The sequence below is a fragment of the Streptomyces sp. NPDC059875 genome, from assembly GCF_042731085.1.
GTDB lineage: Bacteria > Actinomycetota > Actinomycetes > Streptomycetales > Streptomycetaceae > Streptomyces.
In genome coordinates this window covers 115,344-163,688 of record NZ_JBHWJZ010000020.1, presented here as the reverse complement: position 1 = coordinate 163,688, position 48,345 = coordinate 115,344, and the positions used below count along the sequence as shown (strand labels likewise).

At 70.7% G+C, this 48,345-nt stretch carries 43 protein-coding genes and 1 pseudogene (1 of these 44 cut by a window edge); 28 read left to right on the top strand and 16 right to left on the bottom strand.

Translation table 11 applies throughout. The features are described 5' to 3' along the window. Window positions 1-39 precede the first annotated feature (39 nt). On the bottom strand, window positions 40-1,707 hold the full coding sequence (locus tag ACFV9D_RS24240; protein ID WP_385149889.1) for an FAD-dependent oxidoreductase: 1,668 nt from the start codon (window positions 1,705-1,707) through the stop codon (window positions 40-42). 234 nt (window positions 1,708-1,941) lie between these two features. On the opposite strand from ACFV9D_RS24240, the gene ACFV9D_RS24235 reads away from it, so the two are divergent. The 7 genes from ACFV9D_RS24235 to ACFV9D_RS24205 all read left to right on the top strand — a co-directional run bounded on the left by ACFV9D_RS24235 (window position 1,942) and on the right by ACFV9D_RS24205 (window position 7,238). Further along, window positions 1,942-3,066: a SchA/CurD-like domain-containing protein gene (locus tag ACFV9D_RS24235; protein ID WP_385149886.1), complete on the top strand. Its 1,125-nt coding sequence runs from the start codon at window positions 1,942-1,944 to the stop codon at window positions 3,064-3,066. A 69-nt stretch (window positions 3,067-3,135) separates the two neighbouring features. After that, on the top strand, window positions 3,136-3,606 hold the full coding sequence (locus ACFV9D_RS24230; protein ID WP_385149883.1) for a cupin domain-containing protein: 471 nt from the start codon (window positions 3,136-3,138) through the stop codon (window positions 3,604-3,606). Then, window positions 3,603-4,871, top strand: a complete 1,269-nt coding sequence (locus ACFV9D_RS24225; RefSeq protein WP_385149880.1) for a beta-ketoacyl-[acyl-carrier-protein] synthase family protein — start codon at window positions 3,603-3,605, stop codon at window positions 4,869-4,871. Before ACFV9D_RS24230 ends, ACFV9D_RS24225 begins: the two co-directional genes overlap by 4 nt. Further along, window positions 4,868-6,115: a ketosynthase chain-length factor gene (locus ACFV9D_RS24220; RefSeq protein ID WP_385149877.1), complete on the top strand. Its 1,248-nt coding sequence runs from the start codon at window positions 4,868-4,870 to the stop codon at window positions 6,113-6,115. Before ACFV9D_RS24225 ends, ACFV9D_RS24220 begins: the two co-directional genes overlap by 4 nt. 24 nt (window positions 6,116-6,139) lie before the next feature. Then, on the top strand, window positions 6,140-6,400 hold the full coding sequence (locus tag ACFV9D_RS24215) for an acyl carrier protein (protein ID WP_385149874.1): 261 nt from the start codon (window positions 6,140-6,142) through the stop codon (window positions 6,398-6,400). Between the two features lies 1 nt (window position 6,401). Continuing rightward, on the top strand, window positions 6,402-6,881 hold the full coding sequence (locus tag ACFV9D_RS24210) for an SRPBCC family protein (RefSeq protein WP_385149871.1): 480 nt from the start codon (window positions 6,402-6,404) through the stop codon (window positions 6,879-6,881). A gap of 24 nt (window positions 6,882-6,905) precedes the next feature. Next, window positions 6,906-7,238 carry a TcmI family type II polyketide cyclase gene (locus ACFV9D_RS24205; RefSeq protein ID WP_385149868.1) on the top strand — a complete coding sequence of 111 codons (333 nt, stop codon included), beginning with the start codon at window positions 6,906-6,908 and terminating at the stop codon, window positions 7,236-7,238. 141 nt (window positions 7,239-7,379) lie between these two features. On the opposite strand, the gene ACFV9D_RS24200 is transcribed toward ACFV9D_RS24205, so the two are convergent. Both ACFV9D_RS24200 and ACFV9D_RS24195 read right to left on the bottom strand, forming a co-directional pair. After that, on the bottom strand, window positions 7,380-8,375 hold the full coding sequence (locus ACFV9D_RS24200) for a methyltransferase (protein WP_385149865.1): 996 nt from the start codon (window positions 8,373-8,375) through the stop codon (window positions 7,380-7,382). Between the two features lie 146 nt (window positions 8,376-8,521). Continuing rightward, on the bottom strand, window positions 8,522-9,589 hold the full coding sequence (locus tag ACFV9D_RS24195) for a nitrous oxide reductase family maturation protein NosD (protein WP_385149862.1): 1,068 nt from the start codon (window positions 9,587-9,589) through the stop codon (window positions 8,522-8,524). 379 nt (window positions 9,590-9,968) lie between these two features. On the opposite strand from ACFV9D_RS24195, the gene ACFV9D_RS24190 reads away from it, so the two are divergent. From ACFV9D_RS24190 to ACFV9D_RS24180, 3 genes are all read left to right on the top strand, one after another. Next, the gene (locus ACFV9D_RS24190) at window positions 9,969-10,463 is read left to right on the top strand and encodes a sortase (protein ID WP_385149859.1); all 495 of its coding nucleotides are present in this window, start codon (window positions 9,969-9,971) and stop codon (window positions 10,461-10,463) included. A gap of 91 nt (window positions 10,464-10,554) precedes the next feature. Continuing rightward, a complete protein-coding gene (locus tag ACFV9D_RS24185) occupies window positions 10,555-11,226 on the top strand; it encodes a class F sortase (RefSeq protein WP_385149856.1) in 672 nt (223 codons plus the stop codon). Window positions 11,227-11,279: 53 nt separating this feature from the next. After that, entirely contained in the window at window positions 11,280-11,870 is a 591-nt protein-coding gene (locus tag ACFV9D_RS24180) for a DUF6461 domain-containing protein (protein ID WP_385149853.1), read from the top strand. 15 nt (window positions 11,871-11,885) lie between these two features. Here the strand turns inward: ACFV9D_RS24180 and ACFV9D_RS24175 are convergent, their stop codons facing one another. Beyond that, entirely contained in the window at window positions 11,886-12,848 is a 963-nt protein-coding gene (locus ACFV9D_RS24175; protein WP_385149850.1) for a LysR family transcriptional regulator, read from the bottom strand. Between the two features lie 112 nt (window positions 12,849-12,960). On the opposite strand from ACFV9D_RS24175, the gene ACFV9D_RS24170 reads away from it, so the two are divergent. Beyond that, on the top strand, window positions 12,961-13,707 hold the full coding sequence (locus ACFV9D_RS24170; RefSeq protein WP_385149847.1) for an SDR family NAD(P)-dependent oxidoreductase: 747 nt from the start codon (window positions 12,961-12,963) through the stop codon (window positions 13,705-13,707). A gap of 55 nt (window positions 13,708-13,762) precedes the next feature. Continuing rightward, the gene (locus tag ACFV9D_RS24165) at window positions 13,763-13,975 is read left to right on the top strand and encodes a 4-oxalocrotonate tautomerase family protein (RefSeq protein WP_385149844.1); all 213 of its coding nucleotides are present in this window, start codon (window positions 13,763-13,765) and stop codon (window positions 13,973-13,975) included. A gap of 197 nt (window positions 13,976-14,172) precedes the next feature. Here the strand turns inward: ACFV9D_RS24165 and ACFV9D_RS24160 are convergent, their stop codons facing one another. Next, the gene (locus ACFV9D_RS24160) at window positions 14,173-14,688 is read right to left on the bottom strand and encodes a DJ-1/PfpI family protein (RefSeq protein WP_385149841.1); all 516 of its coding nucleotides are present in this window, start codon (window positions 14,686-14,688) and stop codon (window positions 14,173-14,175) included. A gap of 265 nt (window positions 14,689-14,953) precedes the next feature. Here ACFV9D_RS24160 and ACFV9D_RS24155 point away from each other — a divergent pair, with 265 nt between their 5' ends. Continuing rightward, the gene (locus ACFV9D_RS24155; protein WP_385149839.1) at window positions 14,954-15,910 is read left to right on the top strand and encodes an NmrA/HSCARG family protein; all 957 of its coding nucleotides are present in this window, start codon (window positions 14,954-14,956) and stop codon (window positions 15,908-15,910) included. Between the two features lie 29 nt (window positions 15,911-15,939). Here ACFV9D_RS24155 and ACFV9D_RS24150 read toward each other — a convergent pair whose 3' ends face one another. Then, complete coding sequence (locus tag ACFV9D_RS24150) at window positions 15,940-17,328, bottom strand: (2,3-dihydroxybenzoyl)adenylate synthase (RefSeq protein WP_385149837.1); 1,389 nt, start codon at window positions 17,326-17,328, stop codon at window positions 15,940-15,942. A 210-nt stretch (window positions 17,329-17,538) separates the two neighbouring features. Beyond that, window positions 17,539-18,522, bottom strand: a complete 984-nt coding sequence (locus ACFV9D_RS24145) for a LuxR family transcriptional regulator (RefSeq protein WP_385149834.1) — start codon at window positions 18,520-18,522, stop codon at window positions 17,539-17,541. Window positions 18,523-18,680: 158 nt separating this feature from the next. Between ACFV9D_RS24145 and ACFV9D_RS24140 the strand changes: the two genes are divergently transcribed. Next, window positions 18,681-20,093 carry an aminopeptidase P family protein gene (locus tag ACFV9D_RS24140; RefSeq protein ID WP_385149831.1) on the top strand — a complete coding sequence of 471 codons (1,413 nt, stop codon included), beginning with the start codon at window positions 18,681-18,683 and terminating at the stop codon, window positions 20,091-20,093. A gap of 130 nt (window positions 20,094-20,223) precedes the next feature. Next, window positions 20,224-22,185: a DNA helicase RecQ gene (gene recQ, locus ACFV9D_RS24135; RefSeq protein WP_385149828.1), complete on the top strand. Its 1,962-nt coding sequence runs from the start codon at window positions 20,224-20,226 to the stop codon at window positions 22,183-22,185. 3 nt (window positions 22,186-22,188) lie between these two features. On the opposite strand, the gene ACFV9D_RS24130 is transcribed toward recQ, so the two are convergent. Continuing rightward, window positions 22,189-22,842: a GntR family transcriptional regulator gene (locus tag ACFV9D_RS24130; RefSeq protein WP_385149825.1), complete on the bottom strand. Its 654-nt coding sequence runs from the start codon at window positions 22,840-22,842 to the stop codon at window positions 22,189-22,191. 102 nt (window positions 22,843-22,944) lie between these two features. Between ACFV9D_RS24130 and glyA the strand changes: the two genes are divergently transcribed. From glyA to ACFV9D_RS24105, 5 genes and pseudogenes are all read left to right on the top strand, one after another. Next, a complete protein-coding gene (gene glyA, locus ACFV9D_RS24125) occupies window positions 22,945-24,279 on the top strand; it encodes a serine hydroxymethyltransferase (protein WP_385149821.1) in 1,335 nt (444 codons plus the stop codon). 26 nt (window positions 24,280-24,305) lie between these two features. Then, window positions 24,306-25,526 (top strand): sarcosine oxidase subunit beta family protein, encoded by a 1,221-nt coding sequence (locus ACFV9D_RS24120; protein WP_385149909.1) that lies wholly within the window; start codon window positions 24,306-24,308, stop codon window positions 25,524-25,526. A 25-nt stretch (window positions 25,527-25,551) separates the two neighbouring features. Beyond that, a pseudogene (locus ACFV9D_RS24115) lies at window positions 25,552-28,682 on the top strand (sarcosine oxidase subunit alpha family protein). Further along, complete coding sequence (locus ACFV9D_RS24110) at window positions 28,672-29,265, top strand: sarcosine oxidase subunit gamma (protein WP_385149818.1); 594 nt, start codon at window positions 28,672-28,674, stop codon at window positions 29,263-29,265. Before ACFV9D_RS24115 ends, ACFV9D_RS24110 begins: the two are co-directional and overlap by 11 nt. Before the next feature lie 190 nt (window positions 29,266-29,455). Further along, entirely contained in the window at window positions 29,456-30,631 is a 1,176-nt protein-coding gene (locus ACFV9D_RS24105) for a glycosyltransferase (protein WP_385149816.1), read from the top strand. A gap of 77 nt (window positions 30,632-30,708) precedes the next feature. Here ACFV9D_RS24105 and ACFV9D_RS24100 read toward each other — a convergent pair whose 3' ends face one another. Together ACFV9D_RS24100 and ACFV9D_RS24095 are read right to left on the bottom strand one after the other, a co-directional pair. Next, window positions 30,709-31,779, bottom strand: coding sequence for a family 43 glycosylhydrolase (locus tag ACFV9D_RS24100; RefSeq protein ID WP_385149813.1), 1,071 nt, complete (start codon window positions 31,777-31,779; stop codon window positions 30,709-30,711). 40 nt (window positions 31,780-31,819) lie between these two features. Then, window positions 31,820-34,405, bottom strand: a complete 2,586-nt coding sequence (locus tag ACFV9D_RS24095) for an alpha-L-arabinofuranosidase C-terminal domain-containing protein (RefSeq protein ID WP_385149810.1) — start codon at window positions 34,403-34,405, stop codon at window positions 31,820-31,822. 220 nt (window positions 34,406-34,625) lie between these two features. Here ACFV9D_RS24095 and ACFV9D_RS24090 point away from each other — a divergent pair, with 220 nt between their 5' ends. After that, window positions 34,626-35,792 carry an aldose epimerase family protein gene (locus tag ACFV9D_RS24090; RefSeq protein ID WP_385149807.1) on the top strand — a complete coding sequence of 389 codons (1,167 nt, stop codon included), beginning with the start codon at window positions 34,626-34,628 and terminating at the stop codon, window positions 35,790-35,792. A 77-nt stretch (window positions 35,793-35,869) separates the two neighbouring features. Here the strand turns inward: ACFV9D_RS24090 and ACFV9D_RS24085 are convergent, their stop codons facing one another. The 3 genes from ACFV9D_RS24085 to ACFV9D_RS24075 form a co-directional block, all read right to left on the bottom strand. Beyond that, window positions 35,870-37,744, bottom strand: a complete 1,875-nt coding sequence (locus ACFV9D_RS24085) for a cellulase family glycosylhydrolase (protein ID WP_385149804.1) — start codon at window positions 37,742-37,744, stop codon at window positions 35,870-35,872. Window positions 37,745-37,808: 64 nt separating this feature from the next. Continuing rightward, complete coding sequence (locus tag ACFV9D_RS24080; protein ID WP_385149906.1) at window positions 37,809-38,306, bottom strand: AzlC family ABC transporter permease; 498 nt, start codon at window positions 38,304-38,306, stop codon at window positions 37,809-37,811. Between the two features lie 218 nt (window positions 38,307-38,524). Beyond that, window positions 38,525-39,718: a PP2C family protein-serine/threonine phosphatase gene (locus ACFV9D_RS24075; RefSeq protein ID WP_385149801.1), complete on the bottom strand. Its 1,194-nt coding sequence runs from the start codon at window positions 39,716-39,718 to the stop codon at window positions 38,525-38,527. Window positions 39,719-40,104: 386 nt separating this feature from the next. On the opposite strand from ACFV9D_RS24075, the gene ACFV9D_RS24070 reads away from it, so the two are divergent. From ACFV9D_RS24070 to ACFV9D_RS24060, 3 genes are all read left to right on the top strand, one after another. Beyond that, window positions 40,105-41,397 carry an AI-2E family transporter gene (locus tag ACFV9D_RS24070; protein ID WP_385149798.1) on the top strand — a complete coding sequence of 431 codons (1,293 nt, stop codon included), beginning with the start codon at window positions 40,105-40,107 and terminating at the stop codon, window positions 41,395-41,397. A gap of 245 nt (window positions 41,398-41,642) precedes the next feature. Beyond that, a complete protein-coding gene (locus tag ACFV9D_RS24065) occupies window positions 41,643-41,966 on the top strand; it encodes a plasmid stabilization protein (RefSeq protein WP_385149795.1) in 324 nt (107 codons plus the stop codon). Window positions 41,967-42,455: 489 nt separating this feature from the next. After that, window positions 42,456-43,124 carry an HAD family hydrolase gene (locus tag ACFV9D_RS24060; RefSeq protein ID WP_385149792.1) on the top strand — a complete coding sequence of 223 codons (669 nt, stop codon included), beginning with the start codon at window positions 42,456-42,458 and terminating at the stop codon, window positions 43,122-43,124. Between the two features lie 91 nt (window positions 43,125-43,215). On the opposite strand, the gene ACFV9D_RS24055 is transcribed toward ACFV9D_RS24060, so the two are convergent. Beyond that, window positions 43,216-43,413, bottom strand: coding sequence for a CsbD family protein (locus ACFV9D_RS24055; protein WP_385149789.1), 198 nt, complete (start codon window positions 43,411-43,413; stop codon window positions 43,216-43,218). A 121-nt stretch (window positions 43,414-43,534) separates the two neighbouring features. Between ACFV9D_RS24055 and ACFV9D_RS24050 the strand changes: the two genes are divergently transcribed. Then, window positions 43,535-44,107, top strand: coding sequence for a hypothetical protein (locus tag ACFV9D_RS24050; RefSeq protein ID WP_385149786.1), 573 nt, complete (start codon window positions 43,535-43,537; stop codon window positions 44,105-44,107). A 9-nt stretch (window positions 44,108-44,116) separates the two neighbouring features. On the opposite strand, the gene ACFV9D_RS24045 is transcribed toward ACFV9D_RS24050, so the two are convergent. Beyond that, entirely contained in the window at window positions 44,117-44,392 is a 276-nt protein-coding gene (locus tag ACFV9D_RS24045; protein ID WP_385149784.1) for an isoamylase early set domain-containing protein, read from the bottom strand. A 292-nt stretch (window positions 44,393-44,684) separates the two neighbouring features. On the opposite strand from ACFV9D_RS24045, the gene ACFV9D_RS24040 reads away from it, so the two are divergent. Both ACFV9D_RS24040 and ACFV9D_RS24035 read left to right on the top strand, forming a co-directional pair. Next, window positions 44,685-45,104: a CBS domain-containing protein gene (locus ACFV9D_RS24040; RefSeq protein ID WP_385149781.1), complete on the top strand. Its 420-nt coding sequence runs from the start codon at window positions 44,685-44,687 to the stop codon at window positions 45,102-45,104. A gap of 210 nt (window positions 45,105-45,314) precedes the next feature. Next, on the top strand, window positions 45,315-45,635 hold the full coding sequence (locus ACFV9D_RS24035; protein WP_385149903.1) for a hypothetical protein: 321 nt from the start codon (window positions 45,315-45,317) through the stop codon (window positions 45,633-45,635). Window positions 45,636-45,783: 148 nt separating this feature from the next. Here the strand turns inward: ACFV9D_RS24035 and ACFV9D_RS24030 are convergent, their stop codons facing one another. Further along, window positions 45,784-47,067, bottom strand: a complete 1,284-nt coding sequence (locus ACFV9D_RS24030; RefSeq protein WP_385149778.1) for a DUF2254 domain-containing protein — start codon at window positions 47,065-47,067, stop codon at window positions 45,784-45,786. Window positions 47,068-47,358: 291 nt separating this feature from the next. Here ACFV9D_RS24030 and ACFV9D_RS24025 point away from each other — a divergent pair, with 291 nt between their 5' ends. Beyond that, a protein-coding gene (locus ACFV9D_RS24025) for a glycoside hydrolase family 15 protein (RefSeq protein ID WP_385149775.1) crosses the window boundary here: on the top strand, window positions 47,359-48,345 show its 5' portion. 837 nt of this gene lie beyond the right edge of the window; the window shows 987 of its 1,824 coding nt (coding positions 1-987); its start codon is at window positions 47,359-47,361; the stop codon falls past the right edge of the window.

Genomic DNA, 48,345 nt, shown 5'->3' with positions numbered 1-48,345 from the left:
GCGCGGGGCGGGCGGTCCGGCGTCAGGGCGTCGGACGCGTCAGGCGGGCCGGTGCTTACGCAGGATCGCCGTGAGGACCCCCTCGAAGGCTGCCTCGGGATCGGCCGACCCCCCTGGGGACCGCCAGGCGACGAACCCGTCCGGACGGACCAGTACCGCACCCTCCGCGGTGACGCCGTGGACCTCCGCCCAGTCCGTGTCGGTCGCCGGTGACAGCTCCGCGTCGGGCCCGTCGCCGATCCGGTACGAGTCGAGCGGCACCGACAGCCGCTGCGCGACGCGCGTCGCCGCGGTGTGCCACCTGCCGGAGTCGCCTCCCGAACTCAGGAGCACCAGGGACTGCTCGTACAGGTCGAGGGTGGAGACCCGGGTACCGACGCGGTTCAGCCACATGTGGGGCGCCCGGCTCCCGGGCTCGCCCGTCAGCCGCAGTCCGTCGGGCACGATCGGCAGCGCCGTGTCGGCCCCCTGGACCGCGCCCTGCGGATAGCGGTAGCCCAGCGCCACGTTGAGGATTCCGCCCCTCTTCCCGCCGGGGCCACAGGCGCCGGGGCCGGGGGCGTACCCGGGGTGGCTGTGCTCGACCGAACGCGACGAGGCGCGGGCGCTCGTCGCCTCGGCGACCGGCCGACGCTCCGCGTCGTAGGACTCGAGCAGTCCGGGGCCGGCCCATCCGCCCAGGACGGCGGCCAGCTTCCAGGCGAGGTTGTGCGCGTCCTGGATACCGGTGTTGGAGCCGAACGCCCCGGTGGGCGACATCTCGTGGGCCGAGTCCCCGACAAGGAACACCCGGCCGTCCGCGTACCGTTCGGCGACCCGCTCGGCGGCGTGCCAGGGGGATCGGCCGGTGATCTCCACATCGAGATCCGGCACTCCCACGGCCCGCCGGATGTGCTCCCTGCACCGCTCGTCGGTGAACTCCTCGAGCGTCTCGCCGTGTTCGGGATGCCACGGCGCGTGGAACACCCACCGCTCCCGGTTGTCGACCGGCAGCAGGGCCCCGTCGGCCTCGGGGTTCGTCAGATAGCAGATGATGAACCGCCGGTCGCCGACGACGTCCGCGAGACGGCGGGACACGAACGTGACGCTCACGTTGTGGAACAGGTCGCCCGGGCCGCTCTGGCCGATGCCGAGCCGTTCGCGAACAGGGCTGCGCGGGCCGTCCGCCGCCACGAGGTAGTCCGCCCGGATGGACGTGTGCTCGCCCGTGTCGCGGCTCTTGACCTGCGCGGTCACCCCTTCGGAGTCCTGTTCGAACGACATCAGCTCCGTCGAGAACCGCAGATCCCCGCCGAGCTTCCGAGCGCTCTCCAACAGCACAGGCTCGAGATCGTTCTGGCTGCACAGGCACCATGACGCCGGGCTGAAGCGGGCGAGCCCGCCGCCGGGGTCGATCTCCTTGAAGAGCCACTCGCCGACATCGCCCACCAGGCTCGGCGTCTGCAGGATGCCGTTGTTCCCCGCCAGGACGGAAGCGGCCTCCTTGATGCCCTGCTGCACACCGGCCCCGCGGAACAGTTCCATCGTGCGCACGTTGTTGCCGCGCCCGCGGGGATGGATCGAGGTGCCCGAGTGGCGCTCGACGAGGGTGTGCGGCACGCCGAGCCGCCCAAGGAACAGCGATGTGGACAGGCCCACCAGAGAGCCGCCGACGATGAGGACGGGCGTGCGGAGACCGACCTCGCCGGCGTCTTCGAATCGGTTCATCAATTGCCTCCAGCGTCAGCTGCGACGCGAGTCAGGGGTGGGATGCAGATGCATGCCCGTCAGGGACCGGTGCGCGCGCTCGGAGCACCCGATTGACGCGCGGTTCACTCGTCCGCCCCGTGGGACTCGCGTGGATCGGGGTGCCCGTCAACGATCGGCACATGACGACCCCCGGCGCCTTTCGGGCACGGCGGTCCCTCCCGACCCTCCGTGAAGAGAGAGAAGGTGCGCCGGATGACCATCTCGGGACGCATATCCCAGTCGGCGTTCGACGGGTCCAGGCTGCGGGTGATCTTGCTGCTCGACCTGTACGAAGGAGCCCAGCAGCAGTTCCTGGACGCGTACGAGCTCATGCGCAAGCAGGTCGCCTCCGTCCCCGGTCACATCAGTGACCAGCTCTGCCAGTCCATCGAGAACCCCTCGCAGTGGCTCATCACCAGCGAGTGGGAGAGCGCTCCGCCGTTCCTCGCGTGGGTGAACAGCGAGGAGCACGTCGAGACCGTCAGGCCGATGCACAGCTGCGTCCGCGACACCCGGTCCATGCGCTACAGCATCGTCCGGGAGACCGGTCCCAGCGGGCCGCTCGCGTCGGATCCGGCGTCGGCGGGCGTGCAGGTCGCGGCCCGTGTGGGCGACGGTGTGGCACGCCACGCCCTCACCTTCACCGTCAAGCCGGGCTCCGAATCGAAGGTCGCGGAACTCCTTGCCGGCTACCAGTCGCCCAAGGCCCAGGTCGACGAGAACACCCGGCTGCGCCGCACCTCGCTCTTCATGCACGGCAACCGCGTCGTGCGGGCCGTGGAAGTGGAAGGCGACCTCCTCGCCGCCCTGCGCCACGTCGCCCGTCAGCCCGAGGTGCGCGCGGTCGAGGAGGCCATCAACCCGTACCTGGAGCAGGACCGGGACCTGACCGACCCCGAATCGGCGCGGGTCTTCTTCACCCGGGCGGCCCTCCCGGCCGTGCACCACGTGGTGTCCGGCCGGCCGGCCCCCGAGGGCCTGCGGCGCCACGCGCTGTACTACCCGGCGAAGGAAGGCCGCGGGATGGACCTGGCCAAGCTGCTCGCGAAGCAGGACGAGGCCGCGGCGGAGGACCCCGACAGCCCGGTGTACGGCAGCACCGTCTTCCAGCGCGACGACATCGTGGTGCGGCTCGTCGACATCACCGAGGACCTCGACCTCGACCCGGTCGCCTCCCTCGGTATCAAGGGCCCCCGGAAGGCCGCGGTGCTCGCGCGTCTCCTCGACGGCGCCGCGATCGGCGTCGAGGGCCCCCTGGACACGGACCGCAACATCAACCGGCTCCTGTCGCACGCCGACATGCTGCCCATCACCGACCGCAGCTCGGCGGACTCCTGACGGCCGGCCGCGGCCCCCCGGCCGCGGCCGTTCCCCCGCACGTCACTGCCACACTCGGAGGTATCAACCATGCTCAAGCAGCGTCCTCGCATCGTGACCCTGAGCGAGACGGAACCCAACCGCAGGCGCGGAGGTGACCTGCGGGCCATGCTCACGCCGGCCACCGTGGGTTCCACCAGCGGCTTCATGGGCCTGGCCATCGTCCAGCCCGGCGAGCGCATCGGTGAGCACTACCACCCGTACTCCGAGGAGTTCGTGTACGTCGTCTCGGGCGCGCTCGAAGTGGACCTGGACGGCGAGACGTACGCGCTCCAGCCCGACCACGGTCTCCTGATCCCCATCGACATGCGGCACCGTTTCCGCAACGTCGGTGAGGTGGAGGCCCGCATGGTCTTCCACCTGGGCCCGCTCGCCCCGCGTCCCAGCCTCGGTCATGTCGACACGGAGGTCGACGACGACGCCGAGCTCGCCGCGACCGGGCCGCACCTGACCGTGGGCGACCCCGGGCAGGCGTCCGAGCGAAGCGGGGCCATCGAGTGACCCGGCGAGTGGCCGTCACCGGTATCGGTGTGGTCGCTCCGGGCGGCACCGGAGCGAACGCGTTCTGGGACCTCCTCGCCAACGGCCGTACCGCGACCCGAGGCATCACCCTGTTCGATCCGGTCGGCCTGCGTTCGCGCATAGCCGCCGAGTGCGACTTCGACCCGCTCGCGCACGGCCTGGACCCGGAGCTGAGCCAACACGCCGACCGGTACATCCAGTTCGCCGTGGTCGCCGCCGGGGAAGCCGTACGCGACTCCGGAATCGACACCGGAACCGAAGACCCCTGGCGCGTCGGAGTCTCCCTGGGCAGTGCCGTCGGCGGCACCACCCGCCTGGAGCACGACTACGTCCTGGTCAGCGGGGGCGGGCAGCGGTGGGACGTGGACCACCGCGCGGCCGATCCGAAGCTGCACATGGCGTTCGCGCCCAGCACGCTCGCCTCGGTCGTGGCCGAACAGTTCGGCGCCCGCGGCCCGGTGCAGACCGTCTCCACGGGCTGCACCTCCGGCCTCGACGCGGTCGGCTACGCCTTCCACACCATCGAGGAAGGCCGGGCGGACGTCTGCATCGCCGGGGCGTCGGACTCGCCGATATCACCGATCACCATGGCCTGCTTCGACGCCATCAAGGCGACGTCACCCGACAACGACGACCCCGAGCACGCCTCCCGCCCCTTCGACGACAACCGCAACGGGTTCGTGATGGGCGAAGGTGCGGCGGTCCTCGTCCTGGAGGAGTACGAGCACGCCCGGGCCCGCGGTGCGCACATCTACTGCGAGATCGGCGGCTACGCCACCTTCGGCAACGCGTACCACATGACCGGTCTGACCGGCGAGGGCCTGGAGATGGCCCGGGCGATCGACTCCACGCTCGACCAGGCCAAGCTCGACCCCACGCTGATCGACTACGTCAACGCGCACGGCTCGGGCACCCGGCAGAACGACCGGCACGAGACCGCCGCCGTGAAGCGGTCCCTGGGCGCCCACGCCTACGACACGCCCATGAGCTCCATCAAATCCATGGTGGGGCACTCGCTCGGTGCCATCGGCGCGATAGAGGTCGTCGCCTGCGTTCTCGCGCTGAAGCACCAGGTGGTACCTCCGACGGCGAACTACGAGACCCCCGACCCCGAGTGCGACCTGGACTACGTGCCGCGCACCGCCCGCCCGCGGAAGCTGAGGAACGTGCTTTCCGTCGGCAGCGGATTCGGCGGCTTCCAGTCCGCGGTGCTCCTGACGGGGCCGGGCGGGAGGACACGATGAGAGATCAGCCACGGCGAGCGGCCGTCACCGGGATCGGTGTGATCGCCCCCAACGGACTGCGCGCCGACGCGTACTGGAAGTCCGTCCGGGAAGGCCTCGGCGTCCTGGACCGGATCACCCGCGAGGGATGCGAGCACCTGCCCCTCAAGGTCGCCGGCCAGGTCGAGGGGTTCGACGCCTCGGCCCTCATCGAGGAGCGGTTCCTCGTCCAGACCGACCGGTTCACCCACTACGCCATGGCGGCGGCCTCGCTCGCCCTCGACGACGCCGGCCTCGGCAAGGACGACGACCCCGAGGGGGCCTTCTCCATCGGCGTCGTCACCGCAGCCGGGTCCGGAGGCGGCGAATTCGGCCAGCGGGAGCTGCAGAAGCTGTGGGGACAGGGCTCCAAGTTCGTCGGCCCGTATCAGTCCATCGCATGGTTCTACGCCGCGAGCACCGGCCAGATCTCCATCCGGCACGGCTTCAAGGGACCGTGCGGAGTCGTCGCGAGCGACGAGGCGGGCGGCCTGGACGCCCTCGCCCACGCCGCACGGGCCGTACGGCGCGGAACGGGCGCGGTGGTCGTCGGCGCCGCCGAGGCGCCCCTCGCCCCGTACTCGATGGTCTGCCAGCTCGGCTACCCCGAGCTCAGCACCGTCGAGGACCCGGATCGTGCCTACCGCCCCTTCACCGCCGGAGCCTGCGGCTTCGTCCCGGCGGAGGGCGGCGCCATGCTCGTCGTGGAGGACGAGTCCCGCGCCCGCGACCGGGGAGCGGCCGTCCGGGCCGTCGTGGCCGGCCATGGCGCCACGTTCACCGGCGCGTCCCGCTGGGCGGAGTCCCGGGAGGGACTCGCCCGTGCGATCCGGGGCGCCCTCGACGAGGCCGACTGCGCCCCGGAGGAGATCGACGTCGTGTTCGCCGACGCCCTCGGCGTACCGGAGGCGGACCGCGCCGAGGCGCTGGCGATTGCCGACGCCCTGGGGGCGTACGCCACCCGGGTACCGGTCACGGCGCCCAAGACCGGGATCGGCCGGGCCTACTGCGGGGCGCCCGTCCTCGACACCGCGGCCGCGGTGTTCGCGATGGAACACGACCTGGTGCCCCCCACCCCCAACGTGTTCGACATCTGCCACGACCTCGATCTGGTGATGTCCGCCGCTCGCCCCGCCGAGCTGCGCACGGCCCTCGTCCTCAGCAGGGGACTCATGGGATCCAATGCGGCGCTGGTAGTGCGCCGCGGCGGCGACTCCGCCCGGTAGGACCGGGCGGGAAGGAGAACACAGATGATCACCACCGAAGTGACCTTCGACGAACTGGCCACGCTGATGAAGCAGGCGGCCGGAGTCACCGTCGACGCCCGGGAGCTCGAGAAGGCGCCGGACGCGCCCTTCAGCACCATCGGCCTCGACTCGCTCGGCCTGCTGGGCATCGTCGGGGAGCTGGAGAACCGGTACGGCCGGTCGCTTCCCACCGACGCGGAGCGCTGCAAGACGCCCGCCGAGTTCATCGGCCTGGTCAACAACACGCTCAAGATGGGAGTCTGACGTGTCCGGACACACCGACAACAGCATCACCATCGACGCCCCTCTCGACCTCGTCTGGGACATGACCAACGACATCGAGAACTGGCCCCGGCTCTTCAGCGAGTACGCCTCCCTCGAGGTGCTCTCCCGCGAGGGCGACTCGACGACCTTCCGTCTGACCATGCACCCGGACGAGGCCGGCAAGGTCTGGAGCTGGGTCTCGGAGCGCACCATGGACCGCGAGAAGCGGACCGTCCTGGCCCGCCGCGTCGAGACCGGCCCCTTCGCGCACATGAACATCCGGTGGGAGTACGAGGAGACGCCGGTCGGCGTCCACATGCGCTGGGTGCAGGACTTCGCGATGAAGCCCGACGCCCCGGTCGACGACGACTGGATGACGGACAACATCAACCGCAACTCCCGCACCCAGATGGCTCTCATCCGGGACCGCATCGAGCAGGTCGCCCGCGAGGGCCGGCCCGCACCGGTCCTGCCCGGCTGATCGCAGACCCAGGAAGGACGTTCGATGCACCACGCCCTGATCGTCGCCCGCATGGCGCCCGGTTCGGCGCCGGCGATCGCCGACGTGTTCGCCGAATCCGACCGCGGTGAACTGCCGCACCTGGTCGGCGTCTCCCGGCGCCGCCTCTTCCAGTTCGGCGACGTCTACCTGCACCTCATCGAGTCGGAGCAGGACCCGGCGCCCGCCATCGCGAAGCTGACCGGGCACCCCGAGTTCCGGAGCACCAGCGAGAAACTGTCGGCGTACGTCAGCGCGTACGACCCGAAGACCTGGCGCAGCCCCAAGGACGCCATGGCGCACTGCTTCTACCGCTGGGAGCGGGACGCCGGTTCCTGAGCGCCCACACGGCAGTGAATCCCGAGGCCGCCGGCTCCGCGAACGACGCGGGGCAGGCGGCCTCGGGATTTCCTCTTCGGTTTTCCTCTTCGGTTTTCCTCTTCGCTTTTGCTCGTCGGGATGGACTCTTCGTGGTTCCGATCAGGCGGGGACGGTGCACTCGAAGGCGTGGAGATACGCGTTGACCGGGCGGATCTCGCCGATCAGCAGACCCGCGCCCGTCAGCCGCTCGACCATGCTCTGCCGGGTGTGCTTCGCACCGCCGACATTGAGGAGCAGCAGCAGGTCCATGGCCGTCGTGAACCGCATCGAGGGGGTGTCGTCCACGAGGTTCTCGATCACGACGACGCGGGCACCCGGCCGCGCCGCCTTCCGGACGTTGGCCAGCGCCCTGCGGGTGCTGTCGTCGTCCCACTCCAGGATGTTCTTGATGATGTACACGTCCGCCTGGACCGGAATGTCCTCTCGGCAGTCCCCGGCCACGACACGGACCCGGGGGGCCAGCGCGCCCCGCTCCAGCAGGCGCGGATCGGCGTTCTCCACCACGCCCGGAAGATCGAGCAGCGTGCCGTTCAGGGTGGGGTGCCTCTCCAGCAGGCTCGCCAGGACGTGCCCCTGACCGCCCCCGATGTCCGCGACCGAGGAGACCCCCTGCAGATCGAGGAGGTCGGCGACGTCCCGCGCGGACTGCTCGCTCGACGTCGTCATGGCCCGGTTGAACACGTACGCGGACTCGGGCGCCTCTTCGTTGAGATACGTGAAGAACTCCCTCTCGTACACGTCCTCGAAGACGTTGCGGCCGGAGCGCACCGCCTCGTCGAGCTTCGGCCAGACGTCCCACGTCCACGGCTCCGTGCACCACAGCGCGATGTACCGCAGGCTGTGCGGATCGTCCTCGCGCAGCAGCCGGGACATGTCCGTGTGGGCGAAGGTGCCGTCGGCGTGCTCCGTGAAGACCCCCTGGCAGGACAGTGCGCGCAGCAGCCGCCGCAGTGTCCGCGGCTGGGTCTTCACCGCCGCCGCCAGGTCCTCCACGGTCATGGGCGTGTCGGCCAGGGCGTCCGCCACACCCAGGCGGACGGCCGCGCGTACGGCGGCGGCGGACGCCGCCCCGAAAACGAGCTCCCTCAGCCGCATGGGCGGCGGGGGAGCCGGATCAACCGCGGGGGGAGCCGGGTCAACGGCCGGGGGAGCCGGGTCAACCGCCGGGGGAGCCGGTTCAACCGTCGTCATCTGATGCCTGCCTTTGCTGTCGTGCCGTCAGTGGGGGAGGGGCAGACCGGTCAGCACATTCCCGCGGGCTCCGAGAGCGCGCAGGTGTTGCCGCGGAAGGTGTTGCCCTTGCCGGTGTCCCGGTTGGCCAGATCGGCCGCGCCGTTGCGCAGCACGACGTTGTCGCGGATCTCGTTCTGCTCGTTGAGCGCGCCCACGAAGCTCTTGAACAGCACGATGCCGCCCGACAGTGGGGAGGTGCCCACGTTGTCCACGACCCTGTTCTTCGCCACGAGCGTCTTCTCGGCGCCGGTGAGGACGATTCCCGAGCCCTGGAGGGCGGGCAGCCGGGGCGTCTTCGGACAGAACTTGTTGTTGGCGTGGATGCTGTTCCGGCGCAGGCTCATCGCCCCGGCACGCGGGGTGGATTCGTCGCCCACCACGAACACACCCGCGCAGTTCCCGGTCGCCTCGTTGCGCTCGACGGTCAGGTTCCGCAGGCGCCGTACCGTGGCACCGATCCGGTTGCCGGTCAGACGGTTGTGGCTGATCACCGTCCCCTTGGTGTCGGCGGCTCCCTCCTCCGTGTCGGTGGTGTTGGACACGAACAGCCCGGCGTCGCCGTTGTCCCGGGCGATGTTGTGGCTGAGGACACTGCGTACGGACCTCTCCTGGGCGATGCCCCAGTTCCCGTTCTTCTCGGCGACGACGCCCCGGACCGTCAGCCGGTCGGTCCGCGATGCCCACAGGCCGTTCTTGGCGAAACCCCTGAGGGTCAGCGAGCGCACGGTGACGCGCTCGACGGGACGGCTGGTCGTCCCGGTCACGCAGATGCCGTGGCCGGCCTTGGCGCACGCGTCGTCGGCGGCGGCCGCACCGGGCACGATGACGGTGGGGAAGAAGCTCGAACCCCGCAGCGTCAGGTCGGATGTGGTGATGCGGACGCTCTCACGGTAGGTGCCGGGGGAGAGGACGATGATGTCCCCCGGGTTCGCGGCGTCCACGGCTTGCTGGATCGATTCGCCGGGCTTCACCTGATGCACCGTCCGGTGGCCGGAGGACGTCGGCGCGGCAGCGCCCACGCCCGTTGCCACGATGGCCACGGTGCATGCCAGGTAGGCGATCTGTCGTTTGGTCATATGCCGAAGCTATGAGGGGGCGTTCCAGCCCGCCACCGCTGATCACCCGGGTGGGCTGCCCGTACCCTCGAACGTCGACCAGCCCCGGGACCGGGCCACGGCCGGGGGCACCGACGACACCGGCCCGGCCGTCACGCGATCCGGCACAGCGCCTAGCCCGTTCGCCCCCCGGGCGCGATCGTTCTCGGCACGGCACGCCCGCAACCGTGACCTGCGGTGACGGGGACCGGAGGCGGCGATCAAGAGCCCGACCGGGCGACATGGGCCCAGGACTCCTGTGTTGCGGTGCTCAGGGGCCGGCGTTTGCCTCGTGTACGGAGCACAGCACAGGCGCCGCGCAGAGCAGCCGGCCGAGAACTGCTCCGTCGGAGGAGAAACCATGCGTCTCGCACGTACCGGCCTACAGGTCGCCCTGATCGTCGGCGCCCTCACCCTGGCCGCCCCCACCGCCCTGGCCGCCGAATCGTCCGGCGACGTCCACCTCACCCCGCAGAAGGCGACCCCGGGCACCACCGTCACGGTCAGTACGACCGCCTGCGGCAAGGAGACCTACGGCAAGGGCGAGTCGGAGGCGGGCGGCAAGTTCCACCTGTTCCCGGGTGACCGCAAGGGCGTCCTGGTGGGTGAGTTCCAGGTGCCGGACGACGCCGACTCCGGCACGGACACCGTGATCCTCAAGTGCCCGCCGCGGAACAAACTGACCGCCACCTACAAGATCGCCGGCCGCCCGAACGGTGCCGTCGACGCCGGCTTCGGAGGCGCCGCCGACAAGGGCACCGAGCTCGGCCTCGGCTGGCTGCTGCTGGGGGGAGCCGTCGCAGGCGGAGTGATCAGACTGCGTCGGCGCGCCACGGCCGCCGGGACCTCGGCCTGACCCCGTATGCCTACCCGTGCCTCCGCCCCTCGGCCCCGCAAGGAGGCCCGGGGACGGAGGAGTTCACGGCACCGAACAAGGGCGTACCACCATGAGGAATGACCCCAGGACGAGGGCCGGCGGCCCGCCGCCTCGGTACGTCCCCTCGTTCAAGATGCTCGCCTGGGCCGCTCTCGCCGGAACGCTGCTGCTCGCCGACGCACTGCACGACGACGACCCCCCGCCACCCACGAGACAGGCTGCCCGGCCGCCCGTGGCGCAGGCCGCCGTACGCGCCTTGCCGAGCCGCCCCGACCTCGAGCCGCTGCCCGCGTCGGACCCGGTACGGATCCGGATTCCGGCCATCGGGGTCGATGCCTTCCTGATCGGCCTGGAGCTGGACGCGGCGGGGAGACTGGAACCGCCACCCGAGACCGCCCCCTCCTTCGCGGGCTGGTACGCCGACGGGACCACACCGGGCGCGCGGGGGACGGCCGTCGTGGCAGGACATCTGGACACCCCTGCGGGCCCCGCCGTCTTCCACCAGGTCGGTGCCCTGGCCCGGGGTGCCGAGATCGCGGTCGAACGCAAGGACGGCCGCACGGCCCTCTTCACCGTCGACGCGGTGCAGGACCATGCGAAGAGCACGTTCCCCGCAGACAAGGTCTACGGCAATTCCGGCCGCCCGGAACTGCGGTTGATCACCTGCGGCGGCGGCTGGTCCAAACGCACCGGATACCAGGCCAACACCGTCGTCTACGCCACACTGACCGCGGTGAAGTAGCCACCCCCCTCAGCCGGCATCCGGTGTCGGCGAGGCGTGACAGCATCCTGGGCATGACGAGCAATGGCGCGGACCGTGGCCTGGATTTCTTCCGCGGAGACGTCCCCATCTACACGCTGACCTTCGCCAAGGACGTGTCTCCTACGGAGTTGCTGACCCGCATGGGCGTCGATCCGGACACGCTGGCACTGCGTGATCCCCAGGACCTGGTCGCCGACTTCGGCGACACCCTCCTCGACGAAGACGAGCCGGTGGTGACGACCGGCACCGACGGGGCGTGGACGTGGGCCTGGGAGCAGGGCGGTAGCCACGGGCTGGACGAGCGGATCCTGTCCAGGGTCTCGCGGGGCACGGAGGCCGTCGCGCTCTCCTACAACGAGAAGCCGGTGCACTGGTTCACGTTCGCGATCGACGGGGACGTCATCGTCGACTTCCACACGCTCCAGCCGATCGACCCGACCGGCCGTGCCCCACACCGACTCGACGACTTCATGCGCCCGCTCGGCCTCATCCCGGGTCGGCCGGCTCCGCTGCACAGCGTGCTGACTCTCGCAGAGAACGCGTTCGGGCTCCGCGTGACCCCGGCCACGGACGACGACGAGCGGTGGAGCGGCAGCCTGCTCCCCCTGCCCGAGCAGGACTAGGGCCTGTCCGGCGGATCAGGGTCGGACAGGCCCTGGGCCGCTTCGTTCGGATCGTGCCCAGTCGGCGGCCCGGTCGACGTGGGGGGTCTTGAGCCGGGCCGTGAGCTCCTCGACGAAGACCTCCAGGTGGGGTGGGCGCGGGCCGGTGCGGGTGGCGCAGAACCAGGTGCGGGTCAGCGGCTTCGCGCCGATGCGGACGAGGGCGAGGTCGTGCGAGGTCGCGTACGGGGCGGCCACCCAGTTGGGCAGCACCGTCACGCCCTGGCCGCCTGCCACCATTTCGACGACCAGGTCGGTGACCACCGGCATGGTGGTGATCCGGGCGGGCCGGGCCCCGGCGGGGATCGGCAGCGGCATCGACGGGATGCGCTTCTGGTCGTAGAAGTCGTAGAGGACCAGGTCGGCGCCGTCGAAGTCACGGGCGGTCAGGTGTGCGCGCGAGGCCCACGGATGTCCGGCGGGCACCACGGCCACCATCTCGTCCTCGAACAGCCGGGTCAGCGACACGCGGTCCATCTGCAGGTCCGGCTTGGTGACCAGCGCGACGTCCACCACGTCGGCGAGCAGCGCGGGGATCGGCGCGTCGTCGGGGACGGTCTCGATGCGCACGTCGATGTCCGGCTCGCGTTCGCGGAAGGCGCGGAGCACGGGTGGCAGCCACGGGAAGGTCGTGCTGCACTGCGCGGTGAAGCGGACCCGGCGGTCGCGCCCGTCGCGGATCTCCTGGAGGTCCCGGGAGGCCGACTCCAGTTCGCCGAGGATCTGGCGGGCCGCGACCAGCAGCCGGCGGCCGGCGGCGTTGGGGACCAGGCGGCGGCCCTTGCGGTCGAAGAGTGGCAGGCCCAGGCGGGCCTCCAGCCGGGTGAGCCGCTGGCTGAGGGCCGGCTGGCTCACGTAGAGCCGCTCGGCGGCCGCGGTCAGCGAGCCCGCCTCGGCGGTGGCGTCCAGGAGCTCCAGGTCACGCAGATCCACATCCATAATGCTGGATTATGTCATGCTCCAATTTCCGTCGTGGTGTTATGGGTTGAGAGTTCGTAGGTTTCTGGTGTCCAGCCGGACGAACTCAGCCGCCACGAAAGGCACACGCATCATGACCGACACCACTACCACCACCACTGCCCTGGTCACCGGATCCTCCAGCGGCATCGGCCTGGACATCGCCCGTGCCTTCCTGGCGACCGGCGCCAATGTCGTCCTGAACGGCCGGGACGCCGACCGCCTCGCCAAGGCCGCGGCCGGTCTCGGCCACCCGGAACGGACCGCGTGGGTCGCGGGCGCCATCGCAGACCCGGCGACCGGCGAGTCCCTCGTCCGCACCGCGCTCGACCGTTTCGGCGGCATCGACGTCCTCGTCAACAACGCCGGCACCTTCGCACCCAAGCCCTTCACCGAGGTCACCGAGGACGAGCTCGACGGCTTCCTGACGGGCAACCTCAAGGGCACCTACCTCACCACCCAGGCCGTGGTGCGGGCGCTGCGCGCCCAGGGCCGGGGCGGCAGCATCGTCAACATCGGCACCGTCCTGGTGGACCACGGGTTGGCGGGCTTCCCGTCCTCCGCGCCGGTGGTGAGCAAGGCCGGTGTGCACGCGCTGACGACCAGCCTCGCCGCCGAGCTCGCCGCCGACGGCATCCGCGTCAACCTCGTGTCGCCCGGCATCATCCGCACCCCGCTGCACGCGGGCTCCGACGTGGACTCCTTCGGCGGGCTCGCCCTGCTGAACCGGGTCGGCGAGGTCTCGGAGATCTCCGAGGCGGTGCTCTACCTCGCGTCCGCCGCCTTCGTCACCGGGCACGCCCTGCGGGTGGACGGCGGCCACGTCACCGGCCGCGCCTGAGTCCCCGCTCCCACCCCGGATCCCACCCCTCTCCACCGGAAGGACATCCCTCACCATGCCGTACGTCAACGTCAAGATCACCCGTGAAGGTGCCACGGCCGCCCAGAAGGCCGAGATCATCGCCGGCGTGACCGACCTGCTGGTCAAGATCCTCGACAAGGACCCCGCCACCACGTTCGTCCTCATCGACGAGGTCGAATTGGAGGACTGGGGCGTGGGCGGCGTTCCGACGGAGGAGTACCGTCGCCGCAACCGCGCACGCGGCTAGGCCGCGGCCCGGGCCCGTGGCTGCCGGGGCCGACCCCTCTCGAAGTACCGCGTGCTCTGCCGCTCGACCCCGACCACGGCGTCGAGCGGCCGGCACGCCATCTCACCACCGAGCACGTCGAGTCGGTCGAAGGCGGGACGGGGGTCGCCCGCCACCGTCGTCGACGGGGTGCTCCGCACAGTTCCCGCTGCGCTGAGCTAGGAGTGCGCGGTGCGCAGCACCGTACCCCGGCGTTCGTACTCCATCAGCGCCTCGACGCTCGTCGCGGCCTGGGAGCCGAGTTCCCGCTCCAGGAGCCACAGCGCCCCGTCGATGCCGGAGCTGACGCCGCCCGCGCACACGAGATTGCCGTCGTCGACCACACGGACGGTGCGGACGTCCGCGCCCTGGTCCTTCAGGGACTGCTGGGCGCGGTGATGGGTGGTGCACGGGCGGTCGCGGATCACGCCGGCCGCATGCAGGACGATCACTCCCGTGCACACCCCGAGCAGGGTCAGGGACGGCCGTTCGGCGCGGCGCAGCGCATCGGTGAGGACCCCCTTGCCCCATGGCCGCTGCCGCCCCGAAGACCTCCAGCGGGCCGAAGACGTCGAGCTCCTCCGCGCCGTCGAACGCGACGATGTGCACGTGTAACGGCCGCTGCGCCGTCCGCTCGCGCGGGGCGGCGGCAGCCGCCGTCGCGGGCGCCGCGCCTCCCAGGGTGAGCGCCGCACCCGCGCCCGCCGCCGACATCAGCGCACTGCGGCGATCGATTCCCGCCATGACCTCAACCTCCATGCGTCACCTCGTGCCGCTGAACCCCAGCGGCCTCACAGGAAGTTGGTCTCCTCACGGGGCGACGGGGTTCCCGCCCCCGGCGTCCGATTCGGTTCGTGTGCCGTTCGATGAATACCGGCCCGCGCCCCGGGAACGCGCTGACCAGAGGTGCACGTCGTAGGTCAGCCGCCCCGGCGGGCGGCACTGCGAGGCGATCGAGTCATGGCCGAGAAGAAGATCATCACGGTGATCGGGGCGACCGGCAAGCAGGGCGGCGGGCTCGTGCGGGCCATCCTCGCCGACCGTGAGGAGGCGTTCGCGGTACGTGCCGTCACCCGCCACCCCGACGGGGAACCCGCCCAGGAACTGCGGCGCATCGGCGTCACCGACATCGTCCGGGCCGACATGGACGACGCCCCCAGCCTCGCCCCGGCCTTCGAGCACGCGTACGGCGCCTTCCTGGTCACCCCCTTCTGGGAACACATGTCCGCCGCCCACGAGAAGGTCCAGGCCCATGCGCTCGCCCAGGCCGCCTCGCACGCGGGCGTGCAGCACGCGATCTGGTCCACGCTGGAGGACACCCGCGCGTGCATCCCGCTCGACGACGACCGGATGCCCACGCTCCAGGAGCACTACAAGGTGCCGCACTTCGACGGCAAAGCGGAGGCGGACCGGTACTTCACCGAAGAAGGCGTACCGACGACGTTCCTGCGCACCACCTTCTACTGGGAGAACCTCCTCGACACCTTCGCCCCGCAGCGCGGCGGGGACGGCTCCCGCCAGTTGACCCTCCCGATGGGCGACCACCGCCTCTCCGGCATCGCCGTCGCCGACATCGGCCGCACCTCCCTGGCCATCCTCAAACGCGGTACCGACCTCATCGCCGCCACGGTCAGCATCGCCGGAGAACACCTGAAGGTCGCCGACATGGCCGCCGCGATCACCGAAGCCCTCGGCGAACCGCTGCGATACCGGCCGCTCACGCCGGACGAGTACCGCGCGCAGGGCTTTCCCGGCGCCGACGAGGCGGGGAACATGTTCCAGTACTACGCCGACTGCGAGGGACCCTTCACCACGGCCCGCGACCTCACCGCCGTACGCGACCTCAACCCCGCCCTACAGGACTTCGCCACCTGGCTCGCCGCGCACCGCGACCGCATGCGCACCGTCTGGCCCTGACCTCCGGTGCGCACAGGGCCGAAGGCCCGTCACAGGCCCGATGGATCTTCGTGGTCGCCCCGCCGCGTGACGTCCGTGGGACGGCCGGTCACCACCAGGTCGCCGTCCGGGGTGCGTCGCGCCAGGGCGCCGGTGCGGAAGTAGCCGTCGGGGGTGAAGGAGCGTGCGTTGTGGTCGGGCGCCCGGTAGTACCCCCGCGGGGTGTACGGGCCGCGGGCGAGGAGTTCGCCGGGCTCCCCGTCCGGCACGTCTTCGCCGTCGGCGTCGACGATGCGGATCTCGTCGTCGGGGGAGAGCGGGCGGCCCTGCGTGGTGAGTACGGTCTCGTCCGGATCGGCGGGCCGGGTGAGCGTGAGCAGCCCCTCGGCCATGCCGAAGACCTGCTGCAGACGGCAGCCCAGTTCGGGGCCGATCCGTTCGGCCGTCGCCCGGGGCACGGGCGCGCCGCCGATCTGCACGAGACGCAGACTGCTCAGGTCGGCCTGGACCGTGGGACGTGCATCGAGCCACTGCTGGGCCACGGCGGGCACCGCCGACGTGACGGTGACCCGCTCTCGTTCGATGGCCGCGAGACATTCGGCGGGGTCCGGGTCCTCGACCAGGACGACGGTGCCGCCGACGGAGAGGGTGCCGACGATGCCGGGGCAGCCGAAGGTGAGGTTGAACTCGGCGGGCAGCGCGGCGAGATACACGTCGTTCTCGGTGAGCGACACCAGCTCGGCGGCGGCCCGCGCCTGGTAGGCGTAGTCGTTGTGGGTGCGCGCGATGAGCTCGGGCGCCGTGGTGGCATCGCCGGAGAGCAGGAAGAACGCCACCTGGTCGGCGCTCAGCGTGAGCGCCGGCTCGGGCGGGGCGTCGATGGAGCCCAGCGGGCTGTACTGGCAGCCCGAGGGGTCGGTCGTCATGCCGCCGTACGGGGACGAGGTGCCTGGCGCCTCGTAGGTGAACACCCGTCGCAGGAAGGGCCATCGCGCCGCGATGTCCGCGGCCATCGCGGTGAGGTCGAAGCCCTCGTAGGTCGAGGGAGCGACGTGGCCGACGGCCTGGGTGACGCGCACGAGGTGCGCCACCTCGGACGCGCGGTGCGAGACCGGGCAGAGCACGGGGATCGCGCCGGCGCGCATCAGCGCGAAGCCGGTGATGACGAACTCGGGAACGTTCGGCAGCTGGACGACGACCCGTTGCCCGGGTCGCAACCCGCGCAGCCGGAATCCGGCGGCCATGCGGTCCACGCGCCGGTTCAGGGCCGCGTACGTGATGCGGGTGTCGCCGTGGACGAGCGCGGTCCGCGGTCCGTACTGGAGGGCCCAGCCGCGCAGCAGGTTGTCCATCGTATTGCCGCGCCAGTGCCCGACCGCCCAGTAACGGTCGACGAACTCCTCGGGCCAGGGCGTGCAACCGTCGAGCATGGATGTCATGCGCTTCCTTCTGTACCAGGTTCTCAACCGGAAGCCGTGCGGGTCGTTGATCTTGGCAATCCAAACGGTCAACACCCCTCCATACAATGTGCTTTCCTGACCAAGGATGCTGATTTCCCTCAGTCGAAAGTCCAATGAACGCCGCTGAGCAGGGGGAACGTGCTCACGGTGCGAGCCGGCCCGGCACGGGAGCGTCGCCCCTCGCGTCGGTCACAACCATCCGCAGCGCTGCGCCTGCAAGGCCAACTGAAAGCGGTTCGCGGCGCCCAGCCGGGCCATCAGGATCTGCAGGCGGCGAAAGAGCGTACGGCGGCTGATGCCCATCTCGCGGGCGATGACGTCGTCGCTCGCGCCGCCTGCCAGGAGCCACAGCAGGCGGCGGTCGGCGGGGGGCAGGCCGCCGGGGCGGGTGGTGCGGCCGTGGAACGGCAGCGCGTTCTGCCAGCACTGCTCGAACAGTGCCACGAGCGCGGAGAGCAGCCCGCACGGCTGCACGACCAGCATCGTGTTGTGCACATCCGTCTCTCTGATCGACAGCGATACGAGCGCGTACGCCTCGTCGATGATCACGAGCTTGACCGGCACCGACGGCAGCACCCTGGCCTGTTCGCCGGCCTCGATGCAGGGCTCGATCGCCTCCTTCAGATGGCCCGGATGCTCCAGTGACTCCCGCGAGTACACGACACGCTGCGTCACCCCGCGGGCGAGCGTGGCCAGCGCGTCGTCCGTGGCGCCGGACAGGGGGAAATAGGGCGGTGACTCGAACTGCCGGATCTGTTCGCGGGCGCTGGCCCACGCGTGGCGCATCCTGAGACCGACCGCGTCACCGGTGACGACCTCGACGAGATGGTCGTCGTACGCGGCGAGCCGCTGGCGCCGGAACGACTCGAACGCGCCCCCGACGGCGATGCGCGACTCCTCGACCTCGGCCGCCCGGTGCCGGGCGAGGACCTCCAGACCCGCGGTGGGCGGAACCGGAGCCACCACGTCCCCGCCCTCCTCCGCTCCGCTGGCCAGACCGGCGTCGGCCAGCTCCCCGTACGCCGCGGCGAGCTCTGCGCCGTCCAGACCGGCCGCGGTCCCGATCGCACTCAGCGGCGCGGGAGCCAGTTCAAGGAGCGCCAGATAGACCCGGCCCGCCGCCTCGTCGATGCCCAGAAGCCGAAGCGCCTCGCCGAGTCTCTCGTTCGTCATGCGTCGCATTATCGACGGCTCCGTCAGGGCGTGGCCGATCTGTGCCACTGGCACTCCTCGGCACCCGAAGGCCGCATCACGGGCTACCGTCCACGCACGGCGGCATCAGGGGGGTGCCCCTCGCCGTCGAGGAACCCACCGGGACGAAGGGGTACGACGTGGCAAAGGGTCGAAAGAACGGTCTGTACGCAGGGATCTCCGAGGAACTGTCGGCGCTCATGCGAACGGGGTGGGCGGACACCGAGCGGCACGACCTGCGGCTCGACGAGCAGGCACCGTACGCGGCTCGCCGCCGCGCAGCGCTCTCCGCACGCTTCCCCGGCGAGCGCCTCGTGATCCCCTCCGGGAACCTCAAGGTCCGCTCGAACGACGACACCTACCCCTTCCGGCCCTACTCCGGGTACGTGCACATGACCGGGGACCAGGCCCGGGACGGCGCGCTCGTCCTCGAACCTCGCGCGGACGGCGGCCACGACGCCTACTGCTACCAGCTGCCGCGGGACAGCAGGGACAACGACGAATTCTGGACGGGCGCCACCGCGGAGCTGTGGATGGGCCGACGGCGCTCCCTCGCCGAGTCGGAGCTCGTGCTCGGTCTGTCCTGCCGTGACGTCCGCACGGCTGCCGACGACCTGGCCGCCGCTTCCGGGGTGCCCACCCGGATCGTCCGGGGCGTCGATCCGGCCCTGGAGGCCGCCGTCACCACCGACGAGGCGCGTGACGACGAGCTGGAAGAGGCGCTCAGCGATCTCCGGCTCGTGAAGGACGCGTGGGAGCTGGCCGAGATGCGCAAGGCCGTGGACTCCACCGTGCGCGGATTCACCGACGCGATCGGGGAGCTGTCCCGGGCGATCGCGTCGTCCGAGCGCTGGATCGAGGGCACCTTCTTCCGCCGGGCGCGCCTCGAGGGCAACTCCGTCGGTTACGGCTCGATCTGTGCCGCGGGCGAGCACGCCACGATCATGCACTGGACGGACAACGACGGTCCGGTGCGCCCGGGGGAGCTGCTCCTGTTCGACGCCGGCGTGGAGACGCGCACCCTCTACACCGCCGACGTCACGCGCACGCTGCCGATCAGCGGCACCTTCACACCCGTGCAGCGCAAGGTCTACGACGCGGTGTACGAAGCCCAGGAAGCGGGCATGGCCACCGTCAAGCCGGGCGCCGCGTACCGCGACTTCCACGAGGCGTCCCAGCGTCACCTGGCGGCGCGGCTGGTCGACTGGGGCTTCATCGAGGGCCCCGCCGACCGGGCGTACGAACTCGGCCTCCAGCGCCGCTTCACCATGGCCGGCACCGGTCACATGCTCGGCCTGGACGTCCACGACTGCGCGCAGGCGCGGAACGAGGAGTACGTCGACGGTGTGCTGGAGCCGGGCATGGTGCTGACCGTCGAGCCCGGTCTTTACTTCCAGCCGGACGATCTCACCGTGCCCGCGGAATGGCGCGGCATCGGCGTCCGGATCGAGGACGACCTGGTCGTCACCGACGACGGCCACGAGAACCTGTCGGCCGGCCTGCCGCGGTCCGCGGACGAGGTCGAGGCGTGGATGGCCCGGGTCGCGGGCTGAGTGGGACGGGGCACGAGGCCCGGTGCGGGGGACCCCGGCACCGGGCGCTCGGCCGGCCGGGCCGGGCAGGTTGTCCACAGGTTCGCCCGGTCGGGTCAGGGGTGTCGGCGGACGCCGCTAGGCTTCTTGAATGGCCCTTGCAGATGCTGCCCCCGAGATCTCCGACGTTGTGCGGGTGCTCCACCGCGTCTTCGGATACAGCTCCTTCCGGGGCGAACAGCAGGAGATCGTCGAGCAGGTCGTCAGCGGCGGCGACGCCCTCGTCCTGATGCCGACCGGCGGCGGCAAGTCGCTCTGCTACCAGATCCCGGCGCTCGTCAGAGACGGCACGGGCGTCGTGATCTCGCCGCTCATCGCGCTGATGCAGGACCAGGTGGACGCACTCACGGCCCTCGGGGTGCGCGCCGGATTCCTCAACTCGACGCAGGACCCGTACGAGCGGCAGGCGGTCGAGCAGGCCTTCCTCGCCGACGAGCTGGACCTGCTCTACCTGGCTCCCGAGCGGCTGCGCACCGAAGGGACGCAGCGGCTGCTCGACCGGGGCAAGGTGTCGCTCTTCGCGATCGACGAGGCGCACTGCGTGGCCCAGTGGGGTCACGACTTCCGGCCCGACTACCTCGCGCTGTCCATGCTGCACGATCGCTGGCCCAAGGTGCCGCGGATCGCGCTGACCGCGACGGCCACCGAGGCCACCCACGCCGAGATCGCCTCGCGGCTGGGCCTGGAGGACGCCCGGCATTTCGTCGCCAGTTTCGACCGGCCGAACATCCAGTACCGGATCGTCCCCAAGAACAACCCGCTCAAGCAGCTGCTGGAGCTGATCCGCACCGAGCACGAAGGGGACGCCGGAGTCGTCTACTGCCTCTCTCGGGCGTCGGTGGAGAAGACCGCGGCCTTCCTGGTGGAGCAGGGGATCGACGCCGTGCCGTACCACGCCGGCATGGACGCCCGTACGCGCGCGGCGAACCAATCGCGCTTCCTGCGGGAGGACGGGGTCGTGGTGGTGGCCACGATCGCCTTCGGCATGGGCATCGACAAGCCGGACGTGCGCTTCGTGGCCCATCTCGACCTGCCGAAGTCGGTCGAGGGCTACTACCAGGAGACCGGCCGGGCCGGCCGCGACGGGGAGCCGGCCACGGCGTGGCTGGCGTACGGCCTGCAGGACGTGGTCCAGCAGCGCAAGCTCATCGACGGCTCCGAGGGCGACGAGGCGCACCGCCGCGCGCTCGCCATGCACCTGGACGCCATGCTCGCCCTGTGCGAGACGATCGACTGCCGCCGGGTGCGGCTGCTGGCGTACTTCGGACAGTCGGGCGAACCGTGCGGCAACTGTGACACCTGTCTGACCCCGGGCGAGTCCTGGGACGGGACGGTCGCGGCGCAGAAGCTGCTGTCCACGGTGTGGCGCCTGGCGAAGGAACGGCGGCAGAAGTTCGGCGCCGGCCAGATCATCGACATCCTGCAGGGCAAGAAGACGGCCAAGGTCATCCAGTTCGACCACGACGCGCTGTCGGTGTTCGGCGTCGGGGCGGATCTGAGCACCGCGGAGTGGCGCGGCGTCGTGCGCCAGCTGCTGGCGCAGCGTCTCCTGGCCGTGGAGGGCGACTACGGGACGCTGGTGCTGACGGAGGACAGCGGCGAGGTGCTGGGAGGCCGCCGCAGCGTCCCCATGCGGAAGGAGAAGGCGGCCGCCGGTCCCTCTCGCAAGGAGTCCGGTTCGCGCTCGGGGAAGAGCGCCCGCGTGCCGGTGGACCTGCCGGCCGCCGCCGTGCCGGTCTTCGAGGCCCTGCGCGCCTGGCGGGCCGCGACGGCGCGCGAGCAGGGCGTGCCGGCGTATGTCGTCTTCCACGACGCGACGCTGCGGGAGATCGCGACCCTGCACCCCGCGACGGCCGAGGAGCTGGCCACCGTCGGCGGCGTGGGGGAGGCCAAGCTCACCAAGTACGCCCAAGGCGTCCTCGACACCCTGGCCGAGTGCAATGCCCCCGAGCCGCCCGCCGCCCCCGAGCCGCCCGCCTCGGACGAGCCGCCCACCGCGGACGAACCGCCCTTCTGGGACGAGGAGATGGACCCGCCCGGGGACGACTGGTAAGGGTCAGATGACGCCGCGGATCGCCGCCTCGAACCCTGCCACGTGACCCGCGGCGAGGGCTTCGGCCTTCTCCGCATCGCGGTCGATGATGGCGCGCAGCAGGGGCCCGTGCTCGTGCACGTGCCCCGCCAGGCCCGGCAGCCGGTCGATGAACAGGCACCAGATCCGTGTGGCCAGGTTGTCGTACCTGACCAAGGTGTCCTCGAGGTAGGGATTGCGGGTGGCGGCGTAGATGGCACGGTGCACGGCCATGTCCAGCCGGATCAGGTCCGCGCCGGCGTCGGAGGTGTCCGACAGCCGGGCCAGCAAACGGTCGAGTGCATCGCGGTCCGCCTCGCCGGCGCGCCGGGCCGCCAGGGCGGCGGCGAGCGGCTCGAGCTGCTGACGTACCTCTGAGATGTGGCCGAGATCGGCGATCTGCACCTCGGTGGCGAAGGTCCCGCGCCGGGGGTAGGCCACGATGAGGCGTTCGTGCTCCAGCCGCTTCAGAGCCTCCCGGACCGGGGTGCGCCCGAAGCCGAGTTCGGCGGCGATCCGCTCGTCATTGATGGGCTCTCCCGGGCGGATCCGGAGGGTGACCAGGCGGTCCGAGATGGCGCGATAGGCCTGGTCGGCCAGGGTTCCACCGCCTTGGCCGGCGACGGTCGAAGAGCTCACTCCGCATCCCTCCCTTGACGCGGCCAGATCCGCACTCCTAGTGTATCGCAACAGAAAATTGATATATCAGTCGTCGTTCAGTTCTCTCTCAAGGGAGTTCTCATGACTGCCCCCACCCCCGATCAGCGGGCGCCGCGATCCGCGGTTCTCGGCGTTCGGCTCGACGACTTCGACCCCGAGATCGCCACGGCGATCCGGGCGGAGCTGGCTCGGCAGCGCGACACTCTGGAGATGATCGCGAGCGAGAACTTCGCGCCGCTCGCGGTCATGCAGGCCCAGGGCTCGGTGCTGACCAACAAGTACGCCGAGGGCTACCCGGGGCGCCGCTACTACGGCGGCTGCGAACACGTCGACACCATCGAGCAGCTCGCGATCGACCGCGTCAAGCAGTTGTTCGGAGCCGAGGCCGCCAACGTGCAGCCCCACTCCGGCGCGCAGGCCAACGCGGCCGTCATGGCCGCCCTGCTGCAGCCCGGTGACACGCTGCTGGGGCTGGACCTGGCGCACGGCGGCCACCTCACCCACGGCATGCGGATCAACTTCTCCGGGCGCCTGTACGAGGTGGCCGCCTACCAGGTCAGCGAACTCGACCACCGCATCGACATGGAGCAGGTCCGCAAACTCGCCCACGAGCACCGGCCGAAGCTGATCGTGGCCGGCTGGTCGGCCTACCCCCGCCGGCTGGACTTCGCCGCCTTCCGGCGCATCGCGGACGAGGTCGGTGCGTACCTGATGGTGGACATGGCCCATTTCGCGGGCCTGGTCGCCGCCGGTCAGCACCCCTCGCCCGTGCCTCACGCGCACGTGGTGACCACCACCACGCACAAGACGCTCGGCGGCCCGCGCGGCGGTGTGATCCTCTCCACCGCCGAGCTCGCCAAGAAGATCAACTCCTCGGTGTTCCCCGGCCAGCAGGGCGGCCCCCTCGAACACGTCATCGCGGCGAAGGCCGTGGCCTTCAAGATGGCCGCCCAGCCGGAGTTCGCCGACCGTCAGCGCCGCACCCTGGAAGGAGCCGCGATCCTGGCCCGGCGGCTGCTGGCCGAGGACACCAAGGCCGCCGGAGTCAGCGTGCTGACCGGAGGCACGGACGTGCACCTGGTCCTGGTCGACCTGCGGAACTCCGAACTCGACGGCCGGCAGGCCGAGGACCGGCTGCACCAGGTCGGCATCACCGTCAACCGCAACGCCGTCCCCTTCGACCCGCGCCCGCCGATGGTCAGCTCCGGCGTCCGCATCGGCACCCCCGCCCTGGCCGCCCGCGGCTTCGGGGCGGAGGAGTTCACCGAGGTCGCCGACATCATCGCCACGGCCTTCCTGCCCGGCTTCGACGAGGAGGTGGCCGCCGCACTGCGCGAGCGCGTACGGGCCCTGACCGACCGCTTCCCGCTGTACCCCGTCGATCCGCGGCCCGCGGCCCAGGAGGCCGGTCAGTGATGCACCCGTACGACACCACCCCCGCCATGGCCGGGGACGCCCTGCCGGACCACCCCGACTTCCTGTGGCGCAACCCCGACCCCAAGCCGTCCTACGACGTCGTCATCGTCGGCGGCGGCGGACACGGCTTGGCCACCGCCTACTACCTGGCCAAGAACCACGGCATCACCGACATCGCGGTCCTGGAGAAGGGATGGCTCGCGGGCGGCAACATGGCCCGGAACACGACCATCATCCGCTCCAACTACCTGTGGGACGAGAGCTCCGGCATCTACGAGCACTCGCTGAAGCTGTGGGAGACCCTCGAAGAGGACCTCGACTACCCCATCCTCTTCAGCCGGCGCGGCGTCCTGAACCTCGCCCACAGCCTGCAGGACATCCGCGACAGCAAGCGCCGTGTCTATGCCAACCAGCTCAACGGCATCGACGCCGAATGGCTGGAGCCGGACGAGGTCGCCAAGGTCTGTCCCATCGTCAACGTCTCACCCGACGTGCGGTATCCGGTGCTGGGCGCCACCTACCAGCCGCGTGCGGGCATCGCCAAGCACGACTACGTCGCCTGGGGCTTCGCACGCAGGGCGAACGACTACGGCATCGACCTGATCCAGGACTGCGAAGTCACCGGCCTCGACATCCAGGGCGGCCGCGTGACCGGCGTACGGACCACGCGTGGCCGCATCGCCGCCGGCAAGGTCGCACTCGCGGCCGCGGGACACTCCTCCGTACTGGCCTCCATGGCCGGACTGCGGCTTCCCCTGCAGAGCCACCCGCTGCAGGCGCTGGTCTCGCAACTGCTGGAACCGGTGCACCCGACCGTGGTGATGTCGAACGCCGTGCACGTGTACGTCTCCCAGGCCCACAAGGGCGAGCTCGTCATGGGCGCCGGCATCGACAGCTACAACGGCTACGGACAGCGCGGCGCGTTCCACATCCTCGAACGCCAGATGGCCGCCGCGCTGGAGCTCTTCCCGGTCTTCGCCCGCGCCCACATGCTGCGCACCTGGGCCGGCATCGTCGACGTCACTCCGGACGCCTCTCCCATCGTCGGTCCGACCCCCGTCGAGGACCTGTACCTCAACTGCGGCTGGGGAACCGGCGGCTTCAAGGCCACACCGGGCGTCGGCTGGTGCTACGCGCACACCATCGCCACCGGCGAACCGCACCCCTACAACGCGCCTTTCACCCTCTCCCGCTTCACCACCGGCGCCCTGGTCGACGAGCACGGCGCCGCCGCCGTCGCCCACTGACCGCCGCCCGACCAAGGAGATCGACATGCAGCTCATAGCCTGCCCCTGGTGCGGTGAGCGCGAGGAGGTCGAGTTCCACTACGGCGGACAGGCGCACGTCGCCTACCCCGAGGACCCGTACGCGCTCGATGACGAGCAGTGGGCCCAGTACGTCTTCTTCCGCGACAACCCCAAGGGTCCGTTCGCCGAGCGGTGGGTGCACTCGGCCGGCTGCCGGCGCTGGTTCAACGCCCTGCGCGACACCGTCACCCACGAGTTCCTCACGGTCAAGGGCCAGGAGGCCGGCTGATGAACAACCCGTTCCGTGTCCTCGGCCACGGTCACATCGACCGCGACACCACCCTCTCCTTCACCTTCAACGGCACCGCCTGCACCGGGCATCCCGGCGACACCCTCGCCTCGGCCCTGCTGGCCAACGGGGTGCACCACGTGGCCGACAGCATCACGTACCGACGGCCGCGCGGTGTTCTGGCCGCCGGAGCCGAAGAGCCCAACGCGCTCGTGCAGATCGAAGCGCCCTTCCCCGAGCCCACGCTCACGGCCACCACCGTGGAGCTCTACGAGGGCCTCGTCGCACGGGGGCTGTCCGGCCTGGGCCGGCTGAGCAGCCGGCCGGACCCCGCCCGTTACGACACCATGCACGCCCACTGCGACATCCTGGTCGTCGGCGCCGGCCCGGCCGGCCTCGCCGCCACACTGGCGGCCGCCCGGGCCGGCGCCCGTGTCGTTCTCGTCGACGAGCTTCCCCGGCCCGGCGGTTCGCTGCTCGGCACCCAGGAACGGCTCGACGGGGCACCCGCGACCGCATGGGTCGGCGATGTCCTCGCGGAGATCGACGCCTGCGCCGACGTACGGGTACTGCAGCGCACCACCGCGTTCGGGTGCTACGACGACGGACTCGTCCTGGCCCTGGAGAAGCGCACGGATCACCTCGGCGCCGCGGCGCCCGCCCACGTCTCGCGGCAGCGGATCTGGCGCATCCGTGCCCAGCAGGTCGTCTTCGCCACCGGCGCGTACGAACGGCCGGTCGCCTTCGACGACAACGACCGCCCCGGGGTCATGCTGGCCGGCTCGGCGCGCACCTACCTCAACCGCTTCGGCGTCCTGGCCGGCCAGCGCGCCGTCGTGTTCACCACGAACGACAGCGCCTATCCGGCAGCGCTCGAACTGGCCGACGCGGGTCTGCGGATCGCCGCGGTGATCGACGCCCGCGAGGAGGTGCCGGCGCACTGGCGCGGCCCGTGCGACGAGCGAGGCATCGACGTACGCCCGGGCCACGTCGTCACCGGAACCAGCGGCATCGAACGCGTCTCCCGCGCCCACGTCGCGGCCTTCGGCCAGGGACGCCTCGGCGACCGGCAGGGGATCGAGTGCGATCTGCTGCTCGTCTCCGGTGGCTGGAACCCGGCCGTGGCTCTCTTCAGCCAGGCCCGCGGCAGCCTGAGTTACGACGCCGGGATCGGCGCCTTCGTGCCCGCGCAGGCGCAGGCGCCGGACCGTATCCGTACCGCGGGAGCGGCGAGCGGCACCTTCACCCTCGCCGGCTGTCTGGCCGACGGCGCGGACGCCGCCCGGCGGGCCCTGTCGGCCGTCGGCAGGACCGGTGGGACGATCGCCCTGCCGGCCACCGACCCGCTCCCGGACGCGGCACCCGGCCGGGTGCTGTGGCGGGTTCCGAGCCCCCAGGACGGCCCGGACGGCTCGCACCAGTTCGTCGACCTGCAACGCGACGCCCGCGTCTCCGACGTCCTGCGGGCCACCGGAGCAGGCCTGCGGTCGGTGGAACACGTCAAGCGCTACACCACGATCGGCACCGCCCACGACCAGGGCCGCACCTCGGGCGTGATGACCTCGGGCATCGTCGCCGAGGCGCTCGGGGTGGACGTCGCCGAGCTCGGCACCACCCGTTTCCGTCCGCCCGCCGTGCCGGTGTCCTTCGCCGCCCTCGCCGGGCGCAACCGCGGGGAGCTGTTCGATCCGGTCCGGGTGACCGCGCTGCACCCCTGGCACATCGAGCACGGCGCCCTGTTCGAGGACGTCGGCCAGTGGAAGCGTCCCTGGTACTACCCGCGGGCCGGCGAGGCCATGGACGAGGCGGTGCTGCGCGAGTGCCGGGCGGCCCGCACGGGCGTCGCGATGATGGACGGCTCCACGCTCGGCAAGATCAATGTGCAGGGTCCGGATGCCGGTGTGCTCCTCGACCGGCTCTACACGAACATGATGAGCACGCTCAAGGTGGGCCGGATCCGCTACGGCGTCATGTGCGGCGTCGACGGCATGGTCATGGACGACGGCACCGTGATCCGGGTGGCCGAGCAGGAGTTCCTGCTGACCACCACCACCGGCAACGCGGCCAGGGTCCTCGCATGGATGGAGGAATGGCTGCAGACCGAGTGGCCCGACCTGCGCGTGCATCTGACCTCCGTCACCGAACACTGGGCGACCATCCCCCTGGTCGGCCCGCGCTCCCGCGACGTGCTGGCCCTCGTGGCCCCCGGCATGGACGTCGACAACGAGGCCTTCCCCTTCATGTCCTGGCAGGACGCCACCGTCGCCGGCATCCCGGCGCGGGTGTGCCGCATCAGCTTCTCCGGTGAACTCGCCTACGAGATCAACGTGCCCGCCTGGGACGGCATCAGCGTGTGGAAGGCCCTGTACGAGGCAGGCAGCGCGTTCGGTATCACCCCGTACGGCACCGAGACGATGCACGTGCTGCGCGCCGAGAAGGCGTACCCGATCATCGGGCAGGACACCGACGGCACCGTCACCCCGCAGGACCTGGGCATGTCGTGGGTCGTGTCCAAGAAGAAGCCGGACTTCATCGGCAAGCGGTCCTTCTCCCGCGAGGAGAACCGGCGCGGCGACCGCAAGCAACTGGTGGGCCTGCTGCCGGCCGACGAGCGGGTCCTCCTGCCCGAAGGCGCCCAGATCATCGCCACCAGCAGCATTCCGGCGCCACCGGTGCCGATGCTGGGTCATGTCACCTCCAGCTACCGCAGCGACACCCTGCGGCGGACGTTCGCCCTCGCCCTGGTGCGCTCGGGAACCGCGCGCATCGGCGAGACCCTCTACGTCCCGCTGGACGGCCGGACCGTCCCCGTGACCGTGACCGACCCCGTGCTCTTCGACAAGGAGGGAACTCGCCGTGACGGTTGAGACGCCCACACGCTTCAGCCCGCTCGCCGCCTGGCAGGACACCCTGGCGCAGCTGCCCACCGGACTGCACGCGAGGGAACTGCCCTTCCTCACCCAGCTCACCCTGCGCCTGCGGCCCGGCAGCACGGCGGCCCAGGCCGTCGAGGCCTCCTTGGGGATCACGCTGCCGGGCCCGCTGCGCGCCGAGATGTCCGGCGACGTCGAGGTGCTGTGGATGGGCCCGGACGAATGGCTGCTGGTGGCCCCCGAAGGCCGGCAGCACGAGCTCGTCGCGCGGCTCCGGTCGGCCATCGGCGACGAGTTCGCCACCGTCACCGACGTCTCGGCGCAGCGCACCACTCTGGCGCTGTCCGGGCACCTCGTCCGCACGGTGCTGGCCCAGGGCTGTGCCATCGACCTGGATCCGCGGGTGACACCCGTCGGCTCGTGCCTGACGACGCTGCTGGCACAGGCCCCGGTCACCCTCGTGGTACGGGGAGAAGCGGCCGCCGACGTGTGGCTGCTGGTCCGCTCCTCGTTCGCGTCCTATCTGGCCACCTGGCTCGTCGACGCCTGCACGGAGTACCGGGGAGGCACCGGATGAGCCCCGGCGTCCTCGACATGTCCAAGGGCGGCAGCGGCCTGGGGGAGTGACGGATCCGGTCGGCTCGACATCCGGTGTGCCACGCCTGGTCGGTCGCCGACGGGCGGGATACTGCGGCCATGAGGGTAGCGGTGATGACAGCCGGTCGCGAGGAGACGTAGCGCCGTACACCGGGCTCGGGCACGGGCTCATGAAGGCAGGGCATGAGGTGACGCTGGTCAGCCACGCGTGCTTCGCATCACTCGTGGCCTCCGCCGGCCTGGGATTTCACCCACTACCCGTCGATCCCCGCGCGGAGTTGGCCTCCGCGCGGGGCCAGGTCATGCAGCGCAGCGTCACCGGCGTGGGGAAACTCGCTCATCTCGTCGCCATGGCGAGGGCGGTGGTGGGCCGGATGGCCGGTGATCTGCTGCAGGCCGCGCAGGTCAGTGATGTCGTGCTGGTGTCCAGCTCGTTGGGACCGTTGGGTCACACCATCGCTCAGGGTCTGGGTCTGCCCAGCATGGGCGTGTTCCTCCAACCGCTCGCCCCGACAAGGGAGTTCCCGCCTGCGGTGACCGGAACACGTTCGTGGGGAGCGACCGGGAACCGGCTCGCCGGGCATGCCGTCAACGCCGCGGTCGACCACATCTTCGCCGACGCCGCCCGTGCTCTCCGGACCCGACTCGGCCTGCCCCCTGCCCGCACGTACACCGCCCGCAGGACACGAGAACGGGGATGGCCGGTCTTCCACGGATTCAGCCGGCTGGTCGTGCCCCGACCGCGCGACTGGCGTCCTGGACTGGACGTCACGGGCTACTGGTGGCCGAACGACCCGCCGCAGGCCGAGCTGCCGGCACGCCTGCGGGACTTTCTGGACTCCGGCCCGCCACCGGTCTACGTCGGCCTCGGCAGCGCCACCGTGCCCGAACCCGAGCGTCTGAGTGGCACCGTGGTGCGTGCCCTGCGCGCGGCCGGACTTCGGGGCGTGATCCAACGTGGCTGGGGTGGACTGCACGCCGACGGCGACGACGTCATCACCATCGACGAGGTACCCCACTCCCTGCTCTTCCCGAGGATGGCGGCGATCGTCCATCACGCGGGCGCCGGCACCACCGCCGCGGCCCTGCGGGCCGGGGTTCCCGCCGTGCCCGTGCCGGTTCAGTTCGACGCGGCGTTCTGGGCCTCCCGCTTGGCCGCGGTCGGCGTGGCTCCTCGACCGGTCCCGCTCCGCGGCCTCACATCGGAGGCCTTGACCGCCGCACTCGGAGAGGTGACCAGGGAGCCGATCTACCGCCGGCGTGCCCAGGCGCTGGCCGAGGGGATCAGGAGCGAAGACGGCGTCGCACCGGTCGCCTCCGCTCTGGACCGACTCGACCGCATCTGACGATCGGCCAGGCGCTGCCCCCCCCGTGAGCCCCGTACGGAGCGCCGGGGGGTGCGGCGCTCCGTACGGTCGCTCTCTCAGCCCGCGATGCGCCCGGTCGCCGCGTCCGCGACCGGAGTGCCGAAGTCCGGGGTGCCGTCGGCGTTCCACTTGAGGATTTGGACGCGGGTGTGCCGGTTCGGGTCGTTCAGCGGGTCGCCGGTGATCTCCTTGTACGAGCGGGCGTGGTAGACGAGGACGTCGGTGCGGCCGTCCTCGGCGACGGTGAACGAGTTGTGGCCGGGGCCGTACTGGTGTGTGGTGTCGCTGCTGGTGAAGACCGGGGCCGGGGACTTCGTCCAGGACGCCGGATCCAGCAGGTCGCTGCCGGCGCCGGCGGTCAACAGGCCCATGCAGTAGTTGCTGTCGGTGGCGCTCGCCGAGTACGTCATGAAGACACGGCCGTTGCGGGCGATCACGGAGGGGCCCTCATTGACCTTGAAGCCGCGGGTCTCCCAGTCGTACGTCGGGGAGGACAGCCGGACCGGCCGGCCGCTGATCGTCCAGGGGTTCGCCATCGGGGCGATGTAGACGTTGGTGTTGTTGTCGATCCCCGGCTCGTGCTGCGCCCACGTCAGGTAGCGGACGCCGCGGTGCGTGAAGGTGGAGGCGTCCAGCGCGAAGGTGTCCCAGTCCGTCGTCAGCTGCCCCTTCTCCGTCCACGTCCCCTGGAACGGGTCCGGGTGGGCGTTCTCCAGGACGTACATCCGGATCTTCCAGATGTCGTCGGCCCGGCCGGCCGCGAAGTAGAGGTACCAGCGGCCGTCGATGCGGTGGAGCTCCGGAGCCCAGATGTGGGCGCCCATCTCGCCGGTGGCGTGCTTGCGCCACAGCACGGCCTCGTCGGCCCGGGACAGACCCCGCAGGGTCCGGGAACGACGCAGGACGATGCGGTCGTACTCCGGCACGGTGGCGGTGAAGTAGTAGTGGCCGTCGGTGTGCCGGTGGATGTGCGGGTCGGCGCGCCGCGCCACCAGCGGGTTGGCGTACCGGGCGGCCGCCGCGGCCGGGCCTTCGGCGGCCCGGGCCATGGCGGGCAGGCCCGCCGTCGTGCCCAGGGCCAGCGCCCCCGCAAGCACCCCTCGGCGGCTGAGATCGGTGTGGTTCACGGTGTTCTCCTCACTGGGACTCACTGGGACTCACTGGGACTCACGGCCGAGGCGGACCTGTCGCCTTGATCCGCATGAAGGTGATCGAGTGGGGCGGGAAGGTGTACGTGAAGGTGGTGTCGACACCGTCGATCGTCGACCGCCTCGGCCTGATCGGCTGCGACGAGGACGTGTTCTCCGCTGTGGGGTCGCCCTGCAGTGTGGTCAGGCGGGCGACCGGCGCGACGTCGGTCTCCCGGCCGAGGTCGATCCGCGTACGGGCGGCGGCGTCCTGCGCGTTGACGACCTTGACGATCAGCTCACCGGTGGCCCGGTCGCGGGTGACCACCTGACGGAACGGCTCGGCCGCCTTGTCGTCGGTGAAGCTGCCCCACTGCTTGCCGTCCAGGAACAGCGTGACGTGCCGTCCGCGGACCTCGATCCGCACGTCGTACGCGCGCCCGCTCTCGATCGTCGTGGTGTCCTCGACCATCGTCTGCTTGGCGCCGCCGACGGTCTTCTCCACGGCCGAGCGGGTGTTGCCCCAGCCTCCGAGGTTCCACCAGTAGTGGTTCCCGGTGTCCTTCACGCCGAAGGCGATCAGGAAGCCCTCGCGCCCGGACCGCTTGGTGGCCCGCACCCGTAGGTCGTAGTCCTGCCACCGCGGGTCCCCGGCGGTGACCAGCGTGTTCTCGGCCGTGGTGTCGGACTGCACGTACGCGCCGTCCTCCACGGCCCATGCACCGCGGCCCGCGGCACGCGACCACTGGTCGTCGCCGCCCGAGAAGTCGTCGCCGAACAGGGCACGGCCGTCCGGCGCGGTGACCGTGACGTCGTCGTACGCGGCGCCGGTGGCCCACGTCGACAGTCCGACGGCACCGCCGATGGGGGTGACGGCGGCGGGCGTGCGGGACGCCTCGCTGGGGACGACGTGGTCCCCGACGTTGGTCATGAACAGCTTCTGCGTCTCGTAGCTGGTCGACCCCCACGACCTCTGGTTGTCGAACCAGATCATGTCGGGGCGCCACTGGACGGAATCCGTGCGTGCGAGCAACGGGGCGTAGGACGCCAGCTCGACGACATCGGCGTTCCGCTCGAGTCCCGTCATGTAGGCCGCCTCGGCCAGCGCGTTGGAGAAGCGGTTGTCGAGGGACGCGTACTCGCCGAGGAACACCTTCGGGCCCTGGCGGTCGTAGGAGTCGTAGCGCTCGTTGTTCTCCAGGAACCACTGCGGGCTGTTGTAGTAGTGCTCGTCGACGAGCTCCACACCGGCCGCCCGGTTCCGCTCCCAGAGGCGGTCGAAGGTCGGGCCGGCGTCGTCGGGGCCCGAATTGCCGACCACCGTGATCCGGGGGTACTCGGCCTCGATCGCCGTGCGGAACGCGGTGAAGCGCTCGAAGTACTCGTCGGGGAGGTTCTCCTCGTTGCCGACCGCGAGGTGGGTCAGGCCGAACGGCTTCGGGTGCCCCATCTCGGCCCGCTTCGCGCCCCAGGGGGAGGTCACCGGGCCGTTGGCGAACTCGATCAGATCGAGGGTGTCCTGGATGTGCCGCCGCAGCAGCTCGGGGTCGTCGGTCGCCCGATTCTGCCCGCACCCGGTGACGAGTGCGGGCACGACCGGCAGGGGCATGGCGCCGATGTCCTCGGCGAACTGGAAGTACTCGAAGTACCCCAGGCCGTAGGACTGGTTGTAACCCCAGAAGTTGGCGTTGGTCGCCCGCTGCTCGACCGGTCCGATGGTGTCCTTCCACTGGTAGGACCGGCGCCGCTCCCAGCCCGGCGCCTCGTACGCCTCGTGGCTTCCGGTGTTGACCAGACAGCCGCCGGGGAACCGCAGGAAGCCCGGCTTCAGGGCGGCGACCTTCTCGGCGAGATCCTTGCGCAGCCCGTTCGGGCGGCCGCGGAACGTCTCCCGGGGGAAGAGCGAGACCATGTCGAGCCGGACCGTGCCGGAGCCGCCCGCGGTCACGGTGAGCCGGCCGGTCGCGCTCGAGGTGCGAGCGGTGAGCGTGCCGGTGTACTTGGTCCAGCGGTCTCCGCGCACCGCGATGCGCAGGGGGTCGGCGACAGCCGTCTCTCCGGAGGCGTCCCGCAGGCCGACCGTCAGGGCTGTGCCGGAGGAGCGGTCGGTGCGCGCCCATACGGAGAAGTCGTACTTCTCGCCCGCGCGCACCGTGATGCCGGCGGCGTGCCCGGAGTTGGCCACACCGAACCCGGCTCTCGTACCTCCCTGGCCGTCGAGGCTCAGCCGTAAGTGGCGTCGGTTGTGCTCCGCCAGGCGGCCGTCGTCGTCCACGACATCGGCGGTGCCCGTCGCACCGCCGCTCGCGGTCGGGGTCCACGCGGTCATCGGGGTGTACGAGCGGTGGTCCGCGGCGGCGTACTCGAAGGACCGGTTCTGCACCAGCTCGGCGTACAGGCCGCCGTCGGCCGCATGGTTGATGTCCTCGAAGAAGACGCCGTACATCGTGTCGTCGATGGCCGGGCCGGTGGCGGCCGGGTCGACGGTGAGCGAGTAGTCGACCGCGGCCGCGTCCGCTGCCGGCGCGCTGGACGCCGTGGCGGGGAGCGGGAGCAGCGTCGCGGCGAGCAGGACGCTCAGGGTGGGGGCGAGCCTCGACCGGCTGCGCGGTCTGCCGAGTGCCATGGTGCGTCTCCCTCAAGTGGTTCGAAATATCGGACAACGTCTGGTATTTCGCTCGCCGAAGAATGTCGGTCTCGGTGACGTCACGTCAACACCCATGAAATCCGGGAGAGATGGGCGGTGTACGGACCGTTGACACGCTCCCCGAAGCGTCATTACGGTCACGCCACGATTTCGAACGCATGTCGAAATTTCGAACGTGCCACCTCGAGGAGTCGCGGACATGACAATCAGCAGGCGTACGGTGATGGCGGCGGGCGCCGCCGGAGTGGCGGCCGCCGCCACGGGGGCGGGCCCGGTGTTCGCCGCGGGCAGCGCGGAACAGGCAGGCGGCCGGCCGGTGAGGGAGCTCTTCGGGACCCTGGCCGACGGGACGCGCATCCACCGTTGGACGGTCGCCGCAGGCGGCACCCGGCTGCGCGTGCTGTCGTACGGCGGCATCGTCCAGTCCCTCGAAATCCCCGACCGGCACGGGCGGTACGCCAATGTGTCGCTGGGCTTCGACCGCCTCGAGGACTACGTATCGAGCAGCCCGTACTTCGGCGCGATCATCGGCCGCTACGGAAACCGCATCGCGGGCGGTGCGTTCACCCTCGACGGGAACACGTACCGACTCCCCGTCAACGACGGCCCGAACAGCCTGCACGGCGGGGACAAGGGCTTCGACAAGCAGGTGTGGGACGTCGAGCCGTACGCGCAAGGACGGGACACCGGCCTCACGCTGCGCCGTGTCAGCGCGGACGGCGAGATGGGTTACCCCGGCACGCTGCGGGTCCGGGTCGACTACGTCCTCACGCCGCGCGGCGACTTCCGCGTCCAGTACGAGGCCACGACGGACAGGACCACGGTCGTGAACCTCACCAACCACACGTACTTCAACCTGGCGGGAGAGGGCGAAGGCAGCGTCCTCGACCACACCCTGAGGATCGCCGCGTCCCGCTGCACCCCTGTCGACTCCACCCTCATCCCCACCGGCGAACTCGCCGGGGTCGCGCACACCCCCTTCGACTTCCGCAGCGCCAAGCCGATCGGCCGGGACATCCGCGAGGGGCACCCGCAGCTCCTCTTCGGCCGCGGCTACGACCACAACTTCGCGCTCGACAAAGGCCTCACCGAAGCCCCGCAGCGCGTGATCACCGTGGCGGAGCCCGTCTCCGGCCGCGTGATGCACATCGCGACGACCGAGCCGGGCGTACAGTTCTACAGCGGCAACTTCCTGGACGGCACGCTGGCGGGCACGTCAGGGAAGGTCTACCGCCAGGGCGACGGCTTCTGCCTGGAGACCCAGCACTTCCCCGACTCGCCCAACCAGCCGTCGTTCCCGTCGACGGTGCTGCGCCCGGGGCAGACCTACCGCTCGACGACGGTGCACTCCTTCGCCGCCCGCTGACGCGCCGGATCCTGAGCCGTGGCACGGAAGCCTTCAAGCCGGTCGTCGACCCCGGCCGCGGCGCGGGCGCAGTGACCTCACTCGGCTGCGAAACCGGCCCCTGCCACCCACTGCCCGAGTTCCCCGGCGACGGCCGCGCGCTGCTCGGCCGTCGCCGGGGCGGCGCTCACCAGCGCGAAGTGCACTCCCTCGGGGGCGCCTGCGAGGAGGATCCGCCGGGCGTTCGTGCCGCCGGGCTCGGGAGCGACCGTGATCGGTCCGGCGCCACCGGGGCCGGTCACCGTGCCGAGGTCCGAGACGACGGTGGTGGTGGCGGGATCGAAGCCCGCCGGCAGATGCAGCTCGGTCGGCGCGCTCGCACCGCTGCCACGCCAGACCAGCACACCGTACGGAAGGTCCGAGCCGACCAGCCGCGCCAGCCCCGGCATGGCCGACGGCACCTGACTCCACGTCAGCGTCTTTCCCGCGTCCCGTGAACGGTCTTCGTAGAGGAACGCGAGCGTACGACCGGCGACCGCGCTCGGATACAGGCGGTCGACGAGTCGTGCGTCCTGGCGGAGCCGGGGGACGCCCGTGTCGTCGAGACGTACGGCGGAGAGGTCCTCGTCGTTCCAGGCGTCGCCCTCGGTACGGATCTTCTGCGGGTTGTCGTTCATCGCCTCGTGATGGCGGCCGCTGTAGATGTCCCACTGCCACTGCGTGGAGGAGAGCACGGGCCCGGCGCCGGCCGGGTTCTCCCACCAGGTGCGGCCGCCGAGTCCACTGTCGAGCGCCTGGTACTGGGCCTTGAGGACGGACAGCGCCTTGTCGGACGAGGTACCGGTGAGCGGGTGACCGAACTCGCTGACAACGGCCGCGGTGTGGAGGGCGGTGGACCGCTCGCGCACGGCGTTGAAGTCCCGGGCGTACTCACCGTCCTTCGCCTTCGTCAGGTTGAAGAAGCCGGACATCCGCGCCTGGTCGTAGAAGTGTGTGTTGAACACATAGCGCGGCCCCAGGGCGCCGACCCCGTCGAGGCCGCCGGGCTGCTTCATGAAGGAGAGGTTGGAGTTCCAGAACATGTTCGGCTCGACGAGCGCGGGCTTGCTCTGCCAGCCCGCCGCGTCCATGCGGGCCCTGAACTTCTCGTAGAACGGCCAGAGCAGACCCTGCTCCCAGCTCGCGCCGTCCTGTCCGCTCGCGTACTGCCCCGCGTAGGGCTCGTTGTAGGGGTCGAAGCCGACGATCCCGGCGAACTCGGCTTGGTCCAGGTGCCGGGCCAGGTACGTCATGGTCTTCTGCGCGGTGTCGAGAAAGGCGCCCTGGATGCCGTTCCGGTCCGTCCAGAAATCGCGCATGGCGTCCTTGACCGTCTGGTTCTGGGTGATGTTCTGACCCCAGTGGACGCAGATGCCGCAGAACTCCCGGGGGTAGCCGCCCGCTTGGACGACCCAGCGCGGTGCGCCGTCGCCCGAGTACCAGCTGCCCTTGTCGAAGACATGGCGCGAGAAGAGGTCCTGATGGAAGTCGGGGTACACGCGCAGCCCGACGGCCAGGAACTCTCGTATCTGCGCGGTCGCCTGCGCCAGATACGCCTCGTCCACGTGCCCGCGCACGGGCTCGGCCGCCGCCCACGACAGCAGGAACCGCACCGAGTTGGCCCCGCCCAGCTCGCGCGCCGCCCGGGCCGACTTCCGCGCGTCCTCGACACTGGCGAACGGCAGTCCGCCGTTCTCGGCGAGCTTGGTCTCGCCGGACACGTTGAAGCCGCGCAGGACCACTTCGCGACCGTGGCCGTCCACGAAGTGCGTGCCGATGACGGACAGTTCGGTGGCTCGCCCGTCGTACGAATCGGCCCCGGCGGCACCCGCCGGGGCACCGGCGGAGAGCGCCCAGGAGACGAGAGCGAGGAGCACCACGCCCCAAGCCCGTCGTCCGGAACGGTACGGCACACGTATCCCGTGGATCGCCATGACGTTCACTGTCAGGCAGATCTGACGAGTCGTCAATAAACAGTGGGTCCACGGTTGAACAGGCCTAGGCCGGCTGCGGGCGGATGGTGAGGATCTGCTGGGCGTGGCCGACGGGTCCGGCGACGTCGTGGAGGACGGTGCTGGTGACGCCGTGGCCGGTGGGGCCGAACACGACGGTGGTGTCGAGACCGGTCCAGCGCCCTTCGGGTCGGCGGTGGAGGTGGAGGGTCAGGTCGACGAGTGCCAAGGTGCTGTACGCCTCGCCGAGACGGCCCGTCACCCGGTGCAGAGGGAACGACAGCGCGTAGAAGGCGTGCCGGACGTTGACCATGAAGGCCGCGAGCGCGATCGACGCCGGCGGGGCCACCGCGACGACCAGGCCGATCAGCAGGAACTCGAACGAGCCGCCGAAGACGACCGCGGCGGAGAGGCCCGCCCACCACCAGTCCAGACCGGACTGAACGGCGAGCGCCCCGAAGGCGAGGCCGAGCGGAACGAACCCCAGGCCGACGGAGGCGGAGTCCCGGAACGCGGCCCGGGCGGCGGGGCCGGACTCACCCAGCCGCCGTTCCTCCGCCGCGTCAAGCGCCTGGAGGAGGTCGGCGTGATCACCGGATACCGGGCCGTCGTCGACGCCACGGCACTCGGACGCGGACTGGAGGTCCTCATCGACGTCGAGATCTACGCCCAGGACCGCAAGAGTTTCGAGGAGTTCGAGGCGACCGTCACCTCCTACGAGGAGGTCATCGCTGCGCCGGGCGTGCCTGTGGTGGCGCGGTCTCAGTGGGTGGGGTGCCATTCCGTGAGCAGGATGGTGGCGTCGTCGTTGAGGCGATGGTCCTGGTGGGTCATGAGGTTCTGGATCAGGCGGCGAAGGGCTTCGGGTGCGGGGTCGCCGGCTGCCATGGAGCGGATGACCGTATCGGTGAGGCGGGTTTCGCCGAACAGTTCGTTGTCGGTGGAGCGTGCTTCGGTGACACCGTCGCTGTAGAGAAGTACACGGTCTCCGGGCTCCAGCCGCGTTCGGTGCTGCACCGGGGACGTCTGGCTGTGGAATCCGAAGCCGAGGGGGAGTTGTACGGGTCTTTCCAGAGCGGCGGTCAGCACGTGACCGTCGCGGATCAGCAGGGGCGCGGGGTGGCCGCAGTTGACCCAGGTGAGCTCGCCTTGCACGGTGTCGAGGTTGGCGATGATCCCGGTCATCAGGCGGTTCGGGATCCATTGGCCGAGGGTGCGGTCGATGGTGGTGGCGATGTCCGGCAGGGTGCCGCCGGCGCGGCGGGTGGACCGGCAGGCGGCCAGGCCGACCGCGCTCGCCCCGCCTGCGGCGAGGTCGTGGCCCATGGCGTCCAGAAGTGCCAGGTGCAGGCTGCCGTTGGTGAAGCCGTGGTCGAAGGCGTCACCGCCGATGTCGTAGGCCGGCTCCAGCACGGCCGTCGACGTGGCCTGGCTGGTTCCGATCGACCTGGGCGGCAGGAACGCCCACAGCAGTTCGGCCTGGAGCGTCATGGGGCGGCTGCGACCTCTTTCGACGAGGAGGTCGTTGTGCGTGGTCTTGGAGATGACCAGCAGCGTGGCCAGGCTCGCCAGGGCCTTGCAGGAGTCCAGCCAGCCGGGATCCAGACCGGGTCCCGCTTCCATGACCCCGATGCGTTCGATCCCGTCGATCATCGGCAGCCAGGCTGTGGTGCCGTCATGGGCCGACTGGACACGCTGGGTGCGGTAGGCCAGGCCGGCCATCGAGCCGTCGATGGCGAGTCTCTCGTCGTCATCCGCTGACGCCGCGGGCTTCGGTCGCGGGCCGGAGGTGTCGCGTCCGGGGAGCGCCACCAGCCGCGCCTGCTGTACGTCGGCCAGGTACAGACGGGCCCGCGTCGCCCCCAGACGCCGGGCGGCCTCGTCGATCAGGACGGGCACCTCACCGGCGGACGCGTCGTGCGACCGCTCCAGCACCCACGCCAGAACAGGCCCCACCCCACTTCCCGCCGGCTCGTCAGCTTTCACCGTAGGCCTCGGTCGTGTCGTCCCTCGTCGTCCTGCGGGGCGTACGCACCCGGAGCGATGAGTTTCATGTTCCTCACGACGATCGTAAGCGTCAGCGGGCGACTTCTCTCACCGACTGACTACGCGGAGTAACGACCGTTCCTCCCGTCAAGCGTTCAGAAGATGACGCGCGAGGCGGTCCTCTTGCGCCCGAGCGACGTCGCCGACTTCTCTCCCGGTCATCCGGCCCGACCGCTGCAGCATCACGCGGACCGAGGTCTGGAGGCCCCCACTGCCGGGCGCCCGGGGTGCCGGTGGGCCGAGCCCACGCCAGCCTGGAGGGAGTCCTCGTACGAACGACTGGGAGGGGCTCCTCGGTGGACCGACCTCGATGGCCCAACCTGCGCGGCCGGCTCGGGCGTGTGAAGGAGAGTGCGCGGGCGCTCCGCGAGCGTCGAGCGCGGCTCCAAGCCCAAGGGGAGACGGAGGACGACGGAGCGTGGGAGAACTCTCTTCCTCCTGAAACGCGACGCGGTGACGGCACCGGAACGCGCGGGCCCGCGGCGGCAGTGCCCTGGTCGGTGAGGGTCGCAGCGGAAGCCGGTTGGCGGTTCCTCGTGCTCGCCGCCACCCTCTGGGTGCTGATGCGGGTCATCGGGGCGGTACGGCTCGTCGTGCTCGCCTTCGTCGTCGCGCTCCTGGTCACCGCGCTGCTCCAGCCGACAGTGGCCCGGCTCCACCGGAGCGGACTCTCCCGGGGCCTGGCGACGGCGCTGACGGCGACCTGTGGGTTCGTGCTCCTCGGGCTGGTCGGATGGTTCGTCGTCTGGCAGGTGCTCGACAACCTCGGCAACCTCTCCGAACGCGTTCAGGAGGGCATCGACGAACTCAAGCAATGGCTGATCGACAGCCCGCTCCACGTCACCGAAGAGCAGATCAACGACATCGCCGACACCCTGAGCGACACCATCGGCACGAGTACGAGTGAGCTCACCTCCACCGGCCTCCAAGGCGTGACCGTGCTGGTGGAGGTGATCACCGGCCTGCTGCTTGCCATGTTCGCCACTCTCTTCCTGCTGTACGACGGCAAGCGCATCTGGCTGTGGACGCTCAGGCTGGTCCCCGCGGGAGCCCGCCCCGGCGTCGCGGGCGCGGGCCCGCGCGCCTGGCGGACACTCACCGCGTACGTGCGCGGCACCATGATCGACGCGGTCTTCATCGGGGTGGGCATCTACTTCCTCGGCGTGCCGCTCGCCGTCCCCATCGGCGTGGTGATCTTCCTGTCGTCCTTCGTGCCCCTCGTCGGTGCCGTCGTCTCGGGAGCCCTCGCGGTCGTCGTCGCGCTCGTCACCGAAGGGGTCTTCACCGCGCTGATGGCGCTCATGGTCGTCCTCGTGGTGCAGCAGATCGAAGGACACGTGCTCCAGCCGTTCATCCTTGGCCGGGCCGTCCGGGTCCACCCGTTGGCCGTCGTCCTGGCCGTCGCCACGGGCGGCACCGTCGCGGGAATCGGCGGGGCCGTCGTCGCGGTGCCGCTCGTCGCCGTGGGCAACACCGTCGTCGGGTCCCTCCGCGCCGATGCCGCCGCTCGCGCGAGGGACACCGCGCAGCAGGGCGTCGCCTCGGCGGGGGAGCAGCAGGCGAAGGGCGAGGACGGCACGGACCGCTGACCACTGGACCAACCAGTGGCGCGCGAGCACGCACGGCGGGCGGGAGAGGTGACCCCCGTCCTCGCTGGATCCGCGTGCCGGAGTCAAGCCGCACGGCGAGCCGGCGAATGCGTCAGTCCTGCCCGGGTAGGCGCGATGCACACCCTGGACGGGCTGCCGCACGAGGGACGCCGCCAGAAGCCGGGTCCCGTCACGGCCCCGCAGCGGATTCGCCATCAAGAACGCACACCGGCCAAGGAGTCACCATGCCTAGTGGATCCAGCGCCAAGCGTGAACGCCAGTACGAACACATCAAGGAGAGCGCCGAGCAGCGTGGCGAAAGCACCAAGCGGGCCAAGGAAATCGCGGCGCGCACCGTGAACAAGGAGCGCGCCCGCTCCGGCGAGTCGAAGACGGCGAGCCGTTCCTCGACCCAGGACAAGTCGTCCGCCCAGCGCGGCGGGCAGCGTTCCCACAGCGGCTCGCAGGGCCCCACGAAGGAGCAGCTCTACAACGAGGCGAAGCAGCGCAACATCGAGGGCCGCTCGAAGATGGACAAGGCGGAACTCAAGCGCGCCCTCGGGCACTGAAGCTCGGCTGGGTCGGCCGGACCGAGGCGTTCGAGACCGGCCCGCTCCGTAGCGATAGCGTCCAAGGCTTGCCGGCCTCGAGTGCTGACCTCAGTCAGGGGGTTCCTTGACCGCCGGCTGCTCCGTCGGAGACGGCTCGGGATCCGGATGGGCCACCTCTGGCGGTGTGCCGGACTTCTTGCGGGGTTGCGGCTCGCGCGGGACGGGGCTCGGCGTTTCGGGAGTGCGGCCGGGGCCCTCGGGCTCTGGTGCGTTCGTCGATTCCATACGGATCATCACCTCGCGGTGGGCCCCCGGTGCGTGCGCATGACGCGCTCGGCTGGTGCCCACGCTCTGCGCCTTCCCATGGCCTGTCGGACTATGCGGGCGAAGTGACGGCGCCCCCTCGGCCCAGGTTTCAAGAGCCGATAGGTGGCAAGGCGCCCCACATGATGCGCATCGGACGCAGGAACCCGCGGGTGGGATCCCCGGAACTGTGAGGCCACCACCATGGACCGCGCGGCGCTCTTCGATGTGGACGGCACCCTGGCCGACACCAACCACCTGCACGTGACGGCCTGGTGGGAGGCGCTACGGCAGGCCGGGCACCACGTCTCGACGCATGCGATCCACCGGGCCGTCGGCCTGCCCGGCGAAGACCTCCTCGACCACCTGCTCGGCGAGGACCGCGACCACGGCGGCGACGAGCGGTTGAGCGCGGCGCACGACACCCTGTACGCGACCTACTTCGACCGGCTGGCCGCCCTGCCCGGAGCCGCCGCTCTCCTGCGCGAGCTGGCGGGCGCGGGCTGGAAGGTCGTACTGGTCACCTCGGCCAAGGACCGGGAACTCACGTCCCTGCGTAGGGCCATCGACGCGGACGACGCCATCACCGACACCGCCACCTCGGACGACGTCGACACCGGGAAGCCGGCAGCAGAACCCGTCCGGCACGCCCTGGGGCTCGTACACGTTCCGGCCGATCGAGCGGTGTTCGTCGGCGACACGGTGTGGGACATGAAAGCCGCCACCCGCGCGGACGTGACCTGCGTGGGGCTGCTCTGCGGCGGGATCCCGCGCGCGGACCTGGAGGAGGCGGGCGCTGCCGCCGTGTACAGCGATCCGGCGGACCTGTTGGCTCGTCTCGGCCACAGCCCGTTCTCGGCGGGCCCACAGTGACAGACCGAGGGCGGGTGACGGCGTGTGGCGGACCGGGGGCGGGTTCGGAACCGGTTGCCCGCGTCCGAACCCGCCCCGCACTGAAGCGGTGCTAGTCCTTCATCGCGTCCTTGATCTTCTCCTTGGCCTCGCGAGTGTCTCCCTTGACCTGCTCCGCGCGGCCTTTCGCCGTGAGGCGCTCGTTCCCGACGGCCCGGCCGGCCGCTTCCTTGGCCTTGCCCTTGGCCTGTTCCTTCTTGGCCTGCATCTTCTGCTCACCCGACACGGTTGCGCTCCTCTCGTGCGTCATCGTTCGCTGTGGCGCGGCTAGCCCGTTCCGAGGCCCGTAAACGTGTCCACGTCTTCCTGCGGGTAGCCGCGGGAAGACGTGGACGAGGCACGCGACGAGCGGGGGAGGTCAGGAGAGTGCGATGACCGCGACCACCAGCATCCGGGTCGGCCGCCGGACCGTGGAACTGACCTGCCCGGACAAGGAGTTGTTCCCGGACGACGGCATCACCAAGGCGGACCTCGTCCCCCTCGATGGGCGCGCCCCGTTCGACGACGTACGGGCCTTCGCCCGCGACGTCGCCGAGCTGCCGGCCGCCCGCCGGCCGGACGAGCTCACCACCGCTGTCCGTAAGGAAGCCAAGGAAGCCCGTGATGGCCGCCTCTACCTCGACATCCAGCGCAACGCGTACGCCCAGACATCCGTCACCCCCTACGCCGTCCGGGCCCGCCCCCGGTGCACCGGTCGCGGCGCCGCTGGCCTGGGACGACGTCCAGGATCCCGACCTGACCTCGCGGCGCTGGAACCTGTCCACCGCCGGCCGGCTCCTCAAGCAGGACCCCTGGCACGCCGCGCCGCGCGGTCGTTCGCTCGACGCCGCACGCCGCACGCCGGCGCCTCGCCGAGGCGAGGGGAGACTGAATCGCGGGGCGCGACTTCCCTCCCACCTTCCTGTCCATGCGCACAGGAAGGTGGTTCCCAGCAGGGGAGCTGAACCGGGCGCTCAGGTGTTCAATCGGCTGTTGGGGCCGTCGAAGCCGTCGGCGGAGTCCTCGTTGAACCAGTAATCACCGGCTGCCAGGTAGCGGAAGGAGTGGCTGGTCTTCCGGGGCAGCGCAACCGTGACCGCCCGCGTCTCGTCCTGCCGGTCACGGAGAGGGTGAGCATGCGGATCCCAGCCGTTGAAGTCACCCACGACGCTCACCGGCCCGGGTGGGGTGTCGGCGGGAAGCACGAAGGTGATCTCGGTTCTGTTCTTGCGCTGCTTGCGTTCGAGCACGAGGAATGTCTCCAGTCGACGCCGGAAGGGGGAAGCGTGACCCCATCCTGCGCGCGCCCCGTGGACGGTCGTGCCGACACGTCCGACCAGTCACACGGCTGGACGTCCTCGACCTCACGCGCTACGCCCATGGGGGCGACCCTGGCCGGTCGGTCCACCCTCGACCGCGGCCTTCGGACGGCGATGCTGCCTCGCGGCACGGTTGGCGGTGATTCGGCGGGGCAGGCGCCCTGAGGACCACGGACCACGAACCACGGACCACGGACCACGACACGAGTTCAGGCGATACCCCATGACCACTGCACGCGACCTCATGACCGCGGACGCGAGCTGCGTCCGCGCAAGCGAGACCATCGTCGACGCTGCGCGGAAGATGGCGGACCTCGATGTCGGAGCCCTGCCGATCTGTGGCCCGGACGAACGGCTTCACGGCATGCTCACCGATCGTGACATCGTCGTGAAGGTCATCGCCAAGGGCAAGGACCCCGCCGCCTGCACCGCCGGCGATGTCGCCCAGGACTCGATCATCACGGTGGGCGTGGACGACACCGCCGAGCAGGTGCTGCGCGTCATGAGCGAGAACAAGATCCGGCGCGTACCCGTCATCGACGGCCACGTCCTCGTCGGCATCATCTCCCAGGCCGATGTCGCCCGGACCCTTTCCGACCCCCAGGTCGGAGAATTCGTCGAAACCGTATCCACCGAGTCCTGAGCCGAGCGCAGCGTCCGTCCAGGCTCCCGGGCCGAGGCCGTTCCCGCGGATGGCGCACGCGGGATCCCGGGGTTCCTGGGGCTCGCGAGTCCGACGCCGGCCGCCGTCCTTCGGCGCTGCGCCCATATCGCGTTGTGGGTCCCCGGGCACGGACATAGGGTCACCTGCATGTCTCTACGTCTTCGTATGCGTCAAGCACTGCCCGAAGCGATGCGCGCCCGCGACAAGGCCGCGGTGAGCGCCCTGCGTTCGACGCTTGCCGCGTTGGACAACGCTGAGGCGGTGCCCGTGGGCGAAGCAGAGCTCCGCGGCGTGGCCCTTGAGCACGCGCCGGTGGGTGTCGGCGCGACCGAAGCCGTACGGCGTGAGCTGAGCGAGCCCGACGTGGTGGATGTCGTGCGCGCCGAGGCCGCCGAGCGACTCGAGGTTGCCGCGCAGTTGACTGCGCCCGCGCACGCGGACCGAGCCGCGCAGCTCCGCGCGGAGGCCGCCGTGCTGCTTCGCTTCCTCGACGGACCCTGCCCCGCGTAGGGCACGGCGTCGCATCGCGCCCGAGGCCGGCCACGCCTGGCCCGGCCCGACGCAGAGCCTGCGCACCTCCGCACCTCTCCCGTCGAACACCTAGGACGGAAGACGGTGTTCTCATCGTCGCTGAGCCCGGCTTCGTGAAGGAGCGGGGCTACGAGGAGTGCCGTCCGCCGATGCCCTGGTGGTCGGCCTGCTGCGCGATGGCCCGGCGGGCCGGGTCGGTGAACTCACGCTCGATCGACTCCTGCAGCAGGCCCAGCTGCGCGCGCACCGAGGCGTGCTGTTGCGGCGGCAGGGCCTCGAGCAGGTCGTCGAGCATGGCGCGGAGCCGTCGACAGATCTGCACGGAAGAATCTCCGTAGTCGCGGATCTCGCAGACGGCGAGCTCAAGGTAGTTCTCCCAGTCCCGCCCCGGCAGCACGAGTCGGGCATGCCCGTCGCGATCGGCCAGAACGTAGCGGCCGACGAGGCGCTCGTGGCCGACCGTGTGCAGGAACCACTCGATGTAATTGATGACCTGCACGGCGGTCGTGGGGTCGTTCACCGCTGGGGAGAGGGCCCTGATGGCGATGTCGACGAGGACCCTCAGGGCGAAGGCGGGGTCCTGTTCGATGGTGCGCTCGGCCCCGAGGGCGATGCGACCGGTCACCCGGTCCGGGTCCGGTTTCGACGTGCCCCCGTGGACCTCGACCAGCACGGTGCCTGGCGGGACGAAGTCGCCGATCAGCCGGGTCACGACGAAGACGCAGTCGTGGCGCGCTGCCTCCGCGACCAGCCCGGGAACGTCGAACGCCTGGATGGCTCCACCTCGGCCGGTACGAATGCGCATCACCGGACCGCCGGACGGCCCGGATGCGTTTCCGCGCGGCGCGGCCTTCCGGATCGCCGCGGCCCCGCTCGTGAAGACGGACTCTCCCAAGCGTGCGACCAATTCGGCGATGGCCACCGGCCGGAGACTGTGGGTGAACCTGTTGAGGTAGATGAGCAGGAGCACGAGACTGACGCCCACCGCCGCCCCGGCCAGGGTGACCCCGAGGTCGGGGACGGAGTCGGATTCGATGCTGCGCAGCAAGGAGAAGGCGAACGAGAACGTCCCGGTGAAGGTTGCCAGTACCGCTTTCTGCAGCCGGTCGCGGTACCACAGGCGCATGTAGCGCGGGGAGAGGGTTCCCGTGGCCTGCTGCACCACCAGTACGCCGATGGTGACCACGAATCCGAGCAGCGCCACCATCGCCCCCACGATGGCGGTGAGCACGCCGCTCGCCGTCGTCGCGGAGTAGTGCCAGCCGCTCGGCCAGTCCGCGCCATCGGCGGCAAGGGCGAGCTCAGCGAGCAGGGCGCCGAGCACGAGTCCGAACATCGGCACGATCCACAGGCTTGCCTTGACGTATTGCCGCAACCTGAATCTGGCCGCCCAGGACGTCAGGACACCCACGTCACGCCTCCTTCACCCGGAGGACTCCGATGCTCATGAGGCACACGAGACGGCGGGCTCCCTCGACGGGACCGCCGCCCTCACACGGTAGAGCGATTCCCGGACCGCCGCAGCGGCAGCGCTCCCGCCGCCACCCCGTGCGATGTCCTCGTCAGGACGGACCGGCATCGTCGGCCTAAGCTGACCGAGTGGCGCCCGGTTCGCCTTGCCCCCGTGTAACGCTGCCCGAGCGTGGTCGATCGGGGTCGACCGGGGTCGACCGGGGTCGACCGGGGCCGAAAGGGGCTCACGATGGACGACTACCCCCTGATCGAGAACCATGGCCTGATCGGCGATCTGCAGACCGCGGCTCTCGTGACCACCGATGCGACCATCGACTGGTTCTGCTGTCCGCGTTTCGATTCACCGAGCGTCTTCGGCGCCCTGCTCGACCGGGGCAAGGGCGGCCACTTCACCGTACGGCCGGCCGCGGACACGTACACGACCAAGCAGCTCTACCACCCGGACACCGCCGTTCTGGTGACGCGTTTCATGACCGAGGCCGGCGCGGGCGAGGTCGTCGACTTCATGCCGGTGACCGGAACGACCGTGACGGACCGGCACCGTCTGGTCCGCATGCTGCGGTGTGTCCGGGGCAGCATGACGTTCGAAGGGGAGATCGCTCCGCGCTTCGACTACGGCCGTAAGCCGCACGAGCTGCACCTCTCGGAGCACGGGGCCCTGTTCACCTCGGAGGACATGGACCTCGCCGTCCACGGCGTCCGTGAGCCGCAGGACGAGCGGCTGCTGAACATCCTCTCGGGTGACAAGGACCTGCGTTTCACCCTGACGCTGCAGGCGGGGCAGCAGCGCGGAATGATCCTCGAGTCGTCCCCCGGCGGGCCGCCGCACGAGGTCCGGGTGGCGGAGTTCGAGCGGCTCTTCCACGAGACGGTCAGTTTCTGGCGCTCGTGGCTGGGCCAGTCCACGTACTCGGGCCGCTGGCGGGAGGCGGTGGAACGTTCGGCGGTGACGCTGAAGCTCATGACGTACGCGCCGACCGGCGCCCTGGTGGCCGCCCCCACGACGGGTCTGCCCGAGCAGTTGGGCGGCGAGCGCAACTGGGACTACCGGTTCACCTGGATCCGTGACGCCTCGTTCTCGGTGTACGCCTTGCTGGGCCTGGGTTTCAAGGAAGAAGCGAAGGCGTTCATCAACTGGCTGCACGACCGCGTCAAGGAGAAGGCCGGCGAGGGAAACGGAACCGGTCCCCTGAACATCATGTACCGCGTCGACGGC

Bases quoted from the DNA above. Each gene is read 5' to 3' on its own strand.
- ACFV9D_RS24230 (WP_385149883.1), top strand. From the start codon at position 3,136: ATGCTCAAGCAGCGTCCTCGCATCGTGACCCTGAGCGAGACGGAACCC.
- ACFV9D_RS24120 (WP_385149909.1), top strand. From the start codon at position 24,306: ATGGCCGGGGACGCCCTGCCGGACCACCCCGACTTCCTGTGGCGCAAC.
- ACFV9D_RS24215 (WP_385149874.1), top strand. From the start codon at position 6,140: ATGATCACCACCGAAGTGACCTTCGACGAACTGGCCACGCTGATGAAG.
- ACFV9D_RS24235 (WP_385149886.1), top strand. From the start codon at position 1,942: ATGACCATCTCGGGACGCATATCCCAGTCGGCGTTCGACGGGTCCAGG.
- ACFV9D_RS24190 (WP_385149859.1), top strand. From the start codon at position 9,969: ATGCGTCTCGCACGTACCGGCCTACAGGTCGCCCTGATCGTCGGCGCC.
- ACFV9D_RS24050 (WP_385149786.1), top strand. From the start codon at position 43,535: ATGACCGCGACCACCAGCATCCGGGTCGGCCGCCGGACCGTGGAACTG.
- ACFV9D_RS24240 (WP_385149889.1), bottom strand. From the start codon at position 1,707: ATGAACCGATTCGAAGACGCCGGCGAGGTCGGTCTCCGCACGCCCGTC.
- ACFV9D_RS24060 (WP_385149792.1), top strand. From the start codon at position 42,456: ATGGACCGCGCGGCGCTCTTCGATGTGGACGGCACCCTGGCCGACACC.
- ACFV9D_RS24200 (WP_385149865.1), bottom strand. From the start codon at position 8,375: ATGCGGCTGAGGGAGCTCGTTTTCGGGGCGGCGTCCGCCGCCGCCGTA.
- ACFV9D_RS24035 (WP_385149903.1), top strand. From the start codon at position 45,315: ATGCGCGCCCGCGACAAGGCCGCGGTGAGCGCCCTGCGTTCGACGCTT.
- ACFV9D_RS24165 (WP_385149844.1), top strand. From the start codon at position 13,763: ATGCCGTACGTCAACGTCAAGATCACCCGTGAAGGTGCCACGGCCGCC.
- ACFV9D_RS24150 (WP_385149837.1), bottom strand. From the start codon at position 17,328: ATGACATCCATGCTCGACGGTTGCACGCCCTGGCCCGAGGAGTTCGTC.
- ACFV9D_RS24095 (WP_385149810.1), bottom strand. From the start codon at position 34,405: ATGGCACTCGGCAGACCGCGCAGCCGGTCGAGGCTCGCCCCCACCCTG.
- ACFV9D_RS24180 (WP_385149853.1), top strand. From the start codon at position 11,280: ATGACGAGCAATGGCGCGGACCGTGGCCTGGATTTCTTCCGCGGAGAC.
- ACFV9D_RS24145 (WP_385149834.1), bottom strand. From the start codon at position 18,522: ATGACGAACGAGAGACTCGGCGAGGCGCTTCGGCTTCTGGGCATCGAC.
- ACFV9D_RS24065 (WP_385149795.1), top strand. From the start codon at position 41,643: ATGCCTAGTGGATCCAGCGCCAAGCGTGAACGCCAGTACGAACACATC.
- ACFV9D_RS24185 (WP_385149856.1), top strand. From the start codon at position 10,555: ATGAGGAATGACCCCAGGACGAGGGCCGGCGGCCCGCCGCCTCGGTAC.
- ACFV9D_RS24040 (WP_385149781.1), top strand. From the start codon at position 44,685: ATGACCACTGCACGCGACCTCATGACCGCGGACGCGAGCTGCGTCCGC.
- recQ (WP_385149828.1), top strand. From the start codon at position 20,224: ATGGCCCTTGCAGATGCTGCCCCCGAGATCTCCGACGTTGTGCGGGTG.
- ACFV9D_RS24085 (WP_385149804.1), bottom strand. From the start codon at position 37,744: ATGGCGATCCACGGGATACGTGTGCCGTACCGTTCCGGACGACGGGCT.
- ACFV9D_RS24205 (WP_385149868.1), top strand. From the start codon at position 6,906: ATGCACCACGCCCTGATCGTCGCCCGCATGGCGCCCGGTTCGGCGCCG.
- ACFV9D_RS24155 (WP_385149839.1), top strand. From the start codon at position 14,954: ATGGCCGAGAAGAAGATCATCACGGTGATCGGGGCGACCGGCAAGCAG.
- ACFV9D_RS24090 (WP_385149807.1), top strand. From the start codon at position 34,626: ATGACAATCAGCAGGCGTACGGTGATGGCGGCGGGCGCCGCCGGAGTG.
- ACFV9D_RS24175 (WP_385149850.1), bottom strand. From the start codon at position 12,848: ATGGATGTGGATCTGCGTGACCTGGAGCTCCTGGACGCCACCGCCGAG.
- ACFV9D_RS24170 (WP_385149847.1), top strand. From the start codon at position 12,961: ATGACCGACACCACTACCACCACCACTGCCCTGGTCACCGGATCCTCC.
- ACFV9D_RS24105 (WP_385149816.1), top strand. From the start codon at position 29,456: ATGAAGGCAGGGCATGAGGTGACGCTGGTCAGCCACGCGTGCTTCGCA.
- glyA (WP_385149821.1), top strand. From the start codon at position 22,945: ATGACTGCCCCCACCCCCGATCAGCGGGCGCCGCGATCCGCGGTTCTC.
- ACFV9D_RS24220 (WP_385149877.1), top strand. From the start codon at position 4,868: ATGAGAGATCAGCCACGGCGAGCGGCCGTCACCGGGATCGGTGTGATC.
- ACFV9D_RS24055 (WP_385149789.1), bottom strand. From the start codon at position 43,413: ATGACGCACGAGAGGAGCGCAACCGTGTCGGGTGAGCAGAAGATGCAG.
- ACFV9D_RS24195 (WP_385149862.1), bottom strand. From the start codon at position 9,589: ATGACCAAACGACAGATCGCCTACCTGGCATGCACCGTGGCCATCGTG.